General features: G+C 72.4%; 53 protein-coding genes (2 of these 53 cut by a window edge). 47 read left to right on the top strand and 6 right to left on the bottom strand.

What is annotated here, in order from left to right; translation table 11 throughout:
- Together infB and rbfA are read left to right on the top strand one after the other, a co-directional pair.
- Positions 1-2,431, top strand: the 3' portion of a protein-coding gene (infB, locus tag Cus16_RS01025) for a translation initiation factor IF-2 (RefSeq protein WP_069710780.1). It extends 410 nt beyond the left edge of the window; the window shows 2,431 of its 2,841 coding nt (coding positions 411-2,841); the start codon falls outside the window, past its left edge; its stop codon occupies positions 2,429-2,431.
- 92 nt (positions 2,432-2,523) lie between these two features.
- Complete coding sequence (rbfA, locus tag Cus16_RS01030; protein ID WP_069710781.1) at positions 2,524-2,976, top strand: 30S ribosome-binding factor RbfA; 453 nt, start codon at positions 2,524-2,526, stop codon at positions 2,974-2,976.
- A gap of 19 nt (positions 2,977-2,995) precedes the next feature.
- Here rbfA and Cus16_RS01035 read toward each other — a convergent pair whose 3' ends face one another.
- Complete coding sequence (locus Cus16_RS01035) at positions 2,996-3,877, bottom strand: A/G-specific adenine glycosylase (RefSeq protein ID WP_069711352.1); 882 nt, start codon at positions 3,875-3,877, stop codon at positions 2,996-2,998.
- A 70-nt stretch (positions 3,878-3,947) separates the two neighbouring features.
- Between Cus16_RS01035 and Cus16_RS01040 the strand changes: the two genes are divergently transcribed.
- The 5 genes from Cus16_RS01040 to Cus16_RS01060 all read left to right on the top strand — a co-directional run bounded on the left by Cus16_RS01040 (position 3,948) and on the right by Cus16_RS01060 (position 7,277).
- Positions 3,948-4,394, top strand: coding sequence for a hypothetical protein (locus Cus16_RS01040; protein ID WP_141718757.1), 447 nt, complete (start codon positions 3,948-3,950; stop codon positions 4,392-4,394).
- Between the two features lie 66 nt (positions 4,395-4,460).
- Positions 4,461-5,420 (top strand): tRNA pseudouridine(55) synthase TruB, encoded by a 960-nt coding sequence (gene truB, locus Cus16_RS01045; protein ID WP_069710783.1) that lies wholly within the window; start codon positions 4,461-4,463, stop codon positions 5,418-5,420.
- Positions 5,417-5,782 (top strand): hypothetical protein, encoded by a 366-nt coding sequence (locus Cus16_RS01050; RefSeq protein ID WP_069710784.1) that lies wholly within the window; start codon positions 5,417-5,419, stop codon positions 5,780-5,782. The genes truB and Cus16_RS01050 overlap by 4 nt, the downstream gene beginning before the upstream one ends.
- 78 nt (positions 5,783-5,860) lie before the next feature.
- Entirely contained in the window at positions 5,861-6,301 is a 441-nt protein-coding gene (locus Cus16_RS01055) for a hypothetical protein (protein ID WP_069710785.1), read from the top strand.
- A 10-nt stretch (positions 6,302-6,311) separates the two neighbouring features.
- Positions 6,312-7,277, top strand: coding sequence for a bifunctional riboflavin kinase/FAD synthetase (locus Cus16_RS01060; protein WP_069710786.1), 966 nt, complete (start codon positions 6,312-6,314; stop codon positions 7,275-7,277).
- 103 nt (positions 7,278-7,380) lie between these two features.
- Here Cus16_RS01060 and Cus16_RS01065 read toward each other — a convergent pair whose 3' ends face one another.
- Entirely contained in the window at positions 7,381-8,613 is a 1,233-nt protein-coding gene (locus tag Cus16_RS01065; RefSeq protein ID WP_189319500.1) for a DUF349 domain-containing protein, read from the bottom strand.
- Positions 8,614-8,748: 135 nt separating this feature from the next.
- On the bottom strand, positions 8,749-9,561 hold the full coding sequence (locus tag Cus16_RS01070) for a peptidylprolyl isomerase (protein WP_069710787.1): 813 nt from the start codon (positions 9,559-9,561) through the stop codon (positions 8,749-8,751).
- 108 nt (positions 9,562-9,669) lie between these two features.
- Here Cus16_RS01070 and Cus16_RS01075 point away from each other — a divergent pair, with 108 nt between their 5' ends.
- From Cus16_RS01075 to aroB, 9 genes are all read left to right on the top strand, one after another.
- Positions 9,670-11,085, top strand: coding sequence for a replication-associated recombination protein A (locus tag Cus16_RS01075; protein WP_411266592.1), 1,416 nt, complete (start codon positions 9,670-9,672; stop codon positions 11,083-11,085).
- 223 nt (positions 11,086-11,308) lie between these two features.
- Positions 11,309-11,938, top strand: coding sequence for a 30S ribosomal protein S4 (gene rpsD / locus Cus16_RS01080; RefSeq protein WP_066654559.1), 630 nt, complete (start codon positions 11,309-11,311; stop codon positions 11,936-11,938).
- A gap of 130 nt (positions 11,939-12,068) precedes the next feature.
- Positions 12,069-12,251, top strand: coding sequence for a hypothetical protein (locus Cus16_RS01085; protein ID WP_069710788.1), 183 nt, complete (start codon positions 12,069-12,071; stop codon positions 12,249-12,251).
- A 54-nt stretch (positions 12,252-12,305) separates the two neighbouring features.
- Positions 12,306-14,963 carry an alanine--tRNA ligase gene (gene alaS, locus Cus16_RS01090; protein WP_069710789.1) on the top strand — a complete coding sequence of 886 codons (2,658 nt, stop codon included), beginning with the start codon at positions 12,306-12,308 and terminating at the stop codon, positions 14,961-14,963.
- 2 nt (positions 14,964-14,965) lie between these two features.
- Positions 14,966-15,415: a Holliday junction resolvase RuvX gene (gene ruvX, locus Cus16_RS01095; protein WP_069710790.1), complete on the top strand. Its 450-nt coding sequence runs from the start codon at positions 14,966-14,968 to the stop codon at positions 15,413-15,415.
- Positions 15,416-15,504: 89 nt separating this feature from the next.
- On the top strand, positions 15,505-17,016 hold the full coding sequence (gene mltG / locus Cus16_RS01100; protein ID WP_083263601.1) for an endolytic transglycosylase MltG: 1,512 nt from the start codon (positions 15,505-15,507) through the stop codon (positions 17,014-17,016).
- A gap of 44 nt (positions 17,017-17,060) precedes the next feature.
- A complete protein-coding gene (gene aroC, locus Cus16_RS01105) occupies positions 17,061-18,281 on the top strand; it encodes a chorismate synthase (RefSeq protein WP_069711356.1) in 1,221 nt (406 codons plus the stop codon).
- A 68-nt stretch (positions 18,282-18,349) separates the two neighbouring features.
- Positions 18,350-18,871, top strand: a complete 522-nt coding sequence (locus tag Cus16_RS01110) for a shikimate kinase (protein WP_069711357.1) — start codon at positions 18,350-18,352, stop codon at positions 18,869-18,871.
- Positions 18,868-19,965 (top strand): 3-dehydroquinate synthase, encoded by a 1,098-nt coding sequence (aroB, locus tag Cus16_RS01115; protein WP_223246475.1) that lies wholly within the window; start codon positions 18,868-18,870, stop codon positions 19,963-19,965. The genes Cus16_RS01110 and aroB overlap by 4 nt, the downstream gene beginning before the upstream one ends.
- A gap of 18 nt (positions 19,966-19,983) precedes the next feature.
- On the opposite strand, the gene Cus16_RS16490 is transcribed toward aroB, so the two are convergent.
- Together Cus16_RS16490 and Cus16_RS01120 are read right to left on the bottom strand one after the other, a co-directional pair.
- Positions 19,984-20,151, bottom strand: a complete 168-nt coding sequence (locus tag Cus16_RS16490) for a hypothetical protein (RefSeq protein ID WP_189319501.1) — start codon at positions 20,149-20,151, stop codon at positions 19,984-19,986.
- On the bottom strand, positions 20,148-20,489 hold the full coding sequence (locus Cus16_RS01120; protein ID WP_069710791.1) for a hypothetical protein: 342 nt from the start codon (positions 20,487-20,489) through the stop codon (positions 20,148-20,150). Before Cus16_RS01120 ends, Cus16_RS16490 begins: the two co-directional genes overlap by 4 nt.
- A gap of 125 nt (positions 20,490-20,614) precedes the next feature.
- Here Cus16_RS01120 and Cus16_RS01125 point away from each other — a divergent pair, with 125 nt between their 5' ends.
- The 14 genes from Cus16_RS01125 (at position 20,615) to Cus16_RS01190 (ending at position 37,013) form a co-directional block, all read left to right on the top strand.
- Positions 20,615-22,303, top strand: coding sequence for an ABC1 kinase family protein (locus Cus16_RS01125; RefSeq protein WP_069710792.1), 1,689 nt, complete (start codon positions 20,615-20,617; stop codon positions 22,301-22,303).
- 226 nt (positions 22,304-22,529) lie between these two features.
- Positions 22,530-23,093: an elongation factor P gene (gene efp, locus Cus16_RS01130; RefSeq protein ID WP_069710793.1), complete on the top strand. Its 564-nt coding sequence runs from the start codon at positions 22,530-22,532 to the stop codon at positions 23,091-23,093.
- Between the two features lie 10 nt (positions 23,094-23,103).
- The gene (gene nusB / locus Cus16_RS01135; protein WP_069710794.1) at positions 23,104-23,556 is read left to right on the top strand and encodes a transcription antitermination factor NusB; all 453 of its coding nucleotides are present in this window, start codon (positions 23,104-23,106) and stop codon (positions 23,554-23,556) included.
- Between the two features lie 57 nt (positions 23,557-23,613).
- Complete coding sequence (gene pyrR / locus Cus16_RS01140) at positions 23,614-24,231, top strand: bifunctional pyr operon transcriptional regulator/uracil phosphoribosyltransferase PyrR (protein WP_083263602.1); 618 nt, start codon at positions 23,614-23,616, stop codon at positions 24,229-24,231.
- On the top strand, positions 24,231-25,193 hold the full coding sequence (locus Cus16_RS01145; RefSeq protein ID WP_069710795.1) for an aspartate carbamoyltransferase catalytic subunit: 963 nt from the start codon (positions 24,231-24,233) through the stop codon (positions 25,191-25,193). The genes pyrR and Cus16_RS01145 overlap by 1 nt, the downstream gene beginning before the upstream one ends.
- Positions 25,190-26,545, top strand: coding sequence for a dihydroorotase (locus Cus16_RS01150; RefSeq protein WP_069710796.1), 1,356 nt, complete (start codon positions 25,190-25,192; stop codon positions 26,543-26,545). Before Cus16_RS01145 ends, Cus16_RS01150 begins: the two co-directional genes overlap by 4 nt.
- A complete protein-coding gene (locus tag Cus16_RS01155) occupies positions 26,542-27,084 on the top strand; it encodes a hypothetical protein (RefSeq protein WP_069710797.1) in 543 nt (180 codons plus the stop codon). Before Cus16_RS01150 ends, Cus16_RS01155 begins: the two co-directional genes overlap by 4 nt.
- Positions 27,084-28,283: a glutamine-hydrolyzing carbamoyl-phosphate synthase small subunit gene (carA, locus tag Cus16_RS01160; RefSeq protein WP_069710798.1), complete on the top strand. Its 1,200-nt coding sequence runs from the start codon at positions 27,084-27,086 to the stop codon at positions 28,281-28,283. Before Cus16_RS01155 ends, carA begins: the two co-directional genes overlap by 1 nt.
- Entirely contained in the window at positions 28,283-31,561 is a 3,279-nt protein-coding gene (carB, locus tag Cus16_RS01165; protein ID WP_069710799.1) for a carbamoyl-phosphate synthase large subunit, read from the top strand. The genes carA and carB overlap by 1 nt, the downstream gene beginning before the upstream one ends.
- Entirely contained in the window at positions 31,558-32,454 is an 897-nt protein-coding gene (gene pyrF, locus Cus16_RS01170) for an orotidine-5'-phosphate decarboxylase (protein WP_223246476.1), read from the top strand. Before carB ends, pyrF begins: the two co-directional genes overlap by 4 nt.
- Before the next feature lie 59 nt (positions 32,455-32,513).
- A complete protein-coding gene (gmk, locus tag Cus16_RS01175; RefSeq protein WP_069711360.1) occupies positions 32,514-33,407 on the top strand; it encodes a guanylate kinase in 894 nt (297 codons plus the stop codon).
- Positions 33,408-33,468: 61 nt separating this feature from the next.
- Positions 33,469-33,732, top strand: coding sequence for a DNA-directed RNA polymerase subunit omega (gene rpoZ / locus Cus16_RS01180; RefSeq protein ID WP_022906709.1), 264 nt, complete (start codon positions 33,469-33,471; stop codon positions 33,730-33,732).
- A gap of 5 nt (positions 33,733-33,737) precedes the next feature.
- Complete coding sequence (metK, locus tag Cus16_RS01185; protein ID WP_069710800.1) at positions 33,738-34,952, top strand: methionine adenosyltransferase; 1,215 nt, start codon at positions 33,738-33,740, stop codon at positions 34,950-34,952.
- Between the two features lie 9 nt (positions 34,953-34,961).
- Positions 34,962-37,013: a hypothetical protein gene (locus tag Cus16_RS01190; RefSeq protein WP_069710801.1), complete on the top strand. Its 2,052-nt coding sequence runs from the start codon at positions 34,962-34,964 to the stop codon at positions 37,011-37,013.
- 129 nt (positions 37,014-37,142) lie between these two features.
- Here Cus16_RS01190 and Cus16_RS01195 read toward each other — a convergent pair whose 3' ends face one another.
- On the bottom strand, positions 37,143-37,598 hold the full coding sequence (locus tag Cus16_RS01195; RefSeq protein ID WP_189319502.1) for a DUF4383 domain-containing protein: 456 nt from the start codon (positions 37,596-37,598) through the stop codon (positions 37,143-37,145).
- A 93-nt stretch (positions 37,599-37,691) separates the two neighbouring features.
- Here Cus16_RS01195 and Cus16_RS01200 point away from each other — a divergent pair, with 93 nt between their 5' ends.
- The 17 genes from Cus16_RS01200 to pyk all read left to right on the top strand — a co-directional run.
- On the top strand, positions 37,692-38,624 hold the full coding sequence (locus Cus16_RS01200) for a methionyl-tRNA formyltransferase (RefSeq protein ID WP_069710802.1): 933 nt from the start codon (positions 37,692-37,694) through the stop codon (positions 38,622-38,624).
- Positions 38,621-40,138, top strand: coding sequence for an RsmB/NOP family class I SAM-dependent RNA methyltransferase (locus Cus16_RS01205; RefSeq protein ID WP_069710803.1), 1,518 nt, complete (start codon positions 38,621-38,623; stop codon positions 40,136-40,138). The genes Cus16_RS01200 and Cus16_RS01205 overlap by 4 nt, the downstream gene beginning before the upstream one ends.
- A gap of 48 nt (positions 40,139-40,186) precedes the next feature.
- Positions 40,187-40,846, top strand: coding sequence for a ribulose-phosphate 3-epimerase (rpe, locus tag Cus16_RS01210; protein ID WP_069710804.1), 660 nt, complete (start codon positions 40,187-40,189; stop codon positions 40,844-40,846).
- Between the two features lie 113 nt (positions 40,847-40,959).
- A complete protein-coding gene (locus Cus16_RS01215; RefSeq protein WP_058726551.1) occupies positions 40,960-41,223 on the top strand; it encodes a phosphoribosyl-ATP diphosphatase in 264 nt (87 codons plus the stop codon).
- Positions 41,224-41,298: 75 nt separating this feature from the next.
- A complete protein-coding gene (gene hisG, locus Cus16_RS01220) occupies positions 41,299-42,138 on the top strand; it encodes an ATP phosphoribosyltransferase (protein ID WP_069710805.1) in 840 nt (279 codons plus the stop codon).
- Positions 42,135-42,932: an imidazole glycerol phosphate synthase subunit HisF gene (hisF, locus tag Cus16_RS01225; protein WP_223246477.1), complete on the top strand. Its 798-nt coding sequence runs from the start codon at positions 42,135-42,137 to the stop codon at positions 42,930-42,932. The genes hisG and hisF overlap by 4 nt, the downstream gene beginning before the upstream one ends.
- Positions 42,933-42,957: 25 nt before the next feature.
- Positions 42,958-43,389 (top strand): phosphoribosyl-AMP cyclohydrolase, encoded by a 432-nt coding sequence (hisI, locus tag Cus16_RS01230; protein ID WP_069710806.1) that lies wholly within the window; start codon positions 42,958-42,960, stop codon positions 43,387-43,389.
- Positions 43,386-44,930, top strand: coding sequence for an anthranilate synthase component I (locus Cus16_RS01235; protein WP_069710807.1), 1,545 nt, complete (start codon positions 43,386-43,388; stop codon positions 44,928-44,930). The genes hisI and Cus16_RS01235 overlap by 4 nt, the downstream gene beginning before the upstream one ends.
- Positions 44,927-45,688 (top strand): Trp biosynthesis-associated membrane protein, encoded by a 762-nt coding sequence (locus Cus16_RS01240; protein ID WP_069710808.1) that lies wholly within the window; start codon positions 44,927-44,929, stop codon positions 45,686-45,688. Before Cus16_RS01235 ends, Cus16_RS01240 begins: the two co-directional genes overlap by 4 nt.
- A complete protein-coding gene (locus tag Cus16_RS01245) occupies positions 45,685-45,924 on the top strand; it encodes a DUF6704 family protein (protein WP_069710809.1) in 240 nt (79 codons plus the stop codon). The genes Cus16_RS01240 and Cus16_RS01245 overlap by 4 nt, the downstream gene beginning before the upstream one ends.
- 11 nt (positions 45,925-45,935) lie before the next feature.
- Positions 45,936-46,736 carry an indole-3-glycerol phosphate synthase TrpC gene (gene trpC, locus Cus16_RS01250; protein WP_069711363.1) on the top strand — a complete coding sequence of 267 codons (801 nt, stop codon included), beginning with the start codon at positions 45,936-45,938 and terminating at the stop codon, positions 46,734-46,736.
- Positions 46,737-46,797: 61 nt separating this feature from the next.
- A complete protein-coding gene (gene trpB / locus Cus16_RS01255; RefSeq protein WP_069710810.1) occupies positions 46,798-48,012 on the top strand; it encodes a tryptophan synthase subunit beta in 1,215 nt (404 codons plus the stop codon).
- The gene (trpA, locus tag Cus16_RS01260) at positions 48,009-48,812 is read left to right on the top strand and encodes a tryptophan synthase subunit alpha (RefSeq protein WP_069710811.1); all 804 of its coding nucleotides are present in this window, start codon (positions 48,009-48,011) and stop codon (positions 48,810-48,812) included. Before trpB ends, trpA begins: the two co-directional genes overlap by 4 nt.
- A 202-nt stretch (positions 48,813-49,014) precedes the next feature.
- On the top strand, positions 49,015-50,010 hold the full coding sequence (lgt, locus tag Cus16_RS01265; protein ID WP_083263603.1) for a prolipoprotein diacylglyceryl transferase: 996 nt from the start codon (positions 49,015-49,017) through the stop codon (positions 50,008-50,010).
- A gap of 278 nt (positions 50,011-50,288) precedes the next feature.
- Complete coding sequence (gltB, locus tag Cus16_RS01270) at positions 50,289-54,896, top strand: glutamate synthase large subunit (protein ID WP_223246478.1); 4,608 nt, start codon at positions 50,289-50,291, stop codon at positions 54,894-54,896.
- Positions 54,897-54,961: 65 nt separating this feature from the next.
- Positions 54,962-56,419, top strand: coding sequence for a glutamate synthase subunit beta (locus tag Cus16_RS01275; RefSeq protein ID WP_069710812.1), 1,458 nt, complete (start codon positions 54,962-54,964; stop codon positions 56,417-56,419).
- Positions 56,420-56,560: 141 nt separating this feature from the next.
- Positions 56,561-57,671, top strand: the 5' portion of a protein-coding gene (pyk, locus tag Cus16_RS01280; RefSeq protein WP_069710813.1) for a pyruvate kinase. The gene runs 335 nt beyond the window's last position; 1,111 of the gene's 1,446 nt are visible here — the first part of the coding sequence; its start codon is at positions 56,561-56,563; its stop codon lies off the right edge, out of view.

Genomic DNA, 57,671 nt, shown 5'->3' on the forward strand with positions numbered 1-57,671 from the left:
GGCAGCCGAGGTCGAGAAGGCCGCCGAGGCGTCTGCGCCGAAGGGTGACGCCGTCAAGCCCGGCGGTGCCCCGAAGCCCGGTTCCGCCGCCGGTCCGAAGCCGGGTGGCCCGAAGCCGGGCGCCCGTCCCGGCAACAACCCCTACGCGTCCAGCCAGGGCATGGGCTCGCGCCCGCCGCGTCCGGGCAACAACCCGTTCGCGTCCAACCAGGGCATGGGTCAGCGTCCCGCCGGCGGTGCCGGTGGTGGCAACGGCATCCCGCGTCCGGCTCCGCCGCGTCCGGGCGTCCCGCGTCCCGGTGCGCCGCGTCCCGGTGGCCCCGGCCAGGCGAACCGTCCCAACGGCTTCGGGCAGCGCCCGGGCCAGGGCGGCGGTCGTGGTGGCCCCGGCGGTCGTCCGGGCGGTGCCCCGGGTGCCGGTGGCGGCTTCCCCCGTCCGGCCTTCAGCGGCCCGCGTCCCGCCGGTGGCGGTGGCCGTGGTCGTGGCCCCGGTGGTGGTACCGCCGGTGCGTTCGGTCGCGGTGGTGGCAAGAGCCGTGCCCGCAAGTCGAAGCGGACGAAGCGCGCCGAGTACGAGATGCGGCAGGCGCCGTCGCTCGGCGGTGTGCAGGTCCCGCGCGGCGACGGCAACACGGTCGTCCGTCTGCGTCGCGGTGCGAGCATCTCGGACTTCGCGGACAAGATCGACGCGATGCCCGGCAACCTGGTCACGGTGCTCTTCCACCTCGGTGAGATGGCGACCGCGACCGAGTCGCTGGACGAGGCCACGTTCGAGGTCCTCGGCGAGGAGCTGGGCTACAAGATCCAGATCGTCTCGCCCGAGGACGAGGACCGTGAGCTCCTCGAGGGCTTCGACATCGACATCGACGCCGAGTACGCCGACGAGGACGACTCCGTCCTGCAGCAGCGTCCCCCGGTCGTCACCGTCATGGGTCACGTCGACCACGGCAAGACCCGCCTGCTCGACGCCATCCGCAACTCGAAGGTGGTCGAGGGCGAGGCCGGCGGCATCACGCAACACATCGGTGCGTACCAGATCGTCACCGAGCACGAGGGCATCGAGCGTCCGATCACGTTCATCGACACCCCGGGTCACGAGGCCTTCACGGCCATGCGTGCCCGTGGTGCCCAGGTGACGGACATCGCGATCCTCGTGGTCGCGGCGGACGACGGCATCATGCCCCAGACGATCGAGGCGCTGAACCACGCCCAGTCGGCCGGTGTGCCGATCGTGGTCGCGGTGAACAAGATCGACAAGGAGGGCGCGAACCCGGCGAAGGTCCGGCAGCAGCTCACCGAGTACAACCTGGTGGCCGAGGAGTACGGCGGCGACGTCATGTTCGTCGACGTGTCGGCGCGCAACAACGTCGGCATCCAGGACCTCCTGGACGCGGTGCTGCTCACGGCGGACGCGGGGCTCGACCTGCGTGCGAACCCCGACAAGGACGCCCGCGGTGTCGCGATCGAGGCCCGACTCGACAAGGGTCGCGGTGCGGTCGCCACGGTGCTCATCCAGTCCGGCACGCTGCACGTCGGTGACGCCATCGTGGCGGGCACGGCCTACGGCCGGGTCCGTGCGATGACCGACGAGAACGGTGTGGCGGTCAAGGCCGCGACGCCGAGCCGTCCGGTGCAGGTGCAGGGTCTGTCGTCGGTGCCGCGCGCCGGTGACACCTTCCTGGTGACCGAGGAGGACCGTACGGCCCGCCAGATCGCCGAGAAGCGTGAGGCCGCCGAGCGCAACGCCCAGCTGGCCAAGGCCCGCAAGCGCATCTCGCTCGAGGACTTCACCCGCGCACTCGAAGAGGGCAAGGTCGACTCGCTCAACCTCATCATCAAGGGTGACGTCTCCGGTGCCGTCGAGGCACTCGAGCAGTCGCTCCTGGACATCGAGGTCGACGACAGCGTCCAGCTCCGCATCCTGCACCGCGGTGTGGGTGCGATCACGGAGTCGGACATCGACCTGGCCACGATCGACAACGCGATCGTCGTCGGCTTCAACGTCCGTCCGGACGTCAAGGCCCGCGAGCGTGCGGCCCGCGAGGGCATCGACGTGCGCTTCTACTCGGTCATCTACAACGCACTCGAGGACATCGAGCAGTCCCTCAAGGGCATGCTCAAGCCCGAGTACGAAGAGGTCCAGTCGGGTGTCGCCGAGATCCGCGAGGTGTTCCGCTCCTCGAAGTTCGGCAACATCGCGGGTGTCATCGTCCGCTCCGGCACGATCACGCGCAACGCCAAGGCGCGCGTCATCCGTGACGGTGTGGTGCTCGCCGACGGCCTGGCCATCGAGTCGCTGCGTCGCTTCAAGGACGACGTCACCGAGGTCCGCACGGACTTCGAGGCCGGTATCGGTCTGGGCAAGTACAACGACATCCAGATCGGTGACGAGATCGAGACCACCGAGCTCGTCGAGAAGCCGCGCGACTAGTTCCACGGTTACCCTGGGCCCCGGCCTCCTTCACGGGAGGCCGGGGCCCGTCCCCGTTCCACGCACGACGTTCATCTCCACAGGAGGACCCCATGGCCGATCCGCAGCGCGCACGCAAGATGGCGGACCGCATCAAGGAAGTCGTCGCCCGACGGCTCGACAAGGGCCTGCGTGACCCGCGTCTCGGCTTCGTCACCATCACCGACGTCCGGGTCACTGGTGACCTGCAGCACGCGTCGGTGTTCTACACCGTCTACGGCTCCGACGAGGAGCGCGCCGACTCCGCTGCGGCGCTCAAGGCCGCGACGGGCATGCTCCGCAGCGAGGTCGGCAAGAACATCACGGCCCGGCTCACGCCGTCGCTCGAGTTCATCGCCGACGCCCTGCCGGAGACGTCCGCGCACATGGAGGACCTGCTCGCGCAGGCTCAGGTCCGTGACGCGCAGGTGCGGGCCGCCTCGGCCGGCGCCCAGTACGCCGGCGACGCCGACCCGTACAAGCACGACGACGACGAGGACGACGACGAGGACGAGGCGCGCGCCTAGTCCTCACTCACTCGCTCGTTCACGCACTCGGGAGCGTGTACCCACCCGCATCGTCGCCGACGGCCAGTCCGTCGCGGAGCAGCGAGGTGAGTGCACGCTCCCGCTGTGCGTCGTCGGGCCAGACGAGGTCGATGTCGGAGCGCAGCACCGGCACGTCGCTCGACCGCAGCTCGGCCATGATCAGGCCCCGCACCTGCCGGTCGCTCCCGGCGAACCGCGCCTGCTTCGGGGCCCGCGGCCCGTCGTGCTCGGGGTAGCCGGCCGCCCGCCACGCGCACCGGTCGGCGATCGGGCAGGCGTCGCACGCAGGGGAGCGGGCGACGCAGACGAGCGCGCCGAGCTCCATCACCGCGGCGTTCGTCGCGGCGGCGTCGGCACGGTCCGCCGGCAGCACCGACTCCATGAGCGGCAGGTCCTGCTTGGCCTTCGCGGGGCCCGGCTCGGCGTGGCCGAGGACCGAGCGGGCGAGCACCCGGCGGACGTTGACGTCGACGACCGGGTGCCGGTCGCCGTACGCGAAGACCGCCACCGCTCGCGCGGTGTAGTCGCCGATCCCGGGGAGTGCGAGCAGGGCGTCGACGTCGCGCGGGACGACGTTGTCGTGCCGCTCGGCGATCGCCGTCGCGGCCGCGTGGAGCGCGAGGGCGCGCCGCGGGTAGCCGAGCCGGTCCCAGGCGCGCACCGCGTCCGCCGGGGGTGACGCCGCGAGGTCCGCAGGGGTCGGCCAGCGGGTGAGCCACGCCTCCAGTCGGGGGACCACCCGCGCCACCTGCGTCTGCTGCAGCATGATCTCGCTCACCAGCGTGCCCCACGCGGGGAAGCCGGGGCGGCGCCAGGGGAGGTCCCGCGCCTCGGCGCGGAACCAGGCGACGAGCGGGGTGGCGAGGTCGGGGCGGGTCACGCCGGTCGCGTCGTCCACAGACGGCCGGGAGGCTGCGCTCGCGTTCACCACGACAGCCTACGGTGGGTGCATGGCACGCTGGGCACCGCAAGAGACCGACACGATGGCTGCGATCGCGGGCGAGGTGATCGCGCAGGTCGGGACGAACCGCACCGTCGTCGGCATCGACGGGCAGGAGGGCACCGACCTCGAGCGCGTCGCCGCCGCACTGGTCACGGGCTTCCAGCAGCACGGCGTCTCCGCGATGGCCGCGGCCGCTCCGTCGCCCGATGCGGACGTCCTGCGCTCGGACGTCGTCACGCCGTTCCGGACGACGGGTGCGGGCGAGGGCGTCCTGGTCGTGCACGGACAGGGGCTGCTCGCAGCGGGCGCCCGGGGCCTCTGGCGCTGGTCGCTGTGGGTCGAGCAGGAGACCGGCCGTCTCGAGCGTCGTGCCGACGTGAAGATCGCCGCGTCCGCGGTGCTCGACGTCACCGACCCGGAGCATCCCCGTCGCGAGTGGAACGACGCCTGCTGAGACGGGAGGTCCCGACGCGGTCTCCCGCGCCCGCTCCGGCGCGGGCGGCGCTGGTACCCTCGTCCGGTGCTCGCTACCGCGCCTGACGGCATCCTCCTCGTCGACAAGCCGCAGGGCATCTCCAGCCACCGGGTCGTCTCGATCGCACGACGGCGGCTCGGGCTGAAGAAGATCGGGCACGCGGGCACCCTCGACCCGATGGCGACGGGGCTCCTGCTCCTCGGCGCCGGTCCCTCGACCCGGTTGCTCACGCACCTGGTCGGTCTCGGCAAGACCTACACCGCGACGATCCGGCTCGGCGTGGCAACGGACTCGGACGACGCCGACGGCGCGCCGACATCGGTGACGGGCGTCCTCGGCACCGACGTGTCGGAGGACGCGGTCGAGCGGGCGGTCGCCGCCCAGCGGGGCGTCATCGACCAGGTGCCGTCGACCGTCAGCGCGATCAAGGTCGACGGCCGTCGGGCGTACGACCTCGCGCGGAAGGGCGAGGAGGTCGTGCTGCGCTCGCGCACGGTCACCGTGTCGCGCTTCGACGTCACCGGTCGGACCGACCACACGGTCACGGTGGACGGCACCGAGGTGGCCGTGGTCGACCTCGACGTGGTCGTCGACTGCTCGTCGGGCACCTACGTCCGCGCACTCGCCCGGGACGTCGGGGCCACGCTCGGTACCGGCGCCCACCTCGTCGCCCTCCGCCGCACGGCCGTCGGACCGTTCGACGTGGCGGACGCGGTCGACCTCGAGGACGACGACGTCCACGTCGCCGGGGCGCTCCAGCGACCGGCCGACGTCGCCCGGCGGCTGTTCGACGTCGTGACGCTCGACGCGGCGGCCGCAAAGGACCTGACCGACGGCAAGCGGGTCGCCGCCGACCACCCCGACAGCGACGGTCCGGTGGCCGCGATCGCCCGGGGCGGGGACCGCCTCGTGGGCCTCGTCTCCGTCCGGCGCGGACTCCTCCGGGTCATCACCAACTTCCCGGCACCGTCCGTGCCGGGGCCGAGCGCAGGGACAGACGCGTGATCGAGTGGTTCATGTGGGTGCAGCTCACCGTCACCGTCGTGGCGGGGCTGTTCGCCGTCGTCGTGGGGTTGATCGGGTGGAAGCCGAACGACTACACGGTCGGCTCGCTCGCGCTCATCGAACTGCTGCTCGTCGCGCAGGGCGTGGTCTCGCTCGTCCTCCCCGCGGTCGGGAGCCCGCCGCAGGGCAACGGACTCGAGTTCGGCGTGTACGCGGTGTCGGTGCTCCTGGTGCCGCCCGCCGCGATCCTCTGGGCGCTCGTCGACCGCACGCGGTGGAGCACGGTGGTCCTCGGTGCCGGGGCGTTCACCGTCGCGGTGATGGTCTACCGGATGTACCAGATCTGGTTCGCACTGAACTGACCCGGGGTCGCTGCGGCCGCCCGTGCGTGACGACACCGGCGTCCGCGGTCGTCGTCGGCCGTCGGTAGACTCGACGCCGTGGCGAACAGATCCTCCCTCGCGACCGGCGTCGGCCGGGTCCTCATCGCCGTGTACGGCATCCTCGCCCTGGCGGCGACCGGGCGGAGCGTCGTCCAGATCATCGAGAAGTTCTCGTTCGCTCCGTTCGCGTACACGCTCAGCGCGGTGGCGGCCGTCGTCTACATCGTCGCCATGATCGCGCTCATCGTGCCCGGCCGGGCGTGGTACCGCGTGGCCTGCGTGACGATCGGCTTCGAGATGGCGGGGGTCCTCGTCGTCGGCACGCTGTCCCTGGTCGACCGGCAGCTGTTCCCGGACGACACCGTCTGGTCGTACTACGGCCTCGGGTACGTCTTCGCGCCGCTCGTCCTGCCGATCGCCGGCCTGTGGTGGCTGCGCAAGCACCACCGCGCCGCCGCCGCGGAGCCGACGCGCGCCACCGTCACGGCAGGCGAGTAGGGGCGGGGCCGTGCAGTTCTACGACGACATCGCCGACGTGGCGCAGGGCTTCGGCCCGAGCGCGGTGACGATCGGCAAGTTCGACGGCGTGCACGTCGGTCACCGGGCGGTCATCGCGCACCTCGAACGGGCCGCCCGCGAACACGACCTGGTGTCGACCGTCGTGACCTTCGACCGGCACCCGCTGAGCGTCATCGACCCGGACCGCGTGCCGCCGGCGCTCACGAGCACGGCGCAGCGGCGGGAGCTGCTCGAGGGCATCGGCGTCGACGCGATGCTGCTCCTGCGCTTCGACCAGGACCTGCAGTCCCGGGCGCCGGAGGCGTTCGTCTCCGAGATCCTCGTCGACACCCTGCACGCCGAACTCGTGTTCGTCGGCAGCGACTTCCGCTTCGGTGCACGCGGCGCCGGGGACGTCGCCCTGCTGCGGCAGCTGGGCGAGCAGCACGGCTTCCGGGTCGAGCTCATCGACGACGTCGACCTGCGCGACGACGTCCGGGCTGCCGACGAACGGCGCGTGTCCTCCACCTGGATCCGCGAGCTCCTCGGCGACGGGCGTGTGGCCGAGGCCGCGCGACTGCTCGGTCGCGAGCACGCGGTGCGGAGCACGGTCGTGCACGGCAACCAGCGCGGCCGGGCCATGGGGTACCCGACGGCGAACCTCGACCCGGCGTGCGAGGGGTTCGTCCCCGCCGACGGTGTGTACGCCGCACGGGTGCTGCACGACGGCACGGTCTACCCGGCTGCCGTGTCGGTCGGCAACAACCCGACGTTCGAGGGTGTGCCGGCGAAGCAGATCGAGGCGCACCTGCTCGACGTCGACATCGACCTGTACGACGACACCATCTCGGTGCTGTTCGTCTCGTACGTCCGGGGCATGGTGGCCTTCTCGTCGATGGACGAACTCGCGGCGCAGATGCGGCAGGACGACCTGGACATCCGGCTGCTGCTCGGGATGGCTGCGCCGGTCCAGTAGCACCCGCCGCACGACGGAAGGCACCTCGCGCCACGTGTTCACGTGGTGCCAGGTGCCTTCGGTCGTGCGGGAGCGGATCGGACCGCGCTGCGCTGCTGCCGGATCAGCCGCCGAGCGCGTCCAGCCAGATCTTGCGCGCGTCGAGGGCTTCCTGCGCCTCCTTGATCCTGCGCGCGTCGCCCGATGCCTGCGCGGCCTCGAGCTCCGACTGCAGCTTGCCGATGGCGTCCTCGAGCTGGCTCGCGAGCCCCGTCTGCCGGGCCTTGCGCTCCGGGTCGGATGCCTTCCAGTGCTCGTCCTCGAGGCTGCGCACGTGGTCCTCGACGGCGCGGAGACGGTCCTCGATGCGACGGACGTCGCCACGCGGGACCTTCCCGATCTCGTCCCAGCGACGCTGGATGTCCGTCAGGGTCCGACGGGCAGCGACCCGGTCCCGCTGCTGCAGGAGCGGCTCGGCCTCGGTGATGAGGGCCTGCTTCGCGACGAGGTTGGCGGAGTACTCCTCGTTCTCCACCGCGACCTCGGCGTGCCGCTGTTCGAACAGGACGTCACCCGCGGCCTTGAACCGGGCCCAGAGGGCGTCGTCGTGGCGCTTGCCGGCGCGACCGGCACGCTTCCAGTCGTCGAGCAGTTCCCGGTAGGCGGGGATGCCGTCGGACCCACGGGTCGACAGCGCCTCGGCCTGCTGGACGAGCTCCTGCTTGCGGTTGCGGGCGTCGCGGTGCTGCGCGTCGAGTTCCGAGTAGAACGCACGGCGGTGCTGGTCGACGGTCGAGCGCGCCGCGCGGAACCGCTTCCAGAGCTCGTTCGCCTCGTTCTTCGGGAGGCGCGGGCCGTCGTGCTGGTGCTGCTGCCAGCGGGCGAACACGTCGTCGAGCTGCGCGGTGATCTGCTTCCACTGCGCGCGCGCCGGGTCGACGGCGGCGAGGGACTCGGCCTCGTCCACCAGTGCCGCGCGGTACGCGAGGGCGTCGGTGAGCGCCTGCTGGGCCTGGGCGGCCTGTTCCTGCGTGAGCGAGCCGAGCTGCTCCGACAGTGCGGCGACGCGGTTCTCGAGCGACCGCAGGTCGCCGACCACGCGGGCCTCCGACACCTGCGTGCGGAGGTGCTCCACGGTGCGGGCGACGTCGTTCGCCGAGGCGCCGCGCTGCACACGCTGCTCGGCGATCTTCACCTGCCCCTCGAGGTCGGCGTACTTGCGCGCGAAGTACGCGAGGGCCTCGTCCGGGGTGGCGTCGGGGTACTCACCGACCGCCTTCTCGGTGTCCTCGTACCGGACGTACACCGTCCCGTTCTCGTCGACCCGGCCCCAGGTCGTTGCTTCGTCAGGTCCCACAGGTCTCGCCTCGATCGTGGTAGTGCATCGCCGACGTCCCCGTCGGCACGGTCAGGTCGTCAGCCTATTGCACAGGAGGGCGGTCGGGACCAGCGGCGCGTGCGGCCTGTGGACGACGCGCCGACGACCGGGGCGCTAGTCGGCCTTCCGGATGGTCGCACCGGTGATCGTGGTCGCGACCTCCGGCTCCCCGGTCCCGTCCGAGCCCGCCGACCGGATGCCCTTCGAGGTGATCTGCGACTCGAGGTCGTCGAGTCCGCTGGTGACCTTGCCGACGACCGTGTACCCGCCGGTCGACCCGTCGAGGGTGGTGTCCCCGTAGACGATGAAGAACTGGGTCGACTGCGAGTACGGCGACGCGCCTCGGGCGATCGCCAGCGTGCCCGCCGGGTACTCCCCGTCGCTCGGCACGTTCTCGAGCGGCCCGTACTCGAACCCGGCGTCGCCCGTGCCGTCGCCGTTCGCCGAGCCGCACTGGAGGAACCGGAAGCCCTTGCCGTCGGCGAGCCGGTGGCAGGTGGTGTCCCGGTAGAACTGCTCGCGGATGAGGTCGATCTCAACGCTCGCCGCCTGCGGGGCCGCCGCGCCGTCGAGTTCGATCCCCAGTCGGACGTCCTCGTTCAGGGTGAGCGTGCCGGTCCAGCGCTTCCCCTCGGCGATGTCCTTGCTCGGCACCTTCCCCGTGTTGCCCGCCGTGGCGCTGGCGGAGGGCGTGGGCGTCGCGGTGGCGGACGCGGACGCGTCGGTGTCGCGGGGGGCCTGCGCACCGGCGAACGCCAACTGCGACCCGGTCGCGAGGGCGGCGACGAGCACGAGCACACCGACCCCGACCACGTCGTCCCGCCGGCGACGGCGACGCTGCCGCTCGTGCAGGCCCTGACGGGCCTGGTACAGACGGAGACGCTCACGCGCCTCACGGTTGTCACGCGCCTGGTTCTTCGGTGCCACGGTGCTGATCGGACCTCTCGTCGACTGTGCCGACGAGCGTAGCGGAACCGTTCGTGCGCCCGGCCGGGAGGCACGCGGCAGGTCGGTGGGTCGGCCTACGATCGACACATGGCAGCGGACAGATCGGGCATGCGTGCGCCCACCACCGGCGGTCGCGCCGGGCTGGCGCAGGGCTCCGTCCCGCTCGCGGTGCGGATGCGTCCGACCAGCCTCGACGAGGTCGCCGGGCAGCAGCACCTGCTCGGCCGGGGGAGTCCGCTCGTGCAGCTCGCGACGGGGACGCGCGAGAACCCCGGCGGGGTCTCCGTGATCCTCTGGGGACCGCCCGGCACCGGCAAGACGACCCTCGCGCAGGCCATCGCCCGGCAGTCCGGGCGCGAGTTCGTCGAGCTCTCCGCCGTCACCGCCGGTGTGAAGGACGTGCGCGAGGTCATGGAGAAGGCACTCACCCACCGCGACCTCTACGGGTCGACCACGGTGCTCTTCCTCGACGAGATCCACCGCTTCAGCAAGGCCCAGCAGGACGCCCTGCTGCCGGGCGTCGAGAACGGATGGGTGATCCTCATCGCGGCGACGACCGAGAACCCGTCGTTCTCCGTCATCTCGCCGCTGCTGTCTCGCTCGCTCCTGCTCACGCTGCAGCCCCTGACCGACGAGGACCTCGGCATGCTCGTCGACCGGGCGGTCGAGGACCCCCGCGGCCTCGGCGGGTCCGTGGTGCTCGGCGACGACGCACGCTCGGCCATCGTCCGGCTCTCCTCCGGGGACGCCCGGCGTGCACTCACCGCCCTCGAGGCCGCCGCGTCGTCGGCCGTCGCCGCCCGCGCCGGCGACCCGGAGGACGACGACGAGGACGGCGACGCGCCGCTCGACGGCGTCGAGACGGTTCCGTTGGTCGACGCGGACACGGTCGCCGCGGCCGTCGACCGCGCCCTGCTCCGGTACGACCGGCAGGGCGACGAGCACTACGACGTCATCAGCGCGTTCATCAAGTCCGTGCGGGGGAGCGACGTCGACGCGGCGCTGCACTACCTCGCTCGCATGATCGAGGCCGGTGAGGACCCGCGGTTCATCGCCAGGCGGATCATCATCTCGGCGTCGGAGGACATCGGGATGGCCGATCCGCAGGCCCTGCCGATCGCGGTCGCGGCGGCGCAGGCCGTGCAGCTCATCGGGATGCCCGAGGGGCGCATCCCCCTGGCGGAGGCCGTGGTGTACCTGGCGACGGCGCCGAAGTCGAACGCCGCCTACAACGGCGTGAACACCGCGGTCGCCGACGTCCGCGCCGGGCGCATGGGCGTGGTGCCGACGCACCTGCGGGACGCGCACTACCCGGGAGCCAAGCGCCTCGGCCACGGCAAGGGCTACGTGTACTCGCACGACGCCGAGCACGGCGTGGCGCGGCAGCAGTACCTGCCCGACGTGCTCGAGGGCACCGAGTACTACGCCCCGACCGGCAACGGCTTCGAGCGCGAGCTCGGCCCGCGGGTCGAGCGGCTCCGGAAGATCACCCGCGGCGAGTAGGTCCCCACCGGAGATCCTGCTACCATTGCCGAGCCTACGTCCTGGTCCTCGCGTGCGGCTGCGCCGAGGACACAGTCCCACTCCGGTGGGACGGGGGCAGAGGTTCGGACTGTAGCCGTCCGATCCCACAGGCTCATCCCTCTGGATCCCGTCGTCGGGACCGCGCGTACTCGTGCGCACGGTGCCCGTCGAGTCATTCAGTTCAGACAGAGAAAAGGACCCTGTGTCTACCAAGTCACGCACCCGCAGCAAGACCCGCCTCTCGCGCGCGCTCGGCATCCCGCTGACGCCGAAGGCGGCCCGCTACCTCGAAAAGCGCCCCTACGGCCCCGGTGAGCACGGCCGCACCCGCCGTCGTGCGGACAGCGACTACGCCGTCCGTCTCCGTGAGAAGCAGCGTCTGCGCGCCCAGTACGGCATCCGCGAGAAGCAGCTCCGCATCGTCTTCGAAGAGGCCCGCAAGACGAAGGGCCTGACCGGTGAGAACCTGGTCGAGCTCCTCGAGCAGCGCCTCGACGCCCTCGTGCTCCGTGCCGGCTTCGCCCGCACCACCGCGCAGGCGCGCCAGCTGATCGTGCACCGTCACATCCTGGTCGACGGCAAGCTCGTCGACCGCCCCTCCTTCCGCGTGAAGGAGGGCCAGATGATCCACGTCAAGCAGCGCTCCGAGTCCCTCGAGCCCCTCCAGGTCGCCGCCGCCGGTGGTCACCTCGAGGTCCTGCCGAAGGTCCCGGGCTACCTCGAGGTCGAGATCGAGAAGCTCCAGGCCCGCCTGGTCCGCCGCCCGAAGCGCGCCGAGGTCCCCGTGACCTGTGAAGTGCAGCTCGTCGTCGAGTACTACGCAGCTCGCTGATCGTCCGATCACCCCGAACGGCGGGTCGTCCTCTCAGGAGGGCGGCCCGCCGTTCCGCGTTCCCGGAGTCGTCGCGCCACTACACTCGTCTGGGCACGCACCGCCAGCGTGCGCGAGCAGGGGAGGCACCGTGAAGCAGCTGTTCTTCGTCGCCGTCGGCATCGTGATCGGCTTCGCCGCAGCGCACCGGATCGCGAACACCCCGGGCGGGGCACGCTTCTTCGCGGACGTCAACGACCGGACGAAGGCCTTCACCGGCGCGGTCGCCGACGGGTACCGCTCGCGCGAGGCCGAACTCCGCACCGACAGCTGACCACCGCGTCACCCACGCTCCACGCACTCCCGCCGACCTGAATCAGGAAGCACCATGCAGACCGCAGAGATCCGCCGCCGTTGGCTCCAGTTCTTCGGTGACCGCGGACACACCGTCGTCCCGTCCGCGTCCCTCGTCTCCGACGACCCGTCGCTCCTCTTCACGGTCGCCGGCATGGTCCCCTTCATCCCGTACCTGACCGGACTCGTCCCGTCGCCGTACCCCCGGGCCACCAGCGTGCAGAAGTGCATCCGCACCAACGACATCGAAGAGGTCGGCAAGACCCCGCGGCACGGCACGTTCTTCCAGATGAACGGCAACTTCTCGTTCGGTGACTACTTCAAGGAGCAGGCGATCCAGTACGCCTGGGAGCTCCTCACCACCCCCGAGTCGGACGGCGGCCTCGGGTTCTCGCCCGACGACCTGTGGGTCACCGTGTACGAGGACGACGACGAGGCGATCGCGTTCTGGAAGGCGCACTCCTCGCTCCCCGACGAGCGCATCCAGCGCCTCGGCAAGGACACCAACTACTGGTCCACCGGACAGCCCGGCCCCGCCGGCCCCTGCTCGGAGATCTTCTTCGACCGTGGCCCCGCGTACGGCATCGACGGCGGCCCGGCGACCGACGACGACCGCTACGTGGAGATCTGGAACCTGGTCTTCATGCAGTACCAGATCCAGAACGTGCGGTCGAAGGTCGACTTCGACATCACCGGCGACCTGCCGAACCAGAACATCGACACCGGCATGGGGCTCGAGCGCGTCGCGTTCATCAAGCAGGGCGTCGACAACATGTACGAGATCGACCAGGTCCGTCCGGTGCTCGACCGCGCCGCGGCGATCTCGGGTCGCGAGTACGGCGCCGTGCACGAGGACGACGTCCGCATGCGGGTGATCGCGGACCACGTGCGGTCCTCGCTCATGCTCGTCGCCGACGGCGTGACCCCGTCCAACGAGGGCCGCGGCTACATCCTCCGCCGTCTGCTCCGGCGCACCGTCCGGGCGATGCGGCTGCTCGGTGTCGAGGGCGCCACCTTCCCGGAGCTGTTCCCCGCCTCCCGCGACGCGATGCAGGGCGCGTACCCCGAGGTCGCCGAGCAGTACGACCGGATCGCCCGGATCGTCTACGCGGAGGAGGAGACCTTCCTCCGCACGCTCGCGCAGGGCACGACGATCCTCGACGTCGCGGTCGAGCGCGCCAAGCAGGACGGCGCGCCGTCGATCGGTGGCGACACGGCGTTCCTGCTCCACGACACGTTCGGCTTCCCGATCGACCTCACCATGGAGATGGCGGAGGAGGCGGGGGTCCAGGTGGACCGCGGCGCCTTCGAGACGCTCATGTCCGAGCAGCGCGCCCGCGCCAAGGCGGACGCGAAGAGCAAGAAGACCGCCCTCGCCGACCTCAGCGTCTACAGCGCCTTCCGCGCCGCGGGCGAGACCGTGTTCCTCGGCTACGACGCGCTCGAGGCCGAGTCCGCGGTCCTCGGCATCATCGTCGACGGCGTCAGCGTGGACCGCGCGGTCGTCGGTGACATCGCCGAGGTGATCCTCGGTGAGACGTCGCTGTACGCCGAGTCCGGCGGCCAGGACGCCGACCAGGGCTCGATCGTCGGCAACGGCTTCGACCTCGAGGTCCTCGACGTGCAGCGCCCGGTCGCCGGGCTGTGGAGCCACACGGTGCAGGTGCGCTCGGGCGAGGTCGGGGTCGGTGACGCCGCCACGACGGTGGTCGACGCGGAGTACCGCCGCGGCGCCACGCAGGCGCACTCCGCCACACACCTCGTCAACGCGGCCCTGCGCGACGTGCTCGGCCCGGAGGCGCTGCAGGCCGGCTCCTACAACAAGTCGGGCTACATGCGGCTCGACTTCTCGTGGTCGCAGCCGGTGTCCGGCGCGACCCGGTCCGAGATCGAGGAGGTCGTGAACGCCGCGATCCGCTCCGACCTGGCCGTGCAGACCCGCGTGCTGCCGCTCGACGAGGCGAAGGCGCTCGGTGCGCAGGCCCTGTTCGGCGAGAAGTACGGCGCCGAGGTCCGCATGGTCGACATCGGCGGCCCCTGGTCGCGCGAGCTCTGCGGTGGCACCCACGTCGCCACGAGCGCGCAGGTCGGGCTCGTCAACCTGGTGGGGGAGTCCAGCGTCGGCTCGACGAACCGCCGCGTCGAGGCCCTCGTCGGGCTCGAAGGATTCCGCGACCTGGCGGTCGAGCGGACCATCGTCTCGCAGCTCTCGAGTGCGCTGAAGGCGCCGCGTGAAGACCTGCCGACGCGCGTGCAGGGCCTGATGGAGGACCTCCGCACCGCCCAGAAGCGCATCGCCGAGTTCGAGTCCGCCAACCTGCAGCAGCGGGTGCCGACCATCGCCCGGCAGGCGTCGACAGTGGGCACGACGACCGTCGTCGCGGAGACCGTCGACGGCCTGCAGTCCGGCGACGACCTCCGCTCGCTCGCCACCGGTGTGCGTGGACAGCTCGGCGACGGCGCCGCGGTCGTCGTGCTCGGCTCGGTCATCAGCGGCAAGCCGGTCGTCATCGTCGCGACCAACGACGCCGCTCGGGCCGCCGGCGTGCAGGCCGGGCCGCTCGCGAAGGAGGCCGCCGGTGTCCTCGGCGGCGGCGGCGGTGGCAAGCCGGACCTCGCCCAGGGCGGCGGGACCGACGCGTCCGCGCTCCCGGCGGCACTGCGTGCCGTGACGGCGCGCCTGGCGGGCTGACCGTGGGCATCCGCCCGGGGCGCCGGCTCGGCATCGACGTCGGGCGTGCGCGCATCGGGGTCGCCGTCTGCGACCGGGACGGCCTGCTGGCCACCCCGGTCGAGACGGTGCCCCGCGCCGAGGCCACCGACGTGCGCAGGATCCTCGAGCTCGCCGAGGAGTACGACGTGCTCGAGCTCGTCGTCGGGCTGCCGCTGTCGATGTCGGGCGACGACACCCCGTCGACGGCGGACGCCCGGGCCTTCGCCGAGCGCCTGGCCGCGCACCGACCCGTCCGGCTGGTCGACGAGCGGCTCTCGACGGTGACGGCGCAGCGCGGGCTGCACCAGGCGGGTCGGAACACGAAGAAGTCCCGGGCCGTGATCGACCAAGCGGCCGCTGTTATCATCTTGCAACACGCGCTCGACCACGAGCGAGCGTCCAGCGCCGCACCCGGCGCCACGCTCCCCTGACCGACCGGCCCCGGAGCGGGTCGCGAGACCGTCGTTCCCGGACCGACGGGGCACAGGTGGAGCCCCCGACCCGAGAGACCGAGGATCCCGTGGCAGACGACCTGGACTGGAACGCGATCATCGCGCCCGGCAACGACGCCGAGCGGCGACGCCGCGACCCCGACGGTCCGCCCGCGGACGAGCCTCCGCAGTCCCGCAGGGCCGCCCGCGCCGCCGAAGCAGCCGCGGCCGAGGAAGCGGCCGCCCGTGCGACCGCGGCCCGTGCGACCGCTGCAGAGCCGTCCGCGACCGGACGTCGAGAGCGTCCGTCCTCGCCCGCCGACGCGCCGGTCGCCGCCGACCACGACGAGCTCCACCCCGAGGTCCAGGCACTCCTGACCGGCGAGATCCCCCGCGACGCAGCGGCAGGCGGCGGTGTCCGGGACGGCGACGGGTCCGACGGACCCGGCCACGGCGGTGGCGGCGCGGGAGACGGCGGACGCGGGCGGCGTGGCGGCGGCGGGCGGTCCTCCCGTCCGCCGCGTGAGCCGCGGCCGCGGCGTCGTCGCGGTCCGCTCGTCGCGGGCATCGTGATCGTCGCGCTCGTGCTCGCGGCAGGCGTCGGCGCGTACGCGTTCGCGGCGCCCAAGTTCCAGCAGCTCGCCGGCGCGTTCGGTGGGTCGCAGGAACCGGACGACTACCCGGGGTCCGGTTCGGGCAAGGTCACGATCACGATCAAGCAGGGCGACATCGGCGAGGACGTCGCGAAGACCCTGCAGCGCAGCGGCGTGGTGAAGAGCTCGCAGGTGTTCTACAAGCTCCTGCTCACCTCGCCGGACGTGCAGTTCCAGCCCGGTTCCTACGCGCTGAAGAAGGAGATGAGCTCGAAGGCCGCGCTCGCGGCGCTCGAGGACCGCGACAACCGGGTCCAGGCCTCGATCGTCATCCCCGAGGGGACGGCGCTGAAGGACATCGAGGCGGGCATGGTCTCGAAGGCCGGGCTGTCCGAGGCCGAGGTCTCGGCGGCCGCGAAGGACGTCGGCGCGTACGGCCTGCCGGCGAACGTGACGACGCTCGAGGGGTGGCTCTTCCCCGCGACGTACCCGATCAACCCGGGCTGGACGGCGAAGCAGTACTTCCAGTCGATGGTCGACACGATGAAGGAGCGCCTGGCCGCCGCCGGTGTCGCCGAGGCCGACCAGGAGCGGGTCGTCGTCTTCGCCTCGCTCGTGCAGAAGGAGGCCGGCCTGGCGGCCGACTACCCGAAGGTCGCGCGGGTGTTCCAGAACCGGCTCGACATCGACATGCCGCTGCAGTCCGACGCGACGGTCGCGTACGGCACCGGGAACACGCACACCGTGACGACGACCGATGCCGAGCGTGCGGACGCGGGGAACAGGTACAACACGTACGTGCACAAGGGGCTGCCGCCGGCACCGATCTCGAACCCGGGCGACGTGGCCATCAAGGCGGTCACGCAGGAGGCCACCGGGAAGTGGCTGTACTTCGTCACGGTGAACCTGGAGACGGGCGAGACGGTGTTCTCGGACACGTACGCGCAGCACCAGGTCGCCGTCGCGCAGTTCCAGGCCTGGCTCCGCGCGCACCCCGACTACCAGTAGCCGAGCCGCGTCGCACGGCGTGACGCTGTGGGAGGATGGTCGACATGCTTCGTTGGTTGACCGCTGGTGAGTCCCACGGACCCGAACTCGTCGCGATGCTCGAGGGCCTGCCGGCCGGCGTCCCGGTCTCGTTCGAGTCCATCCGCACCGACCTCGCTCGACGCAAGCTCGGCTACGGACGCGGCTCGCGCATGAAGTTCGAGCAGGACGAGCTGCACGTCTCCGGCGGTGTCCGGCACGGGTACTCGCTGGGCAGCCCGATCGCGATCCGCATCGGCAACACCGAGTGGCCGAAGTGGGTCGAGGTGATGAACCCCGAGCCCGTCGAGTCGACCGAGATGTCCCGCGGTCGGAGCGCGCCGCTCACCCGCCCCCGGCCCGGCCACGCCGACCTGGTCGGCATGCAGAAGTACGGGTTCGACGAGGCCCGCCCGATCCTCGAGCGCGCCTCGGCCCGGGAGACCGCCGCACGGGTCGCCCTCGGTGCGGTCGCGAAGTCGTTCCTCGCCGAGCTCGGCATCCGTTCCGTGGCGCACACGCTGCAGGTCGGCACCGTGCGGGTGCCCGACGGCACCGAGCTGCCGCTGCCCGAGGACGTCGACCGGCTCGACGAGGACCAGCTGCGCTGCGCCGACCCCGAGACCTCGGCGCGCATGGTCACCGAGGTCGAGGCAGCGAAGAAGGACGGCGACACGCTCGGCGGCGTCGTCGAGGTGCTCTTCTACGGCGTCCCGCCGGGGCTGGGCTCCCACGTGCAGTGGGACCGTCGCCTCGACGCACGGCTCGCCGCCGCGGTCATGGGCATCCAGGCCATCAAGGGCGTCGAGGTCGGCGACGGCTTCGCGACCGCCGGACGCCGGGGGTCGGCCGCCCACGACGAGCTGTACCGCGAGGACGGCGAGATCGTGCGGACCAGTGACCGTGCCGGTGGGACCGAGGGCGGCATGTCGACGGGCACCGTCCTGCGGGTCCGTGCGGGCATGAAGCCGATCGCGACCGTGCCGCACGCCCTGCACACCATCGACGTCGCCACGGGCGAGGACGCCTCCGCGCACCACCAGCGCAGCGACGTGTGCGCCGTGCCGGCAGCCGGCGTGGTCGCCGAGGCGATGGTCGCCCTCGTGCTCGCGGACGCCGTGCTCGAGAAGTTCGGTGGGGACAGCCTCGTCGAGACGAAGCGCAACCTCGACGCGTACCTCGCGTCCATCCCGGAGACGCTGCGCTCCCGTCGGACCGACGCGACCGAGCCGTCCACCGCGTCGTGACCGGTGCCGACGGGGCGACGTCCGCCGACGGCGTGGGCGTCGACGCCCCCGTCGTCGTGATCGGCCCGATGGGCGCCGGCAAGTCGAGCGTCGGCAAGCGCGTCGCGAAGGCGCTCGGCGTGCCGTTCACCGACACCGACCGCGTCATCGCCCGCGAGCACGGTCCGATCCCCGGCATCTTCGCCGAGCGGGGCGAACCCGCGTTCCGCGAGCTCGAGGCGGCGGCCGTCCGGTCCGCCCTGGCCACGGCAGGCGTCATCGCCGTCGGCGGGGGAGCGGTGACCCACCCGGAGACGCGGGCAGCGCTCGTCGGCGCCCGGATCGTCCTGCTGACGGTGTCGCCCGAGGCCGTCGCCGCCCGGATCGCGGGGAGCGACCGTCCGCTGCTCGCGCAGGGCGGGCTCGACGCCTGGCAGACCATCGCCGACGAGCGTGCCGCCACCTACGCCGAACTCGCGCACGCGACCTTCGACACCTCGCGTCGACCCATGTCGCACGTGGTCCGCGACGTCGTCGCCTGGGTCACGGGACAGCAGGCCACCAGCGCCACCGGCACCGCCCGGGGCACCACCACCGGAGGGACACCGTGACCGCGTCGAACCTGCCCGAGGGCACCACCGAGATCCGCGTCGGCGGCGAGGACGGGTACGTCGTGGCCGTCGGGAACGGTCTGCTCGGCTCGGTCCCGGCGCTGCTCGGGCCCCGCGTCGCGAAGGTCCTCATCGTGCACGCCCCGACCCTCGGCGCGCGGGCGAACGACCTGCGGGCCGTCCTGGTCGAGGCCGGGCTCGACGCGCTCATCGCCGAGGTGCCGGACGCCGAGGCCGCGAAGCGCGTCGAGGTCGCCGCGTTCTGCTGGCAGGTCATGGGCCAGGCCGACTTCACCCGTACCGACGCCGTCATCGGGCTCGGCGGCGGCGCCGTCACCGACCTCGCCGGGTTCGTCGCCGCCACGTGGTTGCGCGGCGTCGCCTTCGTGGCGATCCCGACCAGCGTGCTCGGCATGGTCGACGCCAGCGTGGGCGGGAAGACCGGGATCAACACGAACGAGGGGAAGAACCTCGTCGGGGCGTTCCACCACCCGCGCGCCGTCGTGGCCGACCTCGACCTGGTCCGCACCCTGCCCCGGAACGACGTGCTGACCGGGTTCGCCGAGATCGTCAAGGCGGGGTTCATCGCCGTGCCGGAGATCCTCGACGTGATCGAGGCCGACGTCGCCCGCGTGACCGATCCGACGACACCCGAGTTCCGGCGCGTGGTGGAGCTCGCGATCGCCCTCAAGGCCGAGGTCGTCGCGGACGACTTCACCGAGCAGGGCCGCCGCGAGATCCTGAACTACGGCCACACGCTCGGCCACGCCATCGAGCACGCCGAGCGCTACCAGTGGCGGCACGGCGCGGCGGTCTCCGTCGGGATGGTCTTCGCGGCGGAGCTCGCGCGGCTCACCGGCCACCTGGACGACGCGACCGTGGACCGGCACCGCTCGATCCTCGAGTCGCTCGAGCTGCCCACCACGTACGGGCTCGGCCGGTGGGAGGGCCTGCTCGCCACCATGCGCCGGGACAAGAAGGCGCGTGCGGGCATGCTCCGGTTCATCATCCTCGACGGTGTCGGCAAGCCGGTCACGCTCGAGGGGCCGGAGGACCACCTGCTCTTCACGGCGTACCAGGAGGTCGGCGTCTAGCCGGTCCCGCCGCCCGGGTCACCGCAGCTTGCGCAGGGTCCGGCGCCACCACCACTTCACGTGCATGGACACGGTGATGATGTTGGTGCGGCGGAACTCTGCCCACTCCTCGAGGGTCGCGCCGTTGCGGAAGGCGCGACGGGCGTGTTCGTCGGTCGGGACGATGATCGATCGTCGGAACTTCACGGGTACTCCTCCGGTTGGGCGGGTTCGGCGGGTTCGTCGGGCTCGACGGGCTCCACGGGACATGTCGGTGCGGTCGGCTCGACGGCCTGGGACAGCTCGCTGGCCAACTCGCGATCGTCCTCCGGTGCCCACCGTAGGGTCGCGATGCTCCTGAGCACAGACCGCGAGATGTCGTATCCGCGGTCGCCGCGATGGAGTTGCGCTGCCCAGACGATCCGGGTCCAGGCGTGGGTCCGTTCACTCGACTGTCGAGTCCGCTTCGCCGCGTTCCAGGTCATCACCGCCGCGAAGACCGCGGCGGCCGCGGCGATGGTCGCGGTGATCAGTGCTGTGTCCATGCCACGAGCGTGGCGCGGTGGACGCGACCGCCTGCACGCGGCGGGCCGACCTGTGGAACGCAGCCCGCGCCTCCCGGCTGTGCAGGAGCGGGGTGCCCCGCAGGCCGGGGGAGCAGACTGGTCCGGTGCCCACCCCGCCCCGCCTGAGCGACCTCGGCCGGCAGGACGTCGACGCCGGCAGCCTGCGCTCCCGCGCCCGCCGCTTCGCCGAGCTGCTCACCATCGCCCGTCGCCACGAGCTCCTGCCCTTCCGCCGACTCGACTTCTCGCGGGACCCGGAGACCGCGGACCTGCGCCGCAGGCAGACGGACCACCTGCGCCGGGCGCTCGAGGAGGCCGGCGGCGGCTTCGTGAAGATGGGCCAGCTGCTCTCCACGCGGGACGACCTACTGTCCGAGGAGTGGACCGACGGCCTCGTCGACCTGCAGCGGAGCGTCCGGCCGGCCGACCCCGCGGCGGTCGTGGCGTTGCTCGAGGAGGAGCTCGGCGCTCCCGTCGACGAGGTCTTCGCGACGTTCGACCCGGAGCCGGTCGCGGCCGCGTCCATCGCGCAGGTCCACCGCGCCATCCTGCGCGACGGCTCCGTGGTGGCGGTCAAGGTGCAGCGACCCGGCATCGACGTGGCGGTGCGCCGCGACGTCGACATCGCGCTCCGAGTCGTCCGGTTCCTGGCACGGACCAGCACCGAGGCACGCCAGGTCGGCGTCACCGACGTCGCCCGGCAGTACGCCGACGACCTCGTCCGCCAGGTCGACTTCACCGCCGAGATGCGGAACCTCACGGCGCTCCGAGCCGCGCAGACCCGGAGCGCGCGACCCGACGCGGTCGCGTTCCCCGAGCCGCACCGCGAGCTGTCCGGACGCCGGGTGATGGTGATGGAGTTCCTCGAGGGCGAGACGCTCAGCCACCTCCGCGCCGCGGGGACCGGGCAGGACCTCGACACGCCGATGCGGGCGGTGCTCGACGCGTTCCTCCGGCAGGTCGTGTTCGACGGGATCTACCACGCCGACCTGCACCCGGGGAACGTCGTGCTGCTGCCCGACGGTCGGCCGGCGCTCATCGACTTCGGGTCGGTCGGACGCCTCGACCCCGGCCTGCGCTCGACGGTGCAGGACCTGCTCGCCGGGTACATCCAGGACGACACCGAGCGCATCGCCGACGCGGTGATGCGGATGGCTCCGGTGCGCGACGTCGAGGACGAGCCGGACTTCCGGCGGGACATCGCGGCGTTCGTGGCCGACGAGCTCGGCCCGGGCGCGCGCATCGGCGTCGAGACCGTGGACGACGCCGTCGCGGTGTTCGGCCGGTACCGGCTGAAGCCCCCGCCGGACTTCGTCGCCGCCGCACGCGCGCTGGCGATCTTCGAAGGGACCCTCCGGAGCCTCGCGCCGTCCTTCGACCTGCTCGAGGAGTCCCGCGACCTGGCCCGACGCCAGATCCGGGACCAGCTCCGGCCCCGGGCCGTCCGGGACCTCGCGCTGCGGGAACTCTTCGGTGTGGTGTCGACGGTCCGGAAGCTCCCGCGGCGGGTCGACCGGATCGGCGAGGCGATCGAGACCGGCAAGCTCACGGTCGCCATCCGGTTGTTCTCGGACCGCCGCGACCGCGAGGTCGTGTCCGGCCTGGTCCGTCGCGTGCTGCTCGTCCTGCTCGGTGCCGGCGCCGGCGTGCTGGCGATCGTGTACCTGGCGGCACCGGTCCGACCGACCGCGGTGCTGTCGACCGGCGCCGCCGGGGGGATCCTCGGCGGGACGGCCGTGGTGCTCCTCGTCTGGGCGGCCGTCGACGCCTGGTGGGCGCGGCGACGACGCTGACCCGGTCGGCGCCTGGACGCCGGGGTGCCCGTGCGGTGGTGCCGCCGGGCCTGCTCACGCCGGGCGCGCTCCCGCCGGGTCCGCTGCCGCCGGGCGCGCTCCCGCCGGGCCCGCCGCCGCCGGTCCGCTACACTCGACGGGGCGTCGGCCCGGGGCACCTCCCCGCCGATGCCGGGACCGGACGCACGTCCGGGAGACCTTCACAACACCATCGAACGGAAGACCCATGGCGAGTACCACTGACATCAAGAACGGCGCCGTTCTCATCATCGACGGGCAGCTCTGGTCGGTCGTCGAGTTCCAGCACGTCAAGCCGGGCAAGGGCGGCGCGTTCGTCCGCACGAAGCTGAAGAACGTCGTCTCGGGCAAGGTCGTCGACCGCACCTTCAACGCCGGCGCGAAGATCGACACCGCGACCGTCGACCGTCGCGACTACCAGTACCTGTACCAGGACGGCGAGTCCTACGTGTTCATGGACACCGACACGTACGACCAGGTCCCCGTCTCGGAGACCGTCGTCGGCGACGCCAAGAACTTCCTGCTCGAGTCGGCGATGGTCACCATCGCGATGAACGAGGGCAACCCGCTCTACATCGAGCTGCCGACGTCGATCGTCACCGAGGTCGAGACCGAGCCGGGCCTCCAGGGCGACCGCTCCTCGGGTGGCACGAAGGACGCGACCATCATCGCGACCGGTCACCGCATCCAGGTCCCGCTCTACCTGGAGAACGGCACCACCGTGAAGATCGACACGCGCGACGGCAGCTTCCTCGGCCGCGTCAACAACTAGGCGACGCCGGATGAGTGCTCGTTCGAAGGCCCGCAAGCGCGCCCTCGACATGCTGTACGTGGCGGAGGTCCGCGAGCTGCCGATCGCGGACGTCCTCGCCACGGAGACGGTCCGTCACCTCGACCAGCCCGAGCGCGCCTCGAGCTGGGACTACGCGCGACAGATCGTCACCGGTGTCGACGACGACCGTGCGGCGATCGACCGGGTGATCGTCGAGCACGCGCAGGGCTGGTCCATCGCACGCATGCCCGTGCTCGACCGCTGCATCTTGCGGATGGGCGTCTGGGAGCTCCGGTACAACCCGGAGGTCCCGGACGCGGTCGCGATCGCCGAGGCGGTGGAGCTCGCCCAGTCGCTCTCGACGGACGACTCGGCGGGCTTCGTGAACGGGGTCCTGGGCGCCGTCGCCGGAGGCCGCGCACCGTCCGGTCGGACGGTCGCAGGGGACCAGGAGTCCCGGTAGGGTTGACCACGTCAGCGTCCTTTAAGTCCGTCCGGTGAGGCGGGGAAGGAGGTCGGCGTGGGTACCAGAACGGTCCTGCAACAGCCCGACATCACGCGTGCTCTGACACGCATCGCGCACGAGATCCTCGAGGCCAACCACGGGGCCTCGGACCTCGTGCTCCTGGGTATCCCGACACGAGGTACCGTCCTGGCCGAGCGGCTCGACCGCGTCCTGGCCGACATCGAACCCGAGTGGGCCGAGGACCGCGACCAGCGGCTCGGCACGCTCGACGTGACGATGCACCGGGACGACCTCGGCCACGGCATCGGTCGTGCGCCGCACCGCACGACCATCCCGACGAGCGGCATCGACGGCAAGGTCGTCGTGCTCGTCGACGACGTGCTCTACTCCGGGCGGACGGTCCGGGCTGCCCTCGACGCCCTGCAGGGCATCGGGCGCCCGCGGGCGGTCCGGCTCGCGGTGCTCGTCGACCGCGGCCACCGGCAGTTGCCGATCCGGGCCGACCACGTCGGCAAGAACCTGCCGACCGCGTCCGACGAGCGGGTCACCCTCCGGCTGACGGAGACGGACGGCGCCGACGAGGTCGTGATCGAGCAGCCCGACGAGGCCGAGCAGCCCGAGCAGCCAGACCAGGCCGAGCGGCCCGAGCGGCAGCCGGGCGGTGATGCCTGATGCGCCACCTCCTCTCCACCGCCGACCTCTCCCGCACCGAGGCGATCCGCATCCTCGACGTCGCCGAGGAGATGGCCGAGGTCAACACCCGCGAGGTCCGGAAGCTCCCGGCACTCCGCGGCAAGACCGTCGTGAACCTCTTCTTCGAGGACTCCACCCGCACCCGCATCTCGTTCGAGGCCGCCGCGAAGCGCCTCTCCGCGGACGTCATCAACTTCGCCGCGAAGGGGTCGAGCGTCTCGAAGGGCGAGTCGCTCAAGGACACCGTGCAGACCCTGGGCGCGATGGGCATCGACGGCATCGTGATGCGCCACCCGGCGTCGGGGGCCCCGCGGGTCCTCGCGGAGGCGGACTGGATCGACGTCCCCGTGGTGAACGCCGGCGACGGCACGCACGAGCACCCGACGCAGGCGCTGCTCGACGCCTTCACGATGCGCCGCCGGTTGCACGGGGGCGCCAGCCGCGGGCAGGGCCTCGACGGCGTCCGCGTGACGATCGTCGGCGACGTCCTGCACAGCCGCGTCGCACGGAGCAACGCGTGGCTGCTCCGCACGCTCGGCGCCGAGGTCACCTTCGCCGCGCCGCCCACGCTGCTGCCCGCCGTCGACCGGCCGTTCGGGGCCGCCGTGCACCACGACCTCGATGCGGCACTCGCCGAGGACCCGGACGTCGTGATGCTCCTCCGCATCCAGCAGGAGCGGATGAACGACGCCTTCTTCCCGAACCCCCGCGAGTACACGCGGCACTTCGGGCTGACCGCCGCCCGCGCGGCCGCGCTGTCCGAGCGCACGCTGATCATGCACCCCGGGCCGATGAACCGCGGCCTCGAGATCGCCGGCGTCGCCGCCGACGACCCCCGCTCGACGGTGGTCGAGCAGGTCGCGAACGGCGTGTCGGTCCGCATGGCCGTGCTGTACCTCGCCCTGACCGGCGAGCACGAACCGAAGGAGTCCGTCGCATGACCGCCCACCTCATCCGCGGCGCGCAGTTGGTCGACGGCACGCGTGCCGACATCCGCCTGGAGGGACGGCGCATCGAAGCAGTCGGGTCCGGTCTCGACGTGGCCGGCGCCACGGTCGTCGACGCGGACGGCCTGATCGCCCTGCCCGGTCTCGTGGACCTCCACACCCACCTGCGCGAGCCCGGCGCCGAGGAGTCGGAGACGGTCCTCACCGGCTCACGCGCCGCGGCCGCCGGCGGCTTCACCGCCGTGAACGCGATGGCGAACTCCTCGCCCGTCGCCGACACGGCCGGGGTCGTCGAGCAGGTGCAGGCGCTCGGGGACGACGCCGGGTACGTCACGGTCCGACCGATCGGCGCGGTCTCGCAGGGGCTGCAGGGAACGCACCTGTCCGAGATCGGCGCGATGGCGACCAGCCGCGCGAAGGTGCGGGTGTTCTCGGACGACGGGTCCTGCGTCGCCGACCCGCTGCTCATGCGCCGGGCGCTCGAGTACATCAAGGGCTTCGGCGGGGTGCTCGCGCAGCACGCGCAGGAGCCCCGACTGACCGTCGGCGCGCAGATGAACGAGGGCCGGCTGTCGTCGGAGCTCGGTCTGGCGGGTTGGCCGGCCGTCGCGGAGGAGGCGATCATCGCCCGTGACGTCCTGATCGCCGACCACGTCGGGGCGCGGTTGCACGTCTGCCACGTCTCGACCGCCGGCAGCGTCGAGGTCATCCGGTGGGCGAAGTCCCGCGGGATCGACGTCACCGCCGAGGTCACGCCGCACCACCTCGTGCTCACCGAGGACCTGATCGCGGGAGTCGACGGTGCCCCCGGCTACGACGCCCGGTACAAGGTGAACCCGCCGCTGCGCTCGCGTGAGGACGTCGACGCCCTGCGCGCGGCCCTCGCCGACGGGACCATCGACATCGTCGCGACCGACCACGCGCCGCACACCGCCGAGGCGAAGTGCTGCGAGTGGCCCGCCGCTGCGAACGGCATGGTCGGGCTCGAGTCGGCGCTGAGCGTCGTGCACGCCGCGGTGGTCGACAGCGGGCAGCTCGGCTGGACCGACGTCGCCCGCGTGCTGTCCGAGGCACCCGCGCGCATCGGGCAGGTCGAGGGCCACGGTCGCGGCGTCGTCGCGGGCGCCCCCGCCGAGCTGACGCTGTACGACCCCGCCGCCGTGCGCGAGTTCTCGGTCGACGACCTGCACGGCCAGTCGCAGAACTCGCCGTACCTCGGCATGCGCCTGCCCGGCCGGGTCGTCGCGACCTTCCACCAGGGGTACCCGACGCTCGTCGACGGTGCGCTGGTCGACGCGGACACCGTCGCCGCGAACGCCACGGCGGCCCGGACGGCGGTCGCATGACCGGCGACGCACTGCGGTGGCTCGAGGGCGCGGTCATCCTCGCCCTCGTCGCACTGCTGTTCGTCGCGATGGCGCGCACCTGGCGGACGCGGGCCAGGAGACAGGCGGACACCGTGCGTCCCGTCCCGGTCCCGTCCGGGCTCGGACCGGCGGCCGGTTCGTGGGACGGGTTCACCGTCGCGACGACCCGCGCCGACCAGCCGCTCGAACGGATCACGGCGGGCGGACTCGGATTCCGGGGCCGCGGCGGCGTGACCGTCCACGACACCGGGGTGGTGCTGCACCACGCCGGTACCGACGACCGCTGGATCGCGGCCGACGCCGTCCGCGGGGCAGACCGCGCGACGACGGCCATCGACCGGGTGGTCGAGCCCGGGGGACTGGTCCGTCTGCGATGGACGGCGACCGGCGCCGCCGGAGCGACGGACCTCGACACCTACTTCCGGTTCCCGGAGGGCGGCGCAGCAGCACTCGCCGCCCTGCAGGGGCTGACGACGACGCACGAACCCCCGCACACCGCGGGCGAAGGGACGAACTGATGACACGCGAACGGGCCGTACTGGTCCTCGAGGACGGCACCCGGTACGACGGTTGGGCGTACGGCGCCCGAGGCCGCACCCTGGGCGAGGTCGTCTTCGCCACGGGCATGACCGGCTACCAGGAGACGCTGACCGACCCGTCCTACGCCGGGCAGATCGTGGTGCAGACCGCGCCGCACATCGGCAACACGGGGGTCAACGACGAGGACCCCGAGTCGCGACGCATCTGGGTCGCGGGCTACGTCGTGCGCGACCCCAGCCGCGTCGTGTCGAACCACCGTGCGAACGCGACGCTCGACGACCACCTCGTGCGCGACGGCATCGTCGGCATCTCCGGCATCGACACCCGGGCGCTCACCCGCCGGATCCGCGACGCGGGTGCGATGAAGGGCGGCGTGTTCAGCGGTGCCGACGCGGCGCTGTCGGCCGCCGAGCAGGAGCAGCTGGTGCGCGACCAGGCGGGCATGGCCGGTGCCAGCTTCTCGTCGATCGTCTCGACGCCCGAGACGTACGTGGTCCCTGCCGTCGGCGAGCAGATCGGCCGGCTGGCCGTGCTCGACCTCGGCGTGAAGGCGTCGACCACCCGGTACCTCGCCGAGCGCGGGTTCGAGGTGCACGTCGTGCCGCAGGACATCACGCCCGAGGCCCTGCAGGAACTCGACCCGGACGCGCTCTTCTACTCGAACGGCCCCGGCGACCCGGCCGCCTCCGACGCCCAGGTCTCGCTCCTGCAGGACTCCCTGAAGACCGGACGTCCGTTCTTCGGCATCTGCTTCGGCAACCAGCTGCTCGGCCGCGCGCTCGGCTTCGGCACCTACAAGCTGCCGTTCGGCCACCGCGGCATCAACCAGCCGGTGCTCGACACCGCCACCGGCAAGGTCGAGATCACCAGCCAGAACCACGGGTTCGCGGTCGACGCGCCCCTCGGCGAGGTCGTCGAGTCCCCGGCCGGCTTCGGCCGCGTCGAGGTCTCGCACTACTCGCTGAACGACCAGGTCGTCGAGGGCCTGCGCGCGCTCGACGTGCCCGCCTTCAGCGTGCAGTACCACCCCGAGGCGGCGGCCGGTCCGCACGACTCGATGTACCTGTTCGACCGGTTCGCGGACCTCGTGCGCGAGCGCCGAGCCGGCGAGCCGCTCGACCCCGCGACCGCCACCGCGACCACCCCGGCCGCCGACATCACCAAGGAAGCCAACTGATGCCGAAGCGCGCAGACATCAACTCCGTCCTCGTCATCGGCTCCGGCCCGATCGTCATCGGGCAGGCCGCCGAGTTCGACTACTCCGGCACGCAGGCGTGCCGCGTCCTCCGCGCCGAGGGCGTCCGCGTGATCCTCGTCAACCCGAACCCGGCGACGATCATGACCGATCCGGACTTCGCCGACGCGACGTACATCGAGCCGATCACGAGCGCCTCGCTCGAGGAGATCATCAAGATCGAGCGTCCGGACGCGGTCCTGCCGACGCTCGGCGGGCAGACGGCGCTCAACGCCGCGATCAAGCTCGACGCCGAGGGCATCCTCGCGAAGTACGACGTCGAGCTCATCGGTGCGAAGGTCGACGCCATCCAGCGCGGTGAGGATCGCCAGCTCTTCAAGGAGCTCGTCCTCGAATCCGGTGCGGACGTCGCCCGCAGCCACATCGCGCACACGCTGGAGGAGGCCAAGGAGTACGCGCAGGACCTCGGCTACCCGCTCGTCGTCCGGCCCTCCTTCACGATGGGCGGCCTCGGTTCCGGCTTCGCCTACAACGAGGAGGAGCTCGTCCGCTTCGTCGGCGACGGCCTGCAGTCGAGCCCGACCACCGAGGTGCTCCTCGAGGAGTCGATCCTCGGCTGGAAGGAGTACGAGCTCGAGCTCATGCGCGACAACTTCGACAACACGGTCGTCATCTGCTCGATCGAGAACGTCGACCCCGTGGGCGTGCACACCGGTGACTCGATCACCGTCGCCCCCGCGCTGACGCTGACCGACCGCGAGTACCAGAACATGCGGAACATCGGCATCGACATCATCCGTCGCGTCGGCGTCGACACCGGCGGCTGCAACATCCAGTTCGCCGTCGACCCCTCGAACGGCCGCCTGATCGTCATCGAGATGAACCCGCGCGTCTCGCGCTCGTCAGCCCTCGCCTCGAAGGCGACGGGCTTCCCGATCGCGAAGATCGCCGCGAAGCTCGCGATCGGGTACCGGCTCGACGAGATCGAGAACGACATCACGCGCGTCACGCCGGCGAGCTTCGAGCCGACGCTCGACTACGTCGTCGTGAAGACCCCGCGCTTCGCGTTCGAGAAGTTCCCGGCGGCCGACGCCACCCTGACCACGACGATGAAGAGCGTCGGCGAGGCGATGGCCATCGGTCGCAACTACGCCACGGCGCTGCAGAAGTCGCTCCGGTCGCTCGAGAAGCGCGGCTCGTCGTTCCACTGGGACACCCCGGCGGCCGAGCTCGACAAGGACGCGCTGCTGTCGAAGGCCCAGGTCCCGACCGACGGCCGCATCGTGACGGTGCAGCAGGCCCTGGTCGCCGGCGCCACGGCGGACGAGGTCTTCGAGGCCACGAAGATCGACCCCTGGTTCATCGACCAGATCGTCCTCATCAACGAGGTCGCGTCCGAGGTGGCCGCCGCCGAGACGCTCGACGCCGACACGCTGCGCTGGGCGAAGGAGCACGGCTTCAGCGACGCCCAGATCGCCTCGCTGCGCGGCATCTCCGAGCAGGAGGCCCGCGACGCGCGGCACACCGCCGGCATCCGCCCCGTCTTCAAGACCGTCGACACCTGCGCCGGCGAGTTCCCGGCCCTGACGCCGTACCACTACTCGTCGTACGACACCGAGACCGAGGTTGCCCCGAGCGACCGCAGGAAGGTCGTCATCCTCGGCTCCGGCCCGAACCGCATCGGCCAGGGCGTCGAGTTCGACTACTCCTGCGTGCACGCGTCCTTCGCGCTGAGCGACGCCGGGTTCGAGACGATCATGATCAACTGCAACCCGGAGACGGTGTCGACCGACTACGACACCTCGGACCGGCTCTACTTCGAGCCGCTCACCACCGAGGACGTCCTCGAGGTCATCGAGGCCGAGGCCGCGTCCGGCGAGCTCGTCGGCGTCGTCGTCCAGCTCGGCGGCCAGACCGCCCTGGGGCTGGCGAAGCCGCTCGAGGCGGCTGGCATCCCGATCCTCGGCACCAGCCCGAGCGCGATCGACTCCGCCGAGGAGCGCGGGCAGTTCGCCGCGATCCTCGAGCAGGCCGGTCTGCTCGCGCCCCGCAACGGCACCGCCCACGACCTCGCCAGCGCGACCGCGGTGGCCGAGGAGATCGGCTACCCCGTGCTCGTCCGCCCGTCCTTCGTGCTCGGCGGCCGCGGCATGGAGATCGTGTACGACCCGACCGCCCTCGCCGACTACTTCGACCGGATGGCCGACCAGGCGATCATCGGCCCGGACCTGCCGCTGCTCGTGGACCGGTTCCTCGACGACGCCGTGGAGATCGACGTCGACGCCCTGTTCGACGGCGACCGGCTCTACATCGGCGGCATCATGGAGCACATCGAGGAGGCCGGCATCCACTCCGGCGACTCGGCGTGCACGCTGCCCCCGGTCGGACTCGGCAAGGCGGAGATCCGCGGGGTCGTCGAGGCGACCGAGCGGATCGCCCGCGGCATCGGCGTCCGCGGGCTGCTCAACGTGCAGTTCGCCATCGGGGCCGGCGTGCTCTACGTGCTGGAGGCGAACCCGCGGGCCAGCCGCACGGTCCCGTTCGTGTCGAAGGCGCTCGGCATCCCGCTCGCCAAGGCCGCGTCCCGCATCATGACCGGCACGTCGATCGACGCGCTCGTCGGCGAGGGCCTGCTGCCCGAGCGCGACGGCTCGTCGGTGCCCCCGCAGGCACCGGTCGCCGTGAAGGAGGCCGTGCTGCCCTTCCGCCGCTTCCGCACCCACGACGGCCAGGTCGTCGACTCGGTGCTCAGCCCGGAGATGCGCTCCACCGGCGAGGTCATGGGCATCGACCGCGACTTCCCGCGCGCGTTCCTCAAGTCGCAGGACGCCGCGTACGGCGGGCTGCCGACGAGCGGCACGGTCTTCGTGAGCGTCGCGGACACCGACAAGCGCCAGGTCGTCCTGCCCGTGCACCGGCTGCAGCAGCTCGGCTTCACGATCACCGCGACCGAGGGCACCGCCGAGGTGCTCCGGCGCAACGGCATCGAGGTCACGCTCGTCGGCAAGTACAGCGAGGGCGGGGAGAGCGTCGTCGACCTGCTCGCCCGCGATGCGGTCGACATCGTCATCAACACGCCCTCGGGTGCCGCCGGCCGCGCCGACGGCTACGAGATCCGTGCGGCGACGGTCGCGGCGGACAAGCCGCTGTTCACGACCATCGCGCAGCTCGGCGCGGCGGTCGCGGCCATCGAGACGATCGGCACGGCCCACTCGGTGCGCAGTCTGCAGGACTACGCGCTCGAGCGCGCGACCTGGTGACCGTCGACGTGTCGACGGCTCGGTCGGGAGGCGCGCCCTCCTTCGGTGTCCGGCTCGCCGCCGCCATGGGGGAGCGTTCCCCCCTGTGCGTCGGCATCGACCCCCATGCCGCCACCCTGGCGGCGTGGGGGCTGGGCCGCGACGAAGCCGGCCTGACGGCGTTCGGTGCGGTCCTCGTGGACGCGGCCGCCGGGCGGGCCGCGATCGTGAAGCCGCAGATCGCGTTCTTCGAGGCAGCGGGGGTGGCCGGCTACCGTGCGCTCGACGCGACCCTGCGTCGGGCGCGCGATGCGGGCCTCCTGACCGTCGCCGACGTCAAGCGCGGCGACATCGGGTCGACCGGTGACGACTACGCCCTGGCGTGGCTCGACCGCGACGGGCCGTTCCGGGCCGACGCGATGACCGTGTCGCCCTACCTCGGCTACGGGTCGCTCGCGGGCACGGTCGACGTCGCGCGCGACAACCGTGCCGGGGTCTTCGTCCTGGCGGCGACGAGCAACCCCGAGGCGCGCGTGCTGCAGACCGCCGTGCTCGCGGAGGGGCCGCGTGCGGGGCGGTCCGTCGCGGCGGGTATCGTCTTGGACGTGGCAGACGACAACCGGACCGGCGGCGAGCAGCCGCTGGGAGACGTCGGGCTCGTGCTCGGCGCCACCCTCGACCTGAACGACTTCGGCATCGACGCGGCGGCCATCGGCTCCGCTCCGGTGCTCGCTCCGGGCTTCGGCGCCCAGGGAGCCCGGATCGAGGACCTGCGGTCCCGGTACGGCTCGCGCGCCGAGCAGGTGCTCGTCAACGAGTCGCGCGGGCTGCTCACCGACGGACCCGACGGCGTCGCCGCCCTCGTGCAGGACCGCGCGGACCGCATCCGCGCCGCGCTGGGAGCCGCCGCGTGACGGACGGGACGACCCCCGGACCCGGCGACGACGCTGCCGGCGTCCCGGACCGCGGCGACCTGCCGGCGCACCGGAACCCGCCGGAGGTCGACCGCGTCGCCGCCGCCCGGGCCGCTGTCGCCGCGCGTCGCGCCCGCGCGGCCGTGAAGGCGCAGGTCGCCTCGGGGGAGCGCAGCGCCCTGGAGGTCGCGCGTGCGGCCTGGACCGACGCCGACCTGCCGGCGGAGAAGTCCCTGCGGGTCCGCGACCTGCTCACGAGCATCTCCGGCATCGGCCCGGCGCGTGCCGAGGCGGTCATGGGCGAGCTGCGGATCGCGCCGTCGAAGCGCCTCGGCGGGCTCGGCAGCCGTCAGCGGACCGCACTGGCCGACTGGCTCGCCGCCCGCGGCCGGAAGCGCGGCGCGTCGAAGCTCGTCGTCCTCGCGGGACCGACCGCGGTCGGCAAGGGCACCGTCAGCGCGCACATCCGTGAGCAGTACCCGGACGTCAACCTCAGCGTGTCGGCGACGACGCGGAAGCCCCGTCCCGGCGAGGTCGACGGCGTGCACTACTACTTCGTCGACGACGCCGAGTTCGACCGGATGATCCGTGACCGCGAGCTCCTCGAGTGGGCGGTCGTGCACAACTCGTACCGGTACGGCACGCCGCGTCCGCCGATCGACCGCGCGCTCGACGCCGGCGACAAGGTGATGCTCGAGATCGACCTGCAGGGCGCACGCCAGGTCCGCGACGCCATGCCCGAGGCCGTCCTGGTCTTCCTGCTGCCGCCGACGTGGGACGAACTCGTCCGTCGGCTCATCGGCCGCGGCACCGAGTCCGCCGAGGAGCAGGCGCGTCGTCTCGAGACCGCGAAGGTGGAACTCGCCGCGCAGGACGAGTTCGACGTGCGGATCGTGAACTCCGATGTCGGCACCGCGGCACGCGAGGTCGTAGACTTGTTCTCTGCGCCCTGACGGGTGCTCCCGCGTCGCGCGCACCCGCGCGCCCCGACGCCCGCCGACCGAGGAGGACCCCATGGCCAACCCCCAGGGCATCATCGACCCGCCCATCGACGACCTGCTCGCCAAGGTGGAGTCGAAGTACGCGCTCGTCATCTTCGCCTCGAAGCGTGCTCGTCAGATCAACGACTACTACGCCGACCTGCACGAGGGGTCGCTCTTCGACAACGTCGGCCCGCTCGTCGACTCGACGATCGACGACAAGCCGCTGTCCGTTGCTCTGCACGAGATCAACGAGGACAAGCTGACCGTCACCAAGCAGCAGCAGCCCACCGACTGACCGCGGTGACGAGCACCAACCTGCGCCTCTTCACGTCCGAGTCGGTGACGGAGGGGCACCCCGACAAGATCTGCGACCAGATCTCGGACACCATCCTCGACGCCCTGCTCGCGGCCGACCCGCACGCGCGGGTCGCCGTCGAGACCATGGTGACGACGGGTCTGGTACACGTCGCCGGCGAGGTCACGACCTCCGGCTACGTCGAGATCCCGAAGCTCGTCCGCGACGTCATCACGGGCATCGGCTACAACTCGTCGGAGGTCTCCTTCGACGGCCGCACGTGCGGGGTCGAGGTGTCGATCGGCGCGCAGTCGCCGGACATCGCGCAGGGCGTCGACGAGTCGCTCGACAGCCGTTCCGGTGCCGGGGTCGACCCGCTCGACCGCCAGGGTGCCGGTGACCAGGGCATCATGTTCGGCTTCGCGACGAACGAGACGCCCGAGTACATGCCCGTCGCGATCTGGCTCGCCCACCGCCTGGCGGAGCGGCTCGCCGAGGTCCGCAAGACGGGTGTGCTCGACTTCCTCCGCCCGGACGGCAAGACGCAGGTCACGGTCGGCTACGACGGCGTCGTGCCGAAGACGGTCGAGACCGTCGTGCTCTCCACGCAGCACTCGCCGGCGGTCACGCTCGACGAGCTCACCGCGCAGATCACCGAGCACGTAATCCGCCCGGTGCTCGACCTGGTCGACCTGGACTCGTCGCACGTCGACGTCATCGTGAACCCGACCGGCCGCTTCGAGATCGGCGGGCCCCAGGGCGACGCCGGCCTCACCGGGCGCAAGGTCATCGTCGACACCTACGGCGGTGCCTCCCGGCACGGCGGCGGCGCGTTCAGCGGCAAGGACCCGTCGAAGGTCGACCGCTCGGCGGCCTACGCCCTGCGCTGGGTCGCGAAGAACGCCGTCGCCGCGGGACTCGCGGACCGGCTCGAGGTGCAGGTGGCGTACGCCATCGGCCGCGCGAAGCCCGTCGGCCTGTACGTCGAGTCGTTCGGCACCGGCCACGTCGACGACGCCACCATCGAGGCGGCGATCACCGAGGTGTTCGACCTGCGTCCGGCCGCGATCATCCGCGACCTCGACCTGCTCAAGCCGCGCTACGCCCAGACCGCCGCGTACGGGCACTTCGGCCGCGAGCTCCCCGGCTTCACCTGGGAGCAGCTCGACCGCGTCGAGGAACTCCGCGCCGCCGCAGGACTCGTCGCCGCCGCCGTCTAGGCACACCGCGTGACCACCGTCGCGCGCGTCGTCCTCGACTCGCCGCTCCCGCAGTTGGACCGTCTGTTCGACTACCGGGTGCCGGCCGAGCTCGAGGACGACTGCGTGCCGGGGGTGCGCGTCAAGGTGCCGCTGCGCACCGGCGCCCGGATGTCCGACGCGTACGTCGTCGAGGTCGTCTCCGAGGGGGACTGGCCCGGCGAACTCAGCCAGGTCGAGCAGGTCGTCTCGCCGGTGCCGGTGCTCGCACCGGAGGTCTGGACGCTCGCGCGGGCCGTCGCCGACCGCGCCGCGGGGGTCGCATCCGACGTGCTGCGGCTCGCCGTCCCGCCGCGCCAGGTGCGCGCCGAGAAGGCGTGGCTCGCCCGCGACCCCGGGTGGTCACCCCCGGCGGTCGATGCGCCGCCCGTCACGGGGTACGCCGAGGGCGTCCTGGAGGCCCTGGTCGCCGACCACGGTCGCGCTGCGGTCGCCGCCGTGCCGCACCCGGTGGCGCTCACCCCGGCTCCGGGATCCGGCGCCGCCGGTGCGGCCGGTCCCGTCGTCGACACCGCTGCGGCCGGTTCCGTCGACGACACCGCCGCGGTGTGGGTCCCGGGCTGGGCGGCCACCATCGCACAGGCGGCGGCACGCGCCGTCGCCACGGAGCAGTCCGCCGTGGTCGCCGTCCCCGACTTCCGCGACGTCACTGACCTCGAGCGGGCGCTCCTCGCCGTGCTGCCCGCCGAGCGGGTCGTGCGCTTCGACGCCAAGCAGACGAACGGCGCACGGGCGAAGGCGCTGCTGCAGGCCCGCTCGCACGCGGTCGTCGCGATCGGCAACCGCACCGCGATGTACGCACCGGCGACCGACCTCGGGCTCATCGCGGTGTGGGACGACGGGGACGCGTCGTTCGTCGAGCCCCGGGCGCCCTACGTGCACACCCGCGACGTGGCCCTCGTCCGCGCCGCCCAGTCGGGCGCGGCGCTCCTGTTCGTCTCGCACGCCCGCAGCACGGACGTGCAGCGCCTGGTCGAGCTGCAGTGGTTGGACGACGTGACGCCGTACCGCGTCCCGACGCCGAAGGTGATCCCGACCGTGCAGCAGAGCGGCGCAGAGGGCTTCGCCGCGCAGGCCCGCATCCCGAGCACCGCGTGGCGCGCCGCGCGCGAGGCCAGCCAGCACGGTCCCGTCCTCGTGCAGGTCGCGAGCCCCGGCTTCGGCACCGGCCTGGTCTGCGCCGAGTGCGGGGAGCGCGCGCACTGCCGGATCTGCGGGGGACCGCTGGGCCAGCAGCACCGGGGCGCGACACCGCAGTGCCGCTTCTGCGGTGCCCTCGCGGTCGGCTTCCGCTGCCCGACGTGCGGCAACGGCACCGTGAAGCCGGTGGGCCAGGGTGCCCAGCGCACGGCGGACGAGCTCGGCCGGGCCTTCCCGGGCACGCGGATCGTCGTCGCCGACGGTTCACGACCGCTCGACGAGGTGCCAGCGCGGCCGTCCGTCGTGGTCGCCACCCGCGGGGCCGAGCCCGACGTGCCGGGCGGCTACGCCTGCGTGCTCCTGCTCGACGGCGAGCGGATGCTGGCGCGCGAGGGCCTCCGCGTGCAGGAGGACGTCCTGCGCTTCTGGACCGGTGCCGCCGCGAAGGGCGCACCCGGGGCCGAGGTGTACCTCGTCGGCATCGGCGGCAAGCTGGCCACGGCGATGGCGCTCTGGCGGCTGGACGGTCCGGCGCACGACGAACTCGTCGACCGCCGTGCCCTGCACTTCCCGCCGGCGGTCCGAGTGGCGACCCTGACCGGCACGGACGAGGCCGTGACCGCCGCGGTCGAGGCGCTCGGCGACGCGACGGTCGGCGACGTGCTCGGACCCGTGCCGGTGCCGGACGACCCGACGCCGGGCACCGTCCGGGCCATCGTGCGGTTCCCCTACGCGCACGGGGCCGAGGTCGCGGCGACGCTCAAGGCCGAGGTGATCCGGCGCTCGTCGACGCGACGGGTGCTCCCCGGCGGCAACCGGCGCCGTGCGGCACCGACGCTCCGCGTGCGGCTCGACGACGCGGAGCCCTTCACCGAGGTCTGACCGCCGCGAGCGTCGCCGGGCCGCTCGGCGTCGCACGCGTCTCGCAGGACGCAACGTGGGCGGTTCCCCGCAGCGGAGTACCGCTGCGGGGAACCGCCCACGTTGCGTTTCGCGGAGGGGGACCGGCGGTCAGGCGCCGACGGGCCGACGGCGCTCCCGCGGGAACACGACGCCGAGGGCGACCATGCCGATCGCGAGCACGAGGTGCAGCCAGTTGTCGGCCCAGTTCAGCGGCACGAAGTTCGCGCCGGACATCGTGCCGGCCGTGAACAGGCCGTAGACCCAGAGCACGAAGTAGACGACGCCGCCGAGCACGAGGTACATGCGCGACCCGGAGGCACGCGAGACCGCGAGCAGCCCGACGACACCGAAGAGCAGGTGGACGATGTTGTGCAGCACCGAGACCTGGAAGATGCCGAGCAGCATCCCCATCGACGCGTGTCCCGCGCCGCCGAGCTCACCGGTGGTCAGGCCCGGGACGAACCCGGCGATGCCGACGAGCAGGAAGACGATGCCCACGACGAGCACGACCTTCTGGATCGACGACCCGGCGTAGCGGTTGGTGGAGGTGGTGACGTCACTCATGTCACAGACGGTACGCAGGAACCTCGCGGTCCGTCCGCAGCCGCACGACCGGCGCGTCGGTCGGACAGCGCGGGCCGTGGGACGATGGAACCCATGCGCCTCGTCGTCGCCGGCAGCCCCGCTGCGGCCGTCCCCACCCTCCGTCGTCTCGCGGCCTCGGACCACGAGATCGCGGCCGTGCTCACCCGACCGCCGACCCCGCAGGGCCGGAAGCGCGTGCTCACGCCGACCCCGGTGGCGCAGGTCGCCGAGGAGCTCGGGCTGCCCGTCGTCGAGGCCACCCGCGTCGACGACGCCGTGACCCGGCAGCTGGTCGACCTGCGGGCGGACCTCGGCGTGATTGTCGCCTACGGTGCGCTCCTGCGCCGCTCGGCCCTCGACGCCCCCCGGCTCGGCTGGGTCAACCTGCACTTCTCCGCCCTGCCCGCGTACCGCGGCGCCGCACCCGTGCAGCGCGCCGTGATGGCCGGCGACACCCGCACGGCCGCGACGGTGTTCCAGCTCGTCGAGGCCCTCGACGCCGGCCCGGTCTACGCCAGCGACCCGTTCGACATCGACCCCGAGGCCACCGCCGGCGAGGTCCTCGCCGCGATGGCCGAGACCGGCTCCGGCACCGTCCTGCGCGTGGTCGACGCACTCGCCGACGGCACCGCGGTCGGCACGGACCAGGTCGGCGAGCCGAGCACCGCGCCGAAGACGACCATCGCCGACGGGCACGTCGGCTTCGACCGACCCGCGGTGGCCGTCCACGCGCACCTGCGCGGGGTCACCCCCGAGCCCGGCGCGTACGCCCACCTCGGCGACCTGCGGGTGAAGCTGCTCCGCAGCAGTCGGACGGGAGGCACGCCCTCCTCCGCCCCGCCCCTCGCCCCGGGCGCGCTCGGCCTGGTCGACGGACGCCTGGTCGTCGGCACCGCCGACGACCCCCTGGCCCTGCTCGAGGTGCAACCGGCGGGGAAGAAGCCGATGGACGCCGCGGCCTGGGCCCGCGGGCTCGGTCCGCTCGACGGGAAGGTCCTCTCGTGAGCGGCACGCACGCCCGGCGCCCCGACGACCGCCAGCGCGGCCCGCGGACGGTGAGCGCGCGTCGGGTCGCCTTCGACGTCCTCCGTGCCGTGCAGGTGGACGACGCCTACGCGAACCTGCTCCTGCCGACCCGCATCCGCCGCGCCGGCCTGTCCGCCCGCGACGCCGCGTTCGCGACCGAACTCACCTACGGCTCGATCCGCATGCTCGGCCGGTACGATGCGATCGTCGGCGTCGCGTCCGGCCGACGGGTCGACGACATCGAGTCCGACGTGCTCGACGTCATGCGGCTCGGTGTGCACCAGCTCCTCGGCATGCGGACGCCGACGCACGCCGCGGTGTCGGCGACCGTCGAGCTCACCCGCGAGGTCGGCGCCCGCCGGGCCACCGGCTTCGTGAACGCCGTCCTCCGCAAGGTCGCCGCGAAGTCCGACGACGAGTGGGACGCCCTCGTCACGGCGGGCCGCGGCGGTGACGCCCTGCTCGCGACCCGGTGGTCGCACCCGGCGTGGGTCGTGGCGGCGCTCCGGGACGCCCTGGCCGCCGAACGTTCGCGTGACGAGCTCGCCGCGCTGCTCGCCGCCGACAACGTCGCGCCGCGCGTCCAGCTCGTGGCGCTGCCCGGGCTCGCGACGGACGACGACCTGCGGACCGCGGTGCGGCCGCCGGAGATGACCGCGGGCAACACGGACGCCGAGGACATGCTCGCCGACGACGCGTCGGGGGACGAGCCTCCCGTCCGTGCCGCCGACGACGAGCCGGACGACCGTCCGGTCTCGCCGGTGGGCATCCGCGGGACGGCCGGCGACCCCGCGCGCGTGCCGGGCGTCGCCGCGGGACGCCTCCGCGTGCAGGACGAGGGATCGCAGCTGGCGGCCCTCGCGCTCACCCGCTCGTCCGACGTGCGCCCGGGGGAGCGGTGGCTCGACATGTGCGCCGGGCCCGGCGGCAAGGCGGCCCTGCTCGCGGCCGAGGCCGCGCAGGCCGGTGCGACGCTCGTCGCCAACGAGCTCGTCCCCGCCCGGGCCGGCCTCGTGCGGAAGGCACTCGCCACCGTGGCGGGCGACGACGTCGTGTCCGTCGTCGAGGGCGACGGCCGCCGGTTCGGCAGACCCGGTGACGCGCGCTTCGACCGCATCCTGCTCGACGCTCCCTGCACCGGGCTCGGGGCGCTGCGCCGACGACCGGAGGCGCGCTGGCGGAAGCAGCCGGAGGACGTCCCAGAGCTCGCGGCGCTGCAGGCGGAGCTGCTCGACGCCGCCGTCCGGGCACTCGCGCCCGGTGGCACGCTCGCGTACGTCACGTGCTCCCCGCACCTCGCCGAGACCCGCGGCCAGGTCGACGCCCTGATGGCGCGGCACGGCGACGTGCTCGAACAGTTCGACACCGCCGGCGTCGTCCGCGCGGTCGCGGCGCGGGACCCGCAGGTCGCCGACGGTGAGACGGTGCAGCTGTGGCCACACCGGATCGGTACGGACGCGATGTTCGTCGCGCTGTTCCGCCGGACCGCCTGACCCGCGTCCGTTGCGGCCTGCGAGGGGACGGATCGGTAGGGTTGCCGGGTGACGATCCGCATCTCGCCGAGCATCCTGTCCGCCGACTTCGCGAACCTCGAGCGGGAGCTGCACCGCATCGAGAGCGCCGACCTGGTGCACGTCGACGTGATGGACAACCACTTCGTGCCGAACCTCACGCTGGGCCTCCCGATCGTGCAGCGCCTGCAGGAGGTCTCGCCCGTGCCCCTCGACGTGCACCTCATGATCACGGACGCCGACACGCAGGCGCCGAAGTACGCCGAGACCGGAGCCTCGAGCGTCACCTTCCACTTCGAGGCCGCCGACGACCCGGTGGCCACTGCCGCCGCGATCCGGTCGAACGGTGCCCGCGCCGCCGTGGCCGTGAAGCCCGGCACGCCCATCACGCAGGTCCTGCACCACCTCGACGCCTACGACATGATCCTGCTCATGACGGTGGAGCCGGGCTTCGGCGGCCAGTCGTTCATGCCGTCCGTCATGCCCAAGCTCGCCGATGCCCGCGCCGCCGTGGACGCCTCCGGCCTCGACGTCTGGCTCGAGGTCGACGGCGGCATCGCGGTCGACACCGTGCCCGAGGCCGTGCGGAGCGGCGCCGACACGCTCGTGGCCGGCTCGGCCGTGTACGGCGGGGAGCCGGCGCAGCGCATCGCGGACCTGCGCGAGGCGGCCGCGGCGGCCCGCGCGTGACCGGCGTCGCAGGCCGACCGACGACCGACCCGGCCGACGAGGCGGGGTCGGGCAGCGCCTCCCGTCCGGACGGTGCGTCCGCCGGACCCGAGCAGGACGGTAGCCTGGTCCCCGTGAAGACGTTCGACGACCTGTTCGCGGAGCTGACCGAGAAGGCGCGCACGCGCCCCGAGGGCTCCGGCACCGTCGCCGAACTGGACGCCGGCGTGCACCAGATCGGCAAGAAGATCGTGGAGGAGGCCGCCGAGGTCTGGATGGCGGCCGAGTACGAGGGCGACGAGCGCACCTCGGAGGAGATCTCGCAGCTGATCTACCACCTCCAGGTGCTCATGGTCGCCAAGGGGCTCACCCCGGCGGACGTCTGGCGACATCTGTAGGCACCCGCCACGCGCGCTCCGGCGCCGTCGCGACCCGCAGCCGTCACCGACCTCCAGCAGAAAGCAGACCTCCTGATGCTCCGCATCGCCGTGCCCAACAAGGGCTCGCTGTCCGAGACCGCCTCCGAGATGCTCCGGGAGGCCGGGTACGCCGGTCGCCGTGACCCGAAGGCGCTCCACCTGCTCGACGAGCGCAACGGCGTCGAGTTCTTCTTCCTCCGTCCGCGCGACATCGCGACCTACGTCGGGTCGGGCGCACTCGACGTCGGCATCACCGGCCGCGACCTGCTGCTCGACTCCGGGTCCGCAGCGCACGAGGTCGACGCGCTCGGGTTCGCCGACTCGACGTTCCGCTTCGCCGGCAAGCCCGGCCGGTTCACCGAGCTGCAGGACCTCGACGGCGTGCGCGTGGCGACGAGCTACCCGGGCCTGGTGGGGGAGTTCCTCGCCCGGCACGGGGTCACCGCGGAGCTCGTCAAGCTCGACGGCGCCGTGGAGAGCGCGGTCCGGCTCGGCGTGGCCGACGCGGTCGCCGACGTCGTCTCGACCGGCAGCACCCTCCGCGCGGCGGGCCTCGAGATCTTCGGCCCGGTCATCCTCGAGTCGACGGCACTGCTCGTCTCGACCGACGAGACCATCCCCGGCATCGACGTCCTCCGTCGCCGGCTGCAGGGCGTGCTCGTCGCCCGCGGCTACGTGATGCTCGACTACGACATCCCGACGGACCTGCTCGAGCAGGCCACCGCGGTGGCGTCGGGCATCGAGTCGCCGACGGTCTCGCCGCTGCACGGCCGCGACTGGTCGGCGGTCCGCGTGATGATCCCGCGCGAGGACGCCAACCTCATCATGGACGCGCTGTACGACCTCGGCGCCCGCGCGATCCTCGTCAGCCCGATCCACGCAGCACGCCTGTGAGCACCCCGACGACGGGAGCCGCCGGGATCGCCGGCGGCGTGTCCGTCCGGGTCGTCCCGTGTCTCGACGTGTCGGGTGGCCGGGTCGTGAAGGGCGTCAACTTCCTCGACCTGCAGGACGCCGGCGACCCGGTCGAGCTCGCCGCCCGGTACTACGAGCAGGGTGCGGACGAACTGACCTTCCTCGACGTCGGAGCGACCGTCGAGAACCGCGCGACGATGTACGAGACGGTCACGCGCACGGCCGAGCAGGTCTTCATCCCGCTCACGGTCGGCGGCGGCGTCCGGAGCGTCGACGACGTCTCGCGCCTGCAGCAGTGCGGTGCGGACAAGATCGGTGTGAACAGCGCCGCGATCGCGCGTCCGGCCCTGGTCGGCGAGATCGCGGACCGCTTCGGGGCGCAGGCGGTCGTCCTGTCGCTCGACGTCAAGCGCAGCGACCGGATGCCCTCGGGCTTCGTCGTCACCACGCACGGCGGGCGCACGGAGTCGGACCTGGACGCGATCGCCTGGGCGCGCGAGGGCGTCGAGCGCGGCGCCGGCGAGCTGCTCGTCAACTCGATCGACGCGGACGGCACGAAGGAGGGCTTCGACCTCGAGCTCATCGCCGCGGTCCGCGCCGTGTCCCCGGTCCCCGTCATCGGGTCGGGAGGCGCGGGGCGCGTCGAGCACTTCGCCCCGGCCGTCGAGTCGGGTGCGGACGCGGTCCTCGCCGCGAGCGTCTTCCACCGGGGCGAGATGACCATCGGGGACGTCAAGGACGCGCTGCGCGCGGCCGGGCACCCGGTCCGCTGACCGTCCGCCGTAGGCTAGGAGCCTCATGACCGACAGCACCAGCACCAGCACGGACGCGGTCCTCGACCGCGCGCGGTTCGGTGCGGACGGCTTGCTCCCCGCCATCGTGCAGGAGGAGTCCACGAAGGACGTCCTCATGCTCGGCTGGATGGACCGGGAAGCCCTCCGCCGCACCCTCACCGAGGGACGGGTGACCTTCTGGTCGCGCTCCCGGCAGGAGTACTGGCGCAAGGGCGACACCTCCGGGCACGCCCAGTACGTCCGCGGGGCGGCGCTCGACTGCGACGACGACACCCTGCTCGTCACCGTGCACCAGGTCGGCGCCGCGTGCCACACCGGGGCACACCGCTGCTTCGACGTGGACCCGCTCGACCCCGTCACCGCGTCGGCACCCGGCGCGGCGCCGGACGCGGCCGCCACCGCGGACGCGACCGCAGTGGTGGAGGGGACCCGATGAGCACCGCGACCCGCTCCGAGGAGCCGCGCACGACCTCCCGTCCGGACTTCGACGGCCTGCTGGCCGACCACCGCGTCGTCCCGGTCGTCCGCGCCCTCTACGCGGACAGCGAGACGCCGGTCGGCGTCTACCGCAAGCTCGCGGACGGTCGTCCGGGGTCGTTCCTGCTCGAGTCCGCCGGCCAGGGCGGCCTGTGGTCGCGGTGGTCGTTCGTCGGTGTCCGGAGCTTCGGCGTGCTGACGCAGGAGAACGACCGCGCCGCATGGATCGACACCGGGATCCCGGCGTCCCGCGCCGTCGACTCGCTCGACGGCGCCCCGCTCGAGGTGCTCGCCCGCCTGCACGAGCGCTGGGCGACCCCGCGCGTGCCGGGGACGCCGCCGCTCGTCGGCGGGACCGTCGGCTTCATCGGGTGGGAGGCCGTGCGCCAGCTCGAGCACCTGCCGGACGTGCCGCCCGCGGACTTCGACGTGCCGGGCCAGGCGCTCGCCTTCGTCTCCGAGCTCGCCGCGCTCGACCACCGCACGGGCCTCGTCCTGCTCGTCGCGAGCGTGCTCAACGACGGCACGGACGAGCCCGACGCGATGTGGCACGACGCCCAGGCGCGGCTCGACCGCATGCAGGCCGACCTCGTGCAGCCGAGCGCCGCGACCGTCGCGGAGGCGTTCGAGATCGCCGAGCCGACGCCCCGGCACCGGACCACGCCCGACGACTACATGGCGGCGGTGACCCGGTCGAAGGACTTCATCCGCGACGGCGACGTCTTCCAGGTCGTCATCTCGCAGCGGTTCGACCACGACGTCACGGCCGACCCGCTCGACGTCTACCGGGTGCTGCGGACCCTCAACCCGAGCCCGTACATGTACTTCCTCGCGCTCGCGGACACCGACGACGAGCGGTTCTGGATCGTCGGCGCGTCGCCCGAGGCGCTCGTGAAGGTGCAGGACGGTCGGGCGATCACGCACCCGATCGCCGGGTCGCGGCCCCGTGGCGGCACCCCGGTCGAGGACGTCCGCCTGGGCGAGGAGCTGCTCGCCGACCCGAAGGAGCGCGCGGAGCACCTCATGCTCGTCGACCTCGCGCGCAACGACCTGCAGAAGGTCTGCCGTCCCGGGACCGTCGCGGTCACCGAGTTCATGACCGTCGAGCGGTTCAGCCACATCATGCACCTGGTGTCGAGCGTCGAGGGCTCGGTCCGTCCCGGGGCGTCGGCGATCGACGTGTTCCGGGCGACGTTCCCGGCGGGCACCCTGTCCGGGGCGCCGAAGCCGCGCGCGCTCGAGATCATCGACGAGCTCGAGCCGGCGAAGCGCGGGGCGTACGCGGGGGTGGTCGGGTACTTCGACTTCGCCGGTGACGCCGACCTCGCCATCGCGATCCGCACCGCCCTCATCAAGGACGGCGTCGCCCGGGTGCAGGCCGGGGCCGGTCTCGTCGCCGACTCGGACCCGCACACCGAGCACGTCGAGGCGGTCAACAAGGCGGCCGCCCCGCTGCGGGCCGTCGCCACCGCCAACCGCATGCGCGAGGTCCGGTCGTGAAGCGCTCGCGGTCCCGTCCCCTCGTCGTCGTCGCCGGCCTGGCGGTCGCGGGCATCGTCATGCTCGCGTGGACGCAGACCTGGTTCACCGTGCACCTGCACGCGGGGACCGCGGTCGTGCCGCGCGTCGTCGCCGACGGTGCCGCGGTCGTGCCGCAGTACACGGCCCTCGCCATCGCGAGCCTGGCGCTCTTCCTGGCGCTGACGATCGCCGGACGGGTGCTCCGCGTCGTGCTCGCCGCGGTCGAGGTGCTGCTCGGCATCGCGGTCGTCGCGACCGGCGTGGGAGCACTGACCGACCCGGTGGGCGCGTCGAAGGGCGCCGTCGGCGAGGTCGCCGGCGTCAGCGACACCGGGGCGGTGCGCCAGGTGGTCGAGCGCGTCGACGTGACGGTCTGGCCGGCGGTCGGCATCGCGGGCGGGGTGCTCGCCGTGCTCCTCGGGGTGCTCGTGTTCGTCGTGCAGCGGTCGTGGCCGGGCCCGACGCGCAAGTACGCTGCCGCGACGGCGGGAGCGGCGGCGGACGCACGGGCCGCCGCACCCCTGCACCGCGACGCGATCACCGACTGGGACGACCTGAGCGCCGGTGCCGACCCGACCGCGCCGGGCACCGTCGACACCGAGCCGGGCGCTGCCCGGCCGGTCGGGGGCACCGCCGGTCCGGACGGCGCGCTGGGGGAGTCGCCCACGGCCGACACGGTAGGATCGGACCGGCGCCGATCGGACGACGGCGCCGGAGCAGAACGAGGAGCACCGTGAGCAACACTGAGCCCGCAGAACTCGGCGAAGGCCACTCGCCCGCCGCCTGGACCGCCGTCGTGATCATGCTGATCGGGTTCGCGGCCGGGACGCTGTTCTTCTGGTTCGACATGGCGTGGGGCGTCTGGGTCTCGGCTGCCGTCGTGGTGATCGGGCTCGTCGTGGGTGCGGTCATGAAGCGCGCCGGCTACGGGGTCGACGGCCCGAAGTACGTCGCCAAGCACCACGCGGAGTAGTCGTGCCGAACGTGCTCGAGACCCTCGTCGCGGGCGCCCTCGAGGACGCCGCCACGCGTCGCCTCGACCGCCCGGTCTCCGACGTCGAACGCGACCTCGACCGGGTGGCCTCGCCGCTCGACGCCCTGGAGTTCCTGGCGCCCGGTGACCGGGTGAAGGTCCTGGCCGAGGTCAAGCGCGCGAGCCCGTCACGCGGGTCGATGGCCGCGATCGAGGACCCCGCGTCGCTGGCCGCCGACTACGAGCGTGGTGGCGCCTCGACGATCAGCGTGCTCACCGAGGGACGGAAGTTCCTCGGAAGCCTCGCCGACCTCGAGGCCGTCAAGGCGCGCGTCGCGTTGCCGGTGCTCCGCAAGGACTTCATCGCGGACCCGTACCAGGTGCTCGAGGCCCGCGCTGCCGGTGCGGACCTCGTGCTCCTCATCGTGGCCGCGCTCGAGCAGCGGCAGCTCGTCGAGCTGCACGAGCTCGCCGAACAGCTCGGCATGCGCGTCCTCGTCGAGGCGCACTCGGGTGACGAGGTCGCGCGCGGCCTCGACGCCGGCGCCCGCATCCTCGGCGTGAACGCCCGCGACCTCACCGACTTCTCGCTGGACCGCGACCTGTTCGGCTCGCTCGCCGACCGCATCCCCGACGCGGTCGTGCGCGTCGCCGAGTCGGCCGTGGCCGGTCCCGCCGACGTCGCCCACTACCGCGCAGCGGGTGCCGACGTCGTCCTGGTCGGGGAGGCGCTCGTCACGGGCGCCGACCCTGCCGCCACCCTCGCGTCGTTCATCGCCGCAGCGGACGGCCTCGGCCGCCCGCGCGCCTGACCGACCCGTCCCCACCGGCCGTCCCGCACCGGGCACGGCCGCACATCCCGGGAGACCCACCGTGACCTCACTCCGTGACCTGCAGGGCCCGTACTTCGGCGACTTCGGCGGACGCTTCGTCCCCGAGTCGCTCGTGCTCGCGCTCGACGAACTCGAGACCGCCTTCCGCGAGGCCTGGGCCGACCCGGCGTTCCGCCAGGAGCTCGACGAGCTCCAGCGCGGCTACACCGGCCGGCCGTCGATCATCACCGAGGCGCCGCGCTTCGCGAAGCACGCGGGTGGTGCGCGCATCATCCTCAAGCGCGAGGACCTGAACCACACCGGCTCGCACAAGATCAACAACGTGCTCGGGCAGGCCCTGGTCGCCAAGCGCCTCGGCAAGACCCGCCTCATCGCGGAGACCGGCGCCGGTCAGCACGGCGTCGCCACCGCCACCGCCGCCGCGCTGTTCGGCATGGACTGCGTCGTCTACATGGGTGCCGTCGACACCGAGCGCCAGGCCCTCAACGTGGCGCGCATGCGGCTGCTCGGCGCCGAGGTGATCCCGGTCGAGACCGGGTCGCGCACGCTCAAGGACGCCATCAACGACGCGCTCCGCGACTGGGTGGCGAACGTCGACTCGACGCACTACCTGCTCGGGACCGTCGCGGGCCCGCACCCGTTCCCGGAGATGGTGCGCGAGTTCCACAAGGTGATCGGTGAAGAGGCACGCCAGCAGGTCCTCGACCGCATCGGTCGCCTGCCCGACGCCGTCGCCGCGTGCGTCGGCGGCGGGTCGAACGCGATGGGCATCTTCGAGGCGTTCCTCGACGACGAGTCCGTCCGCCTGCACGGCTACGAGGCCGGCGGCGACGGTCTCGAGACCGGTCGCCACGCGGCGAGCATCTCGCTCGGTCGCACCGGTGTCCTCCAGGGCACCATGTCGTACCTCATGCAGGACGAGGACGGCCAGACGATCGAGAGCCACAGCATCTCCGCCGGGCTCGACTACCCGAGCGTCGGCCCGGAGCACGCCTACCTGGCCTCGATCGGCCGTGCCCAGTACGAGCCGATCACCGACGCCGAGGCGATGGAGGCCTTCCGTCTGCTCGGTCGGACCGAGGGCATCCTGCCCGCCATCGAGTCGGCGCACGCCCTCGCGGGCGCGATCAAGCTCGGCAAGGAGCTCGGACCCGACGGCGTCGTGCTCGTGTCCCTCTCCGGACGCGGCGACAAGGACGTGGCGTCCGCCAGCCGCTACTTCGGCATCCTCGACGAGAGCGCGGTGCAGCTGTGACGAACCCCGGAGCGACCCGCTCGGTCGCCGCGACCATCGACACCGCCAACGCCGAGCGCGCCGGCGCCGTCGTCGGCTACCTGCCGGCCGGCTTCCCGGACCTGCAGACGAGCGTCGACGCGGCCGTCGCCCTCGCCGAGAACGGCGTCGACGTCATCGAGCTCGGCCTGCCCTACTCGGACCCGGTCATGGACGGACCGGTCATCCAGCGCGCGGCGGAGGAGAGCCTGGCGAACGGCTTCCGGGTCGCGCAGGTCTTCGACGCCGTCAACCGGATCACCAGTCGCGTGGACGTGCCGGTCCTCGTGATGACGTACTGGAACCCGGTGCTCCGCTACGGCGTCGACCGGTTCGCCGACGACCTCGTGGCCTCGGGCGCGTCCGGACTCATCACGCCGGACCTCATCCCCGACGAGGGGCACGCCTGGATCGACGCCTCGGAGCGCACCGGGCTCGACCGGGTCTTCCTCGCGGCGCCGTCCTCGACGGACACGCGCATGGAGCAGGCCGTCCGGTCGAGCCGCGGGTTCGTCTACGCCGTGTCGACGATGGGCGTCACCGGCGCGCGCGTCGGTGTCGACACCGCGGCCCGCACGGTGGTGTCGCGCCTGCGCGACGCCGGCGTGGAGCGCACCTGCGTCGGCCTCGGGATCTCGACGGCCGACCAGGTCGCCGAGGTGCTCGAGTACGCCGACGGCGCGATCGTCGGCTCCGCCTTCGTGCGTGCCCTCGCCGACCTCGGCGTCCAGGGGGTCGCGGACCGCGCGGCCGACCTGACGACCGGCGCTCGGCGCCGCTGACGCACCGGGCGTCCGGACGGGAGGCGCGGCGCAGGTGACCGGGGTCGGTCACCCGCACCGCGCCTCCCGTCGGGTCCACGTCACAGTTCCCACAGGACGGGCGTCCGCGTTCCTGGCGGGCGCGGTTCCCGCGCTACAGTGAGCGGGGCCGACCCTCCAGCGGCACCGCGGCCGTCCAGCACCGAAAGGCGACAGCACCTCCATGCCCCTCCTGAGCATCCCGAGCCCGAGCACCGCGTGGCAGTACTTCGACCTGACCGCCTGGCTGCGCGACGTCTTCGGGTGGTCGCTGCCGCTCGACTTCCGCATCCACGCCTACGCCATCTGCATCCTGCTCGGCATCGTCGCGGCGGTCGTGCTGGCGAACCGTCGGCTGAACGCCCGGGGCGTCGAACGCTGGATCATCATCGACATCGCCATCTGGGCGGTGCCGGCCGGCATCATCGGTGGACGGCTCTTCCACGTGTTCACCCACGTCAGCGACTACTTCGGTCCCGGGCGCGACCCGTGGTCGTTCCTCTACATCTGGGAGGGCGGCCTCGCGATCTTCGGCGCCCTGATCCTCGGCTCGCTCGGCGCCTGGATCGGCTGCCGCCAGGTGGGGCTCCGCTTCTCGTCGCTCATCGACGCGATCGCACCGGGCGTCCTGCTCGCCCAGGCGTTCGGACGGCTCGGCAACTACTTCAACCACGAGCTCTTCGGCATGCCGACGAGCCTGCCGTGGGGCCTGCAGATCGAGTCGACGAACCCGGCGTTCCCGAAGGGCCTGCCCGACGGCACCCTGTTCCACCCGACGTTCCTCTACGAGATCATCTGGAACGTCGTCGGCGTGGTCGTGATCCTGCTGCTCGACAAGCGCTTCCGGCTCCAGTGGGGCAAGGTCATGGCCCTCTACCTGATCTGGTACGGCACCGGCCGCTCGGTCCTCGAGTCGATCCGCGTCGACACGAGCGAGACGTTCTTCGGCGTCCGCACGAACGTCTGGATGTCCTTCGCGGCGATCCTGCTCGGCATCGTGATCTTCCTCGTGCAGACGCGACGGCACACCGGCGCCGAGCCGAGCCCGTACGTGCCCGGTCGCGAGCCGCGTCGGAGCACCGATGTAGACTCGGACGACACCTGGTCGGAACACGACGACGACGCTCCCGCGGCCGCCGACGACGCCGATCCGGTGCCCGCGACGGGCAGCGCTCGGTAGCACGCCGACCACCGGTGCGCACCGGTCCGGCCCCGGCGCCGGACCGACCCGCACCGGGTCACAGCACACCGAGTCACACCGCAACACACCGCGCACGGCACCCACCGTGCACGGGCACCCGCACCACGGTCGGGCCGCCACGAGCGACCCACCACCTCGCGCGACGCCGGCGGACCCGCATCGGCGACGCGCACGGGCACCAGTCCCGCCCGCTCGGGCGGAACGCACCACCGGGCCACCGACGTCCCTGTTCCACTTCCTCGTGAGGACGGTTCCCCATGGCGCTCCAGCCAGTCCCTGCCCCCCGCTCGTCGCGGCCCCTGCCGCCGGCGCACCGTCGCTTCTCGGCCGTGCCCGACGCCGTGGGTGCCTACGACCCCGCGAACGAGAAGGACGCGTGCGGCCTCGCGATGGTCGCGACGCTCCGCGGCACCGCCGGGCACGACATCGTCGACGCCGCGCTCGGCGCGCTGCGCAACCTCGAGCACCGCGGCGCGGTCGGCTCCGACGCGGGCACGGGTGACGGCGCCGGCATCCTCTGCCAGGTGCCGGACGCGTTCCTGCGCGACGAGGTCGACTTCGCGCTGCCCGCCGCGGGGGAGTACGCCGTCGGGACGGCCTACCTGCCGCTGGACGACGACGAGCGGCACGCGGTCAAGGGCGCCGTCGAGCGCATCGCGCGCGAGGAGGGCCTGAAGGTCCTCGGGTGGCGCGACGTGCCGGTCCGTCCGGAGGTCCTCGGCACGCTCGCCCGCGCGGCGATGCCCGCCTTCGAGCAGCTCTTCGTCGCGTCCACCCGGCACGACGTGCACGGCGCGGCCTGGAGCGGCATCGCCCTCGACCGGCAGGCGTTCCGGCTGCGCAAGCGCGCCGAGCACGACGTCGAGGTCTACTTCATGTCGCTGTCGAGCCGGACCACGGTCTACAAGGGCATGGTCACGACGCTGCAGCTCGAGCCGTTCTACCCGGACCTCAGCGACGAGCGGTTCGCGTCGAAGCTCGCGATCGTGCACTCGCGGTACTCGACGAACACGTTCCCGTCGTGGCCGCTCGCACAGCCGTTCCGCACCCTCGCCCACAACGGCGAGATCAACACCGTGCGCGGCAACCGGAACTGGATGCGCGCTCGGCAGTCGCAGCTCGAGAGCGAGCTGCTCGGCGACCTCGCCCCGCTGCTGCCGATCGTCAGCCCCGGCGCGAGCGACTCGGCGTCCTTCGACGAGACCCTCGAGCTGCTCACGCTCACCGGACGCAGCCTGCCGCACGCGGTGTCGATGATGGTGCCGGAGGCCTGGGAGAACCAGGTGGGGATGGACGCCGACCTGCGGGCGTTCTACGAGTACCACTCGATGCTCATGGAGCCGTGGGACGGGCCGGCGGCGATCACGTTCACCGACGGTGCGATCGTCGGCGCGACGCTCGACCGCAACGGCCTGCGTCCGGGGCGCTTCCTCGTGACCGACGACGGGCTCGTCGTGATGGGGTCCGAGACCGGCGTCATCGACGTGCCGCCGGCGAAGGTCGTCCGCAAGGGCCGCCTGCGCCCGGGCCGGATGTTCGTCGTCGACACCGAGGCCGGCCGGATCATCGAGGACGACGAGGTCAAGCGTGAGCTGGCCGCGTCGGGCCCGTGGGCGCAGTGGCTCGACGAGGGCCGCATCAACCTCGCCGACCTGCCGGACCGCGAGCACATCGTGCACACCCCGGCGTCGGTCACCCGTCGTCAGCGCGCCTTCGGCTACACCGAGGAGGAGGTCCGCATCCTGCTGCGTCCGATGGCGCAGACCGGTGCGGAGCCGCTCGGTGCGATGGGGTCCGACACCCCGATCGCCGTGCTCTCCGAGCGCCCGCGGCTGCTGTTCGACTACTTCACGCAGCAGTTCGCGCAGGTCACGAACCCGCCGCTCGACTCGATCCGCGAGCAGGTCGTCACCTCGATGGGCATGGGGCTCGGCCCGGAGCGGAACCTCCTGAGCGCCGGTCCCGAGCACGCGAAGCAGATCGTGCTCGACTTCCCGGTCATCGACAACGACGAGCTCGCGAAGATCCAGCACTTCGAGACCACGTCCGGCCGGCACCTGACGGTCACGATCAAGGGGCTGTACCGGGTCGACGCGGGCAAGAAGGCGATGCAGAAGCGCATCGCCGCGGTGTGCGACGAGGTCGACCAGGCGATCGAGTCGGGCAAGCAGTTCATCGTGCTGTCCGACCGCGACGGCAACGCCGAGCAGGCGCCGGTCCCGAGCCTGCTGCTGCTCGCCGCCGTGCACCACCACCTCATCCGCACCGAGCAGCGCATGAAGGTCGGGCTCATCGTCGAGGCCGGCGACGTGCGGGAGGTCCACCACGTCGCGACCCTCATCGGCTACGGCGCCTCGGCGATCAACCCCTACCTGGCGATGGAGACGTGCGAGAACCTCGTGCGCTCCGGGATGATCACCGGGATCACGCCCGAGCAGGCGGTGAAGAACGTCATCAAGGCGCTCGGCAAGGGCGTCCTGAAGATCATGTCGAAGATGGGCATCTCGACGGTGTCCAGCTACGCGGGCGCCCAGGCGTTCGAGGCCGTCGGCCTCAGCCAGGAGCTCGTCGACAAGTACTTCACGGGCACCTCGTCGATCCTCGGCGGCGTCGGCATCGACGTCATCGCGAAGGAGAACGCCGAGCGGCACGCCCAGGCGTACCCGCAGGACGGCGCAGTGCTCTCGCACGAGCGCCTGCAGACGGGCGGCGAGTACCAGTGGCGTCGCGAGGGACCGCCGCACCTGTTCAACCCCGACACGGTGTTCCGGCTGCAGCACGCCACCCGTGCGCGGCGGTACGACATCTTCCGCGAGTACTCGCAGGCCGTCGACGACCAGTCCGAGGACCTCATGACGCTCCGCGGGCTGTTCCGGTTCCGTACCGGCCAGCGGGAGCCGATCGCCCTCGACGAGGTCGAGCCGATCGAGTCGATCGTGCAGCGGTTCAACACCGGTGCGATGTCGTACGGGTCGATCTCGCAGGAGGCCCACGAGACCCTGGCCATCGCGATGAACCGCCTCGGTGGTCGGTCGAACACCGGCGAGGGCGGCGAGGACGTCGAGCGCCTGCTCGACCCCGAGCGGCGGAGCGCGATCAAGCAGGTCGCGTCCGGTCGCTTCGGTGTGACGAGCATGTACCTGACCCACGCGACCGACATCCAGCTCAAGATGGCGCAGGGCGCGAAGCCGGGCGAGGGCGGGCAGCTGCCCCCGACCAAGGTGTACCCGTGGGTGGCGCGCACCCGGCACGCGACCGCGGGCGTCGGGCTCATCTCGCCGCCGCCGCACCACGACATCTACTCGATCGAGGACCTCAAGCAGCTGATCTTCGACGTGAAGCGGGCGAACCCGTCCGCGCGCGTGCACGTGAAGCTCGTCAGCCAGTCCGGCATCGGCGCGGTCGCCGCGGGCGTGACGAAGGCGCTGGCCGACGTCGTGCTCGTGTCGGGCCACGACGGCGGGACCGGCGCATCGCCGCTCAACTCGCTCAAGCACGCGGGCACGCCGTGGGAGATCGGGCTGGCGGAGACGCAGCAGACCCTCATGCTCAACGGCATGCGCGACCGCGTGGTCGTGCAGGTCGACGGGCAGATGAAGACCGGCCGCGACGTCGTCGTGGCGGCGCTGCTCGGTGCCGAGGAGTACGGCTTCGCGACGGCACCGCTCGTCGTCGAGGGCTGCATCCTCATGCGCGTCTGCCACCTCGACACGTGCCCGGTGGGCGTCGCGACGCAGAACCCGGAGCTCCGCAAGCGCTTCACGGGCAAGCCCGAGTTCGTCGTGAACTTCTTCGAGTTCATCGCGCAGGAGGTCCGTGAGCTCCTCGCCGAGCTCGGTTTCCGCTCGCTCGACGAGGCGATCGGCCAGGTCGACGCGCTCGACACCGACCGCGCGGTCGAGCACTGGAAGGCGTCCGGGCTCGACCTCGCACCGGTGCTGCACGGCCCGCGGTTCGACCGCGACGAGCCGCGCCGGCACCTGCGTGAGCAGGACCACGAGCTCGACGAGCACTTCGACGTCCAGCTCGTCCAGCGGACCGCCGACGTCCTCGAGCACGGCGGCACCGTCGCGCTCGACCTGCCGATCCGCAACACCGAGCGCGCCGTCGGCACCATGCTCGGGCACGAGGTCACGCTCCGGCACGGCGAGCACGGGCTGCCGGCCGGGTCGATCGACATCACGCTGCGCGGGTCGGCCGGGCAGTCGCTCGGCGCGTTCCTGCCCGCCGGGATCACGCTCCGGCTCGTCGGCGACAGCAACGACTACGTCGGCAAGGGCCTGTCCGGTGGTTCGATCGTCGTCCGGCCGGACTCGGAGTCGGCGTTCGACGCGTCGGAGAACGTCATCGCCGGCAACGTCATCGGCTACGGCGCGACCCAGGGCAGCATGTTCATCCGCGGCATCGTGGGCGAGCGCTTCCTGGTCCGCAACTCCGGGGCCACCGCGGTGGTCGAGGGCGTGGGCGACCACGCGCTCGAGTACATGACGGGCGGGCTCGCCCTCGTCCTCGGGGAGACCGGCCGCAACCTCGGCGCCGGCATGTCCGGTGGCACCGCGTACGTCCGTGGCCTGCGTCGCGAGCACGTCAACGCGGAGGCCCTGGCGAGCGGCGAGCTCCGGCTCGAGGAGCTCGACAGCGCCGACGTCGAGATCGTCACCGACCTGTTGCGGCAGCACGAGGCCGAGACGGGGTCGACCCTCGCGGCCGACCTGCTCGCGTCGGGTGACCTCGGCGACTTCGTGAAGGTGCTCCCGCGCGACTACGCGGCCGTGCTCGAGACCCGTCGGCAGGCGGTCGACGAGGGCCTCGACCCGGACGGCACGGTCGTCTGGAACCGCATCCTGGAGGTGACCGGTGGCTGACCGGCACGCGCACACGACCACGCACACGACCACGACCACGACCCGGTTCGAACAGGAGGCGCACCATGGCTGACCCGAAGGGCTTCCTCAAGGTGCAGGAGCGTGAGCTCCCGCCCCGCCGTCCCGTCCCGCTGCGGCTCATGGACTGGAAGGAGGTCTACGAGCAGCAGGAGTCCGGCGCCCTGAAGCGGCAGGCCGGTCGCTGCATGGACTGCGGCGTGCCGTTCTGCCACCAGGGGTGCCCGCTCGGCAACCTCATCCCCGAGTGGAACGACCTGACGTGGCGCGGCGAGGGTCGCCAGGCGATCGAGCGCCTGCACGCGACGAACAACTTCCCGGAGTTCACCGGGAAGCTCTGCCCCGCACCGTGCGAGGCGTCCTGCGTGCTCGGCATCAACCAGCCGCCGGTCACCATCAAGCAGGTCGAGGTCTCGATCATCGACGAGGCGTACAAGAACGGCTGGGTCACCCCGCACCCGCCGGAGCGCCTGACCGGCAAGACGGTCGCGGTCGTCGGCTCGGGCCCCGCGGGCCTCGCGGCCGCGCAGCAGCTCACCCGTGCCGGCCACACCGTCGCGGTGTACGAGCGCGACGACCGGATCGGCGGCCTGCTCCGCTACGGCATCCCGGACTTCAAGATGGAGAAGCGCCAGATCGACGCGCGCCTCGCCCAGATGCAGGCCGAGGGCACCCGCTTCCGTGCGGGCGTCGAGATCGGGGTCGACATCACCTGGGACGACCTGAAGTCCCGCTACGACGCGGTCGTCGTCGCGACCGGTGCCACGGTGCCGCGCGACCTGCCGATCCCGGGGCGCGACCTCGCGGGCGTGCACTACGCCATGGAGTACCTCGTCCAGCAGAACAAGGCGAACGCCGGCACGACGGTGGACAACCAGGTGACCGCCGAGGGCAAGCACGTCGTCGTCATCGGCGGCGGCGACACCGGCGCGGACTGCATCGGCACGGCGCACCGCCAGGGCGCGCTCAGCGTGACCAACCTGGCGATCGGCAAGCAGCCGCCGCTCGAGCGTCCGTCCGAGCAGCCCTGGCCGATGTTCCCGACCGTGTTCGAGGTCACGAGCGCGCACGAGGAGGGCGGCGAGCGGCACTTCCTCGCGTCCACCGTCGAGTTCCTCGGCAACGCCGCGGGCGAGGTCCGCGCGCTGCGGGTCGCGGAGACCGAGTACCTCGACGGTCGTCGGGTGCCGAAGGCCGGGACCGAGCGGGAGATCCCGGCGGACCTCGTCCTCGTCGCGATGGGCTTCACCGGCCCGGAGACCGAGACGCTGGAGCCGCAGCTCGGCCTGCCGGTGACGGTGTCCGGCGCCGTCGCGCGCCAGGCCGACTACTCGACGAACGAGCCCGGCGTGTTCGTCGCCGGGGACGCCGGCCGCGGCCAGTCGCTCATCGTGTGGGCGATCGCCGAGGGCCGTGCCGCGGCGTCGAAGGTCGACGAGTACCTCGAGGGCTCGACGATCCTCCCGGCACCGGTCAAGGCCACCGACCGCGCGCTCACGGTGTGACCAGCGTGAACCCGTACGGAACACCGGACCGACAGTGACCAGCAGGCCACCGGCACTCGATAGGGTGCTGGTGGCCTGCTCCCGTTCCGCGCGGCCCCACAGCGCGGAACCCCGGCACCATCCACCACACGAAGGAATCCATTGAGACGCGCAAAGATCGTTTCGACGCTCGGTCCGGCTACGTCGGACTACGAGACCGTCAAGGAGATCATCGAAGCGGGCGTCGACGTCGCCCGCCTCAACCTCAGCCACGGTGACTACAGCGTCCACGAGGCCAACTACGAGAACGTCCGCCGCGCGGCCGAGGACCTCGGCAAGCCGGTCGCGATCCTGGTCGACCTGCAGGGCCCGAAGATCCGCCTGGCGAAGTTCGCCGACGGCCCCCACCACCTCGACGTCGGCGACGTCTTCACCATCACCACCGAGGACGTCCCCGGCTCGAAGGAGATCTGCGGCACGACCTTCAAGGGCCTCCCGCAGGACGTCAAGCCCGGCGACCCGCTGCTCATCGACGACGGCCGCGTCCGGCTCCGCGTGCTCGACACCGACGGCGTGCGCGTCCGCACCGAGGTCGTCGTCGCCGGCACCGTCTCGAACAACAAGGGCATCAACCTGCCCGGCGTCGCCGTGAACGTCCCCGCGCTGAGCGAGAAGGACGAGGCCGACCTGCGCTGGGCGATCCGCCAGGGTGCCGACCTCATCGCACTGTCGTTCGTGCGCAACGCGAAGGACGTCGAGCGCGCGCACGAGATCATGGACGAGGAGGGCAAGCGCCTCCCCGTCATCGCCAAGGTCGAGAAGCCGCAGGCGGTCGACGCGCTCGAGGAGATCATCGACGCGTTCGACAGCATCATGGTCGCCCGCGGTGACCTCGGCGTCGAGCTCCCGCTCGAGGCCGTGCCGATCGTGCAGAAGCGTGCCGTCGAGCTCTCCCGTCGGATGGCGAAGCCCGTCATCGTCGCGACGCAGATGCTCGAGTCGATGATCTCGTCGCCGATCCCGACCCGCGCGGAGACCTCCGACGTCGCGAACGCCGTCCTCGACGGCGCGGACGCGGTCATGCTCTCGGGTGAGACCAGCGTCGGGGAGTACCCGGTGCAGACCGTCCGCACGATGGCCCGCATCGTGGAGTCCACCGAGGACCACGGCCTGGAGCGCATCGCGCCGCTCGGGACGAAGCCGCGCACCCTCGGCGGCGCCATCACGCTCGCCGCGGTCGAGATCGCGGAGTTCACCGAGGCCTCGTACCTCT

The sequence above is a fragment of the Curtobacterium sp. ER1/6 genome (assembly GCF_001742745.1).
Classification (GTDB): domain Bacteria; phylum Actinomycetota; class Actinomycetes; order Actinomycetales; family Microbacteriaceae; genus Curtobacterium; species Curtobacterium citri.

Excerpts from the sequence above, each read along its gene's own strand:
- Cus16_RS01110 (WP_069711357.1), top strand. The coding sequence starts at position 18,350 with ATGGGCGCCGGCAAGTCGAGCGTCGGCAAGCGCGTCGCGAAGGCGCTC.
- Cus16_RS01040 (WP_141718757.1), top strand. The coding sequence starts at position 3,948 with ATGGCACGCTGGGCACCGCAAGAGACCGACACGATGGCTGCGATCGCG.
- Cus16_RS01235 (WP_069710807.1), top strand. The coding sequence starts at position 43,386 with ATGAGCACCGCGACCCGCTCCGAGGAGCCGCGCACGACCTCCCGTCCG.
- Cus16_RS01145 (WP_069710795.1), top strand. The coding sequence starts at position 24,231 with ATGCGCCACCTCCTCTCCACCGCCGACCTCTCCCGCACCGAGGCGATC.
- carA (WP_069710798.1), top strand. The coding sequence starts at position 27,084 with ATGACACGCGAACGGGCCGTACTGGTCCTCGAGGACGGCACCCGGTAC.
- rbfA (WP_069710781.1), top strand. The coding sequence starts at position 2,524 with ATGGCCGATCCGCAGCGCGCACGCAAGATGGCGGACCGCATCAAGGAA.
- carB (WP_069710799.1), top strand. The coding sequence starts at position 28,283 with ATGCCGAAGCGCGCAGACATCAACTCCGTCCTCGTCATCGGCTCCGGC.
- hisG (WP_069710805.1), top strand. The coding sequence starts at position 41,299 with ATGCTCCGCATCGCCGTGCCCAACAAGGGCTCGCTGTCCGAGACCGCC.
- Cus16_RS01275 (WP_069710812.1), top strand. The coding sequence starts at position 54,962 with ATGGCTGACCCGAAGGGCTTCCTCAAGGTGCAGGAGCGTGAGCTCCCG.
- Cus16_RS01120 (WP_069710791.1), bottom strand. The coding sequence starts at position 20,489 with ATGGACACAGCACTGATCACCGCGACCATCGCCGCGGCCGCCGCGGTC.
- alaS (WP_069710789.1), top strand. The coding sequence starts at position 12,306 with ATGCAGACCGCAGAGATCCGCCGCCGTTGGCTCCAGTTCTTCGGTGAC.
- Cus16_RS01200 (WP_069710802.1), top strand. The coding sequence starts at position 37,692 with ATGCGCCTCGTCGTCGCCGGCAGCCCCGCTGCGGCCGTCCCCACCCTC.
- aroC (WP_069711356.1), top strand. The coding sequence starts at position 17,061 with ATGCTTCGTTGGTTGACCGCTGGTGAGTCCCACGGACCCGAACTCGTC.
- gltB (WP_223246478.1), top strand. The coding sequence starts at position 50,289 with ATGGCGCTCCAGCCAGTCCCTGCCCCCCGCTCGTCGCGGCCCCTGCCG.
- rpoZ (WP_022906709.1), top strand. The coding sequence starts at position 33,469 with ATGGCCAACCCCCAGGGCATCATCGACCCGCCCATCGACGACCTGCTC.
- nusB (WP_069710794.1), top strand. The coding sequence starts at position 23,104 with ATGAGTGCTCGTTCGAAGGCCCGCAAGCGCGCCCTCGACATGCTGTAC.
- Cus16_RS01150 (WP_069710796.1), top strand. The coding sequence starts at position 25,190 with ATGACCGCCCACCTCATCCGCGGCGCGCAGTTGGTCGACGGCACGCGT.
- efp (WP_069710793.1), top strand. The coding sequence starts at position 22,530 with ATGGCGAGTACCACTGACATCAAGAACGGCGCCGTTCTCATCATCGAC.
- lgt (WP_083263603.1), top strand. The coding sequence starts at position 49,015 with ATGCCCCTCCTGAGCATCCCGAGCCCGAGCACCGCGTGGCAGTACTTC.
- Cus16_RS01155 (WP_069710797.1), top strand. The coding sequence starts at position 26,542 with ATGACCGGCGACGCACTGCGGTGGCTCGAGGGCGCGGTCATCCTCGCC.
- Cus16_RS01075 (WP_411266592.1), top strand. The coding sequence starts at position 9,670 with ATGGCAGCGGACAGATCGGGCATGCGTGCGCCCACCACCGGCGGTCGC.
- Cus16_RS01195 (WP_189319502.1), bottom strand. The coding sequence starts at position 37,598 with ATGAGTGACGTCACCACCTCCACCAACCGCTACGCCGGGTCGTCGATC.
- hisI (WP_069710806.1), top strand. The coding sequence starts at position 42,958 with ATGACCGACAGCACCAGCACCAGCACGGACGCGGTCCTCGACCGCGCG.